The sequence below is a fragment of the Enterobacter sp. MGH 38 genome, assembly GCF_000492855.1.
Taxonomy (GTDB): domain Bacteria; phylum Pseudomonadota; class Gammaproteobacteria; order Enterobacterales; family Enterobacteriaceae; genus Enterobacter; species Enterobacter hormaechei_C.
Genome location: NZ_KI535607.1, coordinates 1,194,794 through 1,251,005, shown reverse-complemented (window position 1 = coordinate 1,251,005; position 56,212 = coordinate 1,194,794). Strand labels below are relative to the sequence as shown.

The window sequence follows — 56,212 nt, the reverse complement described above, 5'->3', positions numbered from 1 at the left end:
CAGGAGGTGATTGGCGAGATGCCGGTACTGCGCACCCATTTGCAGGCACGCTTTGGCGATGAGAAATATCACACCACGCTGGCAACCATCAAAGGCTGGCAGCAGGAAGGAAAGCTGAATCCGGCGCTGGCCCCCGAACTGCTGTTCACTACGCTGCTGAGCCTGGTGCTGGTGCCGTTCTCCCGCATGCGCAATGACGAGAGGCTTAGCGCCCTCTCGCCGGAGATCGTGGTGCGCCACGTGTTAGCCGTGATAGGCACCGGGATCGGCGGTTAAAGATTTTTGGACAGATAGTGTCTCTGCATTCCCTGATAAGGGTAATCCTGCAAGGACATCTGCACCTGATAACCCTGTTTTTCATAGAACGGACGCGCCTGGAAGCTGACCGTATCCACCAGCGCGTGACGACAGCCTTTGCGACGGGCCTCCTCTTCAGCCGTTTTGATAAGCTGGCTTCCCACGCCCGTTCCCCGCACGCTGTCGCTGACCCACAGATAGTCGATGTTCAGCCAGTCGCCTTTCCGTACGCCGATTAACCCGCCCAGCATGACGCCATTATCGTCTCGCATATATACGCCAATATCGCCACTAAACGTCGCCAGATCTAAATACTGCGCGTTATAGGCTCTTAGCCCCGTTAATAATTCTTCTTTTTCTTCAGCCGTGACTTTATCTGTAATGCTCAGGTGCATAAATCTCTCCTTATTTTCAGCGCAATCTGAATATCTCACAGCTTAACCTTCATAAAAACTCCTTATTTCCTCCATTGTTTAAACAAGGAAATATTCATTCAATAAGTAAATAAAAAAAACCTTTCCAATAGGCTCCGAAAACGTATAATGAGAACGATCATTCTCACTTTTTACGGTAGCCGACGATGAGCACAAAGCTGGAAGAACGACAAAAACTACGGCAGGACGAAATCATAACCGCCGCGCGCCGCTGCTTTCGCGCCAGTGGATTTCACGCTGCCAGCATGTCGCAGATCGCCAGCGAAGCCAGGCTCAGCGTCGGACAAATCTATCGCTATTTCAGTAACAAAGACGCGATCATTGAAGAGATGATCCGGCGCATTATCGACTCACGTATTGAGGAGATGCAGGGCAAAACCCTGGTTGAAGGGATGCCGCAGGCGCTTGCCTGGCGCCAGACGCTTAACGAAGATGATGACGCGCTAATGCTCGAAATGTCCGCAGAGGCCACGCGCAATCCGCTGGTGGCAAACATGCTGATCGAAGCCGAAGCCCGCATGTTCGCCAACGCCTGTGAGCACCTTAAAAAGCAGTTCCCCCACCTGAGCGATGAGCATATTCGCTGCTGCGTGGAGATTACCGCTGTGATGATCGAAGGCACGATTTACCGTCGACTCACGCCTTTAAAAGTACCGTCAGAACAATTAGAGCCCATATACCAGAATATTTTAAATATGCTTTTCTCTGCGAAGTAATCGCATGTGAATAATTAGCGGAAATAATTAATTTCCCTTTTTTCATTTCTGGCTCTGCCAGAGATGCGGGATCGCTGTGCTTTTAATTAGCCCTCCTCCCTGTTAAGCGATTAACAGGGCAGGCTTCGTTCACCCTGGAAAAAGATTATGAAAACCATAACAACCTCCATCGCAGCATTACTCCTCCTGACAGGGTGCGATAATGCGCAAACATCTGCTCCTCAACGTCCTCTTCCGGAAGTGGGGATTGTCACACTCATGAGCCAGCCGGTGTCCGTCGTTAGCGAGCTGACCGGCCGCACCGCCGCCGCGATGAGCGCCGAAGTGCGCCCTCAGGTGGGCGGCATTATTCAGAAACGGCTCTTCACCGAAGGCGATACGGTCAAGGCCGGGCAGGCGCTGTATCAGATCGATCCTTCCAGCTACCGCGCCGCTTATAATGAAGCTGCCGCCGCACTGAAACAGGCGCAGGCGCTGGTGCAGGCCGACTGCCAGAAAGCCCGACGCTATGCGCAGCTGGTGAAGGACGACGGCGTATCACGTCAGGATGCGGAAGACGCGAAGTCCACCTGCGCGCAGGACAAGGCCAGCGTCGAGTCAAAGAAAGCCGCGCTGGAAAGCGCCCGCATTAACCTCAACTGGACCACCGTCACCGCGCCGATTGCCGGACGTATCGGCATCTCCTCTGTGACCCCCGGCGCGCTGGTGACCGCCCAGCAGGATACCGCGCTGGCCACCATTCGCGGGCTGGACAGTATGTACGTCGATTTAACCCGTTCCAGCGCCGATCTGCTGCGTTTACGCAAGCAAACCCTCGCCAGCAACAGCGATACGCTGAACGTGTCGTTGATTCTCGAAGACGGCAGCAGCTACAGCGAAAAAGGCCGCCTGGCGCTGACCGAAGTGGCGGTGGATGAGTCTACCGGCTCAGTTACCCTGCGCGCCGTCTTCCCGAACCCGCAGCATCAGCTTCTGCCGGGCATGTTCGTCCGCGCCAGAGTGGATGAAGGCATCATGAATGACGCGATCCTCGCCCCGCAGCAGGGCATCACTCGCGACGCCAAAGGCACCGCCACCGCGCTGGTGGTGAACGCCAGCAACAAGGTCGAACAGCGTCAGCTGGAGACGGGTGACACTTACGGCGACAAATGGCTGGTGCTGAGCGGTTTGAAGGCTGGCGATAAGCTGATTGTGGAAGGCACCGACAAAGTCACCGCCGGGCAGGAAGTGAAAGCTGAAGAGATGAAAACCAACGGAGGAAACGCCTGATGTTTTCCCGTTTCTTCGTGCGTCGCCCGGTCTTTGCCTGGGTTATCGCCATTCTCATCATGCTCGCCGGGATACTGGCGATCCGCACGCTGCCCGTTGCGCAGTACCCGGACGTGGCCCCGCCGTCGATCAAAATATCCGCCACCTACACCGGCGCCTCCGCACAAACGCTGGAGAACAGCGTGACGCAGGTGATCGAGCAGCAGCTCACCGGGCTGGATAACCTGCTCTACTTCACCTCCACCAGCAGCTCGGACGGGTCGGTGAGCATTAACGTCACGTTTGAACAGGGAACCGATCCGGACACCGCTCAGGTACAGGTGCAGAATAAAGTCCAGCAGGCAGAATCGCGCCTGCCGACCGAGGTGCAGCAGTCCGGGATCACCGTCGAAAAATCCCAGAGCAACTTCCTGCTGATCATGGGCGTATATGACAAAACCGACACCGCCAGCAGCTCGGATATCGCCGACTGGCTGGTGAGTAATATGCAGGATCCGCTGGCGCGCGTGGATGGCGTCGGTAGCCTACAGGTGTTCGGTGCAGAATACGCGATGCGCATCTGGCTCGACCCGGCGAAGCTGGCGTCGTACTCGCTGATGCCCTCCGACGTGCAGAGCGCGATTGAAGCGCAGAACGTGCAGGTTTCCGCCGGTAAAATCGGCGCGCTGCCCTCGTCGAACGCCCAACAGCTGACCGCCACCGTCCGCGCTCAGTCGCGTCTGCAAACGGTCGATGAGTTCAAAAAGATCATCGTCAAGAGCCAGTCCAACGGTGCGGTGGTGCGCATCAGCGACGTCGCGCGCGTGGAGATGGGCAGCGAAGATTACACCGCCACCGCGAAGCTGAACGGCCACCCGGCGGCGGGTATGGCGGTGATGCTCTCACCGGGCGCCAACGCGCTTAACACCGCCACGGCGGTAAAAGATAAGATCGCCGAGTTCAAAAAGTCGATGCCGGAAGGCTACGACGTGGCCTACCCGAAAGACAGCACCGAGTTCATCAAGATCTCCGTTGAGGACGTGATTCAGACCCTGTTCGAAGCCATTATCCTCGTGGTGGTGGTGATGTACCTGTTCCTGCAAAACATCCGTGCGACGCTGATCCCGGCGCTGGCGGTGCCGGTGGTGCTGCTGGGCACCTTCGGCGTGCTGGCGCTGTTCGGTTACTCCATCAACACCCTGACGCTATTTGCGATGGTGCTGGCGATAGGGCTTTTGGTGGATGACGCCATCGTGGTGGTGGAAAACGTCGAGCGTATTATGCGCGACGAAGGGCTGCCCGCCCGGGAAGCGACCGAAAAATCGATGGGCGAAATTTCCGGCGCGCTGATCGCCATTGCGCTGGTGCTCTCTGCGGTATTCCTGCCGATGGCCTTCTTCGGCGGCTCTACCGGGGTCATTTACCGCCAGTTCTCGGTCACCATTATTTCGGCGATGTTCCTCTCCGTGGTGGTGGCGCTGACCCTGACGCCCGCGCTGTGCGGCACGATCCTGAATCACACCGCTCCGCACAAAAAGGGCTTCTTCGGCGCGTTTAACCGCTTCTACAGTAAGACCGAGCACGGCTATCAGAACAAGGTGCTGCGCGCCCTGCGCCGTTCCGGTGGCATGCTGGTGATCTACGCCCTGCTCTGCGGCGCGATGGGGTTCGCCATGCTAAAACTGCCGGGCAGCTTCCTGCCAACCGAAGACCAGGGTGAAATCATGGTGCAGTACACCCTGCCTGCCGGCGCAACCGCGGTGCGTACCGCCGAGGTAAGCCGCCAGGTACGCGAGTGGTTCCTCACCAAAGAGAAAGCCAATACCGACGTGATCTTCACCATTGAAGGCTTCAGCTTCAGCGGCAGCGGCCAGAACGCCGGGATGGCGTTCGTCTCCCTGAAAAACTGGTCAGAGCGCAAAGGCGATGAGAATACCGCCCAGGCCATTGCCCTGCGCGCCACGCAGGAGCTGAGCACCATTCGGGATGCCACAATTTTCGCCATGACGCCCCCGGCGGTGGATGGTTTAGGCCAGAGCAACGGCTTTACCTTTGAGCTGATGGCCAGCGGCGGCACCGACCGCGACGCGCTGCTGAAACTGCGTAACCAGCTGATTGGCGAAGCCAACCAGGACAACTCGCTGCACGCCGTGCGCGCCAACGATCTGCCGCAGATGCCGCAGCTTCAGGTGGATATCGATAACAACAAAGCCGTGTCGCTGGGGCTGTCCCTGAGCGACGTCACCGACACCCTCTCCAGCGCCTGGGGCGGGACCTACGTGAACGACTTTATCGATCGCGGCCGCGTGAAAAAGGTCTACATCCAGGGCGACAGCGACTATCGCGCCGTGCCGTCGGATCTCAACAAGTGGTATGTGCGCGGCAGCGACAGCACCATGACACCGTTCTCCGCCTTCGCCACCACCCGCTGGGAGTACGGCCCGGAAAGCCTGGTGCGCTACAACGGCTCGGCGGCGTATGAGATTCAGGGCGAAAACGCCAGTGGCGCCAGCTCCGGCACGGCGATGAGCAAAATGGAGCAGTTGGCAAACAGCCTGCCGTCCGGCAGCACATGGGCGTGGAGCGGTTTGTCGTTGCAGGAAAAACTGGCGAGCGGCCAGGCGATGAGCCTTTATGCCCTCTCGATCCTGGTGGTGTTCCTGTGCCTGGCAGCGCTGTATGAGAGCTGGTCAGTACCGATTTCGGTCATCATGGTGATCCCGCTAGGGGTGCTGGGCGCGGCGGTTGCCGCCTCCCTGCGCGGCCTGAACAACGACGTCTATTTCCAGGTGGCGCTGCTGACCACCATCGGTCTGTCGTCGAAGAACGCCATTCTGATTGTCGAGTTTGCCGAAGCCAAAGTGGCCGAAGGCTACTCCCTGACGCGCGCCGCCCTGCGGGCCGCCCAGACGCGTCTGCGTCCGATCATCATGACCTCGCTGGCGTTTATCGCAGGCGTGACGCCGCTGGCGATTGCCACCGGCGCCGGGGCCAACAGCCGCGTGGCGATCGGTACCGGTATTATCGGCGGGACGCTGGCCGCGACGCTGCTGGCCATCTTCTTTGTTCCTTTATTCTTTGTACTGGTGAAACGTCTGTTCTCCGGTAAGCACGCAAACCGGAGGTCATAATGTTTCGTGTAACCGTATTAACGTTAGCGCTGCTGAGCGCGGGCTGTGTGTCATTAGATCCCACGTATCAGCGCCCGGACGCCCCCGTCCCGACGACGTTGCCGGGCGCCCATGGCGAAGCCAACGCCGTGGTGAGCCAGTGGCAGCAGGTGATGAATGATGCGCGGTTGAAAAGCGTGGTGACGATGGCGCTCAACAGCAACCGCGACGTGCAAAAAGCGATTGCGGATATCGACGCCGCCCGTGCCCAGTATGGCGAAACGCGCTCGTCCCTGTTCCCGACGGTGGACGCGGAACTGAGCCACACCCGCAGCCGCACGCTGGCGAGCGGTGTCGCGACAAGTGACGAAGCCAACGGCGCGGTCTCCAGCTTCGAACTGGATCTGTTTGGCCGCAACCAGAGCCTGTCGCGTGCCGCGCGTGAAACCTGGCTTGCCAGCGAATTCACCGCGCAGAACACGCGCCTGACGATGGTCAGCGAGCTGACCACGGCCTGGGTGACGCTGGCGGCGGATAACAGCAATCTGGCGCTGGCGAAGTCCACCCTGGAGAGCGCCGCAAACTCACTCAAGATTGTGAAGCGCCAGCAGGAAGTAGGCGTGGCAGCGGCAACGGACGTCAGTGAAGCGATGGCGGTTTACCAGCAGGCGCGCGCCAGCGTGGCGAGCTACCAGACGCTGGTGATGCAGGACAAAAACGCTCTCAACCTGCTGGCGGGCGATACGGTGCCCGAGAACCTGCTACCCGGCACGCTGGAGAGCCTGAGCGACAACGCCATCACGCTGATCCCGGCGGGCGTTAGCTCCAGCGCGCTGCTGCGTCGTCCGGACATTCAGGAGGCGGAACACAACCTGCTGAGCGCCAACGCCAACATCGGCGCGGCGCGCGCCAACTTCTTCCCGACCATCTCGCTCACCGCCAGCGCGGGCGTCGGCAGCGATTCGCTGTCGTCCCTGTTCAGCCACGGGATGAAGGTCTGGTCGTTTGCACCTTCCATCACCCTGCCGCTGTTCAGCGGCGGCAACAATATGGCGCAGCTGCGCTATGCGGAAGCCGAGAAAAAAGGGTTAATTGCGACCTATGAGAAAACCATCCAGAGCGCGTTCAAGGACGTGGCCGACGCGCTGGCCCGGCGCGAAACGTTGAGTGAACAGCTTGATGCCCAGCGTGAATACGTGGCGGCGGAGCAAAAAACGCTGGATGTGGCGACGCGCAGTTACAAGGCTGGCGCGGGCGATTATCTGACGGTGCTCACCGCGCAGCGGTCGCTGTGGTCGGCGCAGGAATCACTGATTGCCTTGCAGCAAACCGACCTGGAAAACCGCATCACGCTGTGGCAGTCGCTGGGCGGCGGGATACAGTAACATCACTGCCGGGCGGCGCAACGTTGCCCGGCCATCAGAGTAAATACCTATGGCAAAACTCTCTTTTTCTTTCGCGGCCATCCTTGGCCTGCTGACGGCGATCGGGCCGCTGTGTTCCGATTTTTATCTTCCGGCGCTGCCGGAGATCGCCACCCAGCTCAACACATCCACAACGCTGACGCAGCTTTCTCTCACCTCGGCGCTGATTGGCCTGGGGCTGGGACAACTCTTTTTCGGCCCGCTAAGCGATCGCATCGGACGTAAAACGCCGCTGCTGTTCTCACTTTTGCTGTTTGTACTGGCTTCAGTGCTTTGCGCCAGCACGCAGAATATTTACGCCCTGATCGGCTGGCGATTTGTGCAGGGCGTTGCCGGGGCGGGCGGCTCCGTACTTGCCCGCTCCATCGCCCGCGATAACTATCATGGCACGATGCTAACGCAGTTTTTTGCCCTACTGATGACGGTCAACGGCATCGCGCCCGTGGTGTCCCCGGTACTCGGTGGCTATATCGCGTCGCATTTCGACTGGCGGATGCTGTTCTGGGTAATGGCAGGGGCGGGTCTGGCGCTGCTGATCGCCAGCCAGCTTTTTATCCGCGAGTCCCTCACAGAGAAACAGGGCAGGGGATCGCTGACGCAAACCGCCAGGACGGTACTTAAAAATCGTCGCTTTATGCGCTACTGCCTGATCCAGGCCTTCATGCTGGCGGGGCTGTTCGCCTATATCGGGGCATCCTCCTTTGTGATGCAAAACGAGTATGGCCTGAGCGCCATGCAGTTCAGCCTGCTGTTCGGTGTGAACGGTATCGGCCTGATCGTCTCAGCGCTGATTTTCTCCCGTCTGGCACGCCGCCATCTGGCGGAAAGATTGATGCGAACAGGCCTCGTTCTGGCGTTGTCCTGCGCGGGGCTGACATTGCTCTTTGCGTGGATGCAGCTTTCCGTTCCGGCACTGGTTGCACTCTTTTTCACCGTCGCATTTAACAGCGGGATCAGCACCATTGCGGGTTCAGAAGCGATGAGCGCAGTCGACACGAAGGAGTCCGGCACAGCGTCAGCCATTCTGGGCATGCTGATGTTTTTATTCGGCGGGATCGCAGCGCCTCTCGCGGGTATCGGCGGAGAAACGATGCTGAAAATGAGTCTCGCGGTGTTAGTAAGCTATGGCATTGCACTGGCGATCGGATCCCGCACGCAGAATGCGTAAATTCATACTTTTGGCTTGAATCGCGTTGATGAATGTAACGATATATTTCAGGGGAAGCATGTGACTTTCAAAGGAGGTTTCGATGAAATCTGCACACCTGGTTTGCCTGCTCGTTTGCCTGATTTTCGCTGCGTTTGTTCACGCGCAGGAGGAGAGCGCTCCGGAGAAAGAGGCCCAGATAAAACAGCAGGTCCTGAAAGATGTAAAGAAAACCTGTACCCCGCAGAAAAAGCAGAGCGATAAGGCCTGGCAGGCGATGATTTTGTCGTCTGAGGCCAATCAGCTGCTGATCAAAAACGCCATCACCGCCGTGAAGCGTGACAACCTGGACGCCTACTGGGATGCAGTCAGTCAGGTGGATTGTATGGAAGATTACTGAGGGTTGAGCGCCGGGTGGCGCTGCGCTTACCCGGCCTACATTACACGTTTAACGCTTCCGCACATCTGGAATAATTAAATCCCCGCGCAGCACGTAGGACCCCAGCATCTGCGTTTTCTCTGTCAGCCAGCTCACGATACGCGCCGCCATGGCGTCCATGGAATACTCAATGGCCGGGATCACCGGGATACCCGGCAGATGCAGCGAACCGCCGAGGCTAAAGACCATGATGTCTTCCGGTACCGATTTATTAAACGCCTGTAACTGCGGGATCACCCGCTGGGCTTCCTGCTCATCCGCCACCAGCAGCGCGTTGAAGTTCAGCGTGGACGCGTTGTTGAGTAATTCCTGAAGCGCAACGGACGATGAAGTTGCGTCCATAAACACGAGGTTGCGATTAAAGGGCAGGAAGTTTTTCTCCAGCGCATGTTTGTAACCCAACAGCACCTGATCGGCAAAGCCGCTGCCGTGCGGGTGGATGAGCGCTATCTGGCGACGCCCCTGGCTGGTGAGATAGTTGCAGGCCGTTTCAGCCGCGAACGCGTGATCGAACTGAATGCTGTTGGCGTTATCGGCTTCCATACAGTCGACCAGAATCACGTTGTCCATGTCCACGTCCAGCGGGAAACGCGCGCCAATCACCAGAATGTCATCACATAAGCCGCAGGAGAGTTCTTCAAGGGCGTTCATCACTTCTGTTTTCGTGTGTGCGAAACGCAGCAGCAGATGTTTTTGATGCTGGCTGAGGTGTTTTTCCAGCGCGTACAGGTAACCGGTGGTCTGGTTAATGTTTTCCTGCGCGCAAATCACCCCAATGCAGCCCGTCGACTGGCTGAGCAGCGACTGGGCGATCACATTGGGACGATAGTTCAGCTCGTCCACCGCTTTCAGAACAGCCTGGCGGCTGGCTTCTTTAACGCCACGCGACCCGCTCAACACCCGTGATACCGTGGCTTTGGACACCCCGGCCAGACGCGATACATCGTTGATTGTAGACATCTCTCTCCCCTGTCAGACGCAACTGGCGTCTGTAATTTCCATCACCGCTACGGCTCACATTATAGCCAGAACGGAGTATATCCGTTTCCGTTTTCCATGGAAACCGATTTTCCGTTTCCACTCAATTTGATGCCAAAACAGCCAAATTATGTGACCCACATCCGGTTAATTAGCCTCATAAGTAAGGGATCTTGATGGTTGTCACACTTCTGTCTTTTATAAATGGAAACCGGTTTCCGTATCATGTCCAATCATCCTCGCAATAACTTTTTACATTTTGAGGATGGTTGTCGATGTTCAAGATTATGCTGTGCTGCTCTGCCGGGATGTCCACCAGCCTGCTGGTCAGCAAAATGATCGATGTTGCAAAAGAACGGGGCTTACCCGTGAAGATAGATGCGTATGGCGTATCCGAATTTGATACGCAGTTTCCGCACTATCAGGTGGTGCTTCTCGGACCGCAAGTGAAATACATGTTAAAGACACTCTCAGACAAGGCAGCGACGCAAGGCATTCCGGTGCAGCCCATCGACATGATGGATTACGGCATGCAGCGTGGCGATAAAGTACTGGACTATGCTCTGTCGCTTATCGAAGCGGCACACTAAAAGGTGTTCACATGAGTTCGTTATATCAATCTATGGTCGCGGTCATTGAGCAATCAATTACCCCGCTGGCCGCGAAGCTGGGTCAGCAAAAGTATGTGATTGCCATCCGCGACGGCTTTACCGCCGCGCTGCCGTTTATGATCATCGGCTCGTTTATGCTGGTGTTTATCTTCCCGCCGTTTTCGGCGGATACCACCAACAGCTTCGCCCGCGGCTGGCTGGATTTCTCCGAGACCTACCGCGAACAGCTGATGCTGCCCTTTAACCTCAGCATGGGCGTGATGACCTTCTTCATCTCGGTGGGGATTGGGGCGAGCCTGGGGCGTCAGTTTAACCTCGATCCGGTGATGTCCGGCCTGCTGGCCTTTATGGCCTTCCTGCTAGTCGCAGCACCCTATGCCGATGGCAAAATTTCGACCCAGTATCTCTCCGGCCAGGGGATCTTCACTGCGCTTATCACCGCGATCTACTCCACCCGCGTGTACGCGTGGCTGAAGCAGAACAACGTCACCATCCGCCTGCCGAAAGAGGTGCCGACCGGCGTGGCGCGTTCGTTTGAGATCCTGATCCCGGTGATGGTGGTGATCGGGACGCTGCACCCGCTGAACCTGTTCATTGAAGCGCAGACCGGCATGATTATCCCGCAGGCGATCATGCACCTGCTGGAGCCGCTGGTCTCGGCGTCTGACTCCCTGCCCGCGATTCTGCTCTCCGTGCTGCTGTGCCAGATCTTCTGGTTCGCGGGTATCCACGGGTCGCTGATTGTCACCGGCATCATGAACCCGTTCTGGATGGCGAACCTCTCGGCAAACCAGGCGGCGCTGGCGGCGGGCGCGGCGCTGCCGCACGTTTATCTGCAAGGTTTCTGGGATCACTACCTGCTGATTGGCGGCGTAGGCTCGACCCTGCCGCTGGCGTTCCTCCTGCTGCGTAGCCGCGTTACCCATCTGCGCACCATCGGCAAAATGGGCGTTGTGCCAAGCTTCTTTAACATCAACGAACCGATTCTGTTCGGCGCGCCGATCATCATGAACCCGATGCTGTTTATCCCGTTCGTGTTCGTTCCGCTGGTCAACGCCTGCCTGGCGTACGGCGCAACTAAACTCGGCTGGCTGGCTCAGGTGGTTTCGTTAACCCCGTGGACCACGCCCGCGCCGATTGGCGCCTCGTGGGCGGCGAACTGGGCGCTGAGCCCGGTGGTGATGTGCCTCGTCTGCATGGTGATGTCGGCGCTGATGTACCTGCCGTTCCTGCGCGCCTATGAGCGTACGCTGATTAAAAACGAAGAGCAGAAAGCCCAGGCTGCAACCGTGGGTGCCGCTGAAGCCACAAGCAATTAAGTCAAAGAGGAAGGGTCATGAAATACGCATTTCCCGATAACTTCTGGTGGGGCAGCGCAAGCTCCGCTCTCCAGACGGAAGGGACACGAGAGGGTGAAACCACGTGGGACTACTGGTTTGCCCGCGAGCCGAACCGTTTTCACAACGGCGTGGGGCCGCAGCACACCTCCACGTTTTATCAGCACTGGAAAACGGACATTCAGCTGTTAAAACAGCTGAACCACAACAGCTTTCGTACCTCGATTAGCTGGGCGCGCCTGATCCCCGACGGTATCGGTGAAGTGAACCCGGACGCGGTCGATTTTTATAATCAGGTCATTGATGAGCTGAATGAACAGGGCATCACGCCGTTTATCACCCTGTTCCATTTCGACATGCCGATGGCGATGCAGGAAATTGGCGGCTGGGAAAACCGTGACGTAGTGGACGCGTACGCCCGCTATGCGCAGATATGCTTCGAGCTGTTCGGCGACCGCGTGCTGCACTGGTTTACCTTCAACGAGCCGATTGTTCCGGTGGAAGGCGGTTATCTGTACGACTTCCACTACCCCAACGTAGTGGATTTCCGCCGGGCGGCCACCGTGGCGTATCACACCGTGCTGGCCCATGCGAAGGCGGTGCAGGCCTACCGCGCCGGGCACTACGCGGGGGAGATCGGCATCGTGCTGAACCTGACGCCGTCTTACCCGCGCTCCCGGAACCCGGCAGACGTGAAGGCAGCGCACATTGCGGATTTAATGTTTAACCGCAGCTTCCTCGACCCGGTGCTGCGCGGGGAGTATCCGGCCGACCTGGTGGCATTGCTGAAATCTTACGATCAGCTGCCCGCCTGCAAGCCGGAAGACGGCTTCCTGATTGCGGAAGGGAAAATCGACCTGCTCGGCATTAACTACTATCAGCCGCGTCGCGTGAAGTGTCGCGACAGCGCGGTGAACCCGCAGGCGCCGTTTATGCCGGAGTGGTTCTTTGATAATTACGAGATGCCGGGCCGCAAGATGAATCCGTACCGCGGCTGGGAAATCTACGAGCCGGGTATTTACGATATTCTGGTTAACCTGCGCGACAATTACGGCAACCCCCGCTGCTTTATTTCTGAAAACGGCATGGGCGTCGAAAACGAGCAACGTTTTATTGAAAATGGCCAGATTAACGATCAATACCGCATTGATTTTATTTCTGAGCATTTATCGTGGCTGCACAAAGGTATTAGCGAAGGCTGCAATTGCCTTGGCTACCATATGTGGACGTTTATTGATAACTGGTCGTGGTGTAATGCGTATAAAAACCGCTACGGTTTTATTCAGCTCGATGTAGAGACGCAGCAGCGCACCATTAAAAAAAGCGGAGAGTGGTTTGCCGCCACCGCCTTAAATAATAGTTTTGATAAAGAGTAAAGATAATGATCGCACTAGAAGAAGCCGTAATGGAAATTATCGTCAACGCCGGGCAGTCCCGCAGCCTGTGCTTTGAAGCCCTGCACGCGGCGCGCCAGGGCAACCTTGACGAGGCCAAAAGCCTGCTGCGCGAAGCCGACGGCTACGCGCGCCAGGCGCACAAGATGCAGACCAAACTGATTGAGCAGGACGCGGGCGAAGCCCGCCAGCCGATGACATTAATTATGGTGCACGCGCAGGATCATTTAATGAATTCGCTATTAGCGCGTGAATTATCTGAAGAGATTATTCATTTATATCAGAGATAGTCTATGGCGAAATAATTTAATGTAATACCTCTGTACCTAAAACTAGAAATCCACTTGTTCTGATGATAGCGACATATTCTGTCAGATCGGAGCGGGATGGTTATTGTCTGAATAAAATTAAACTATATTGAGATAACCATGAATACGATTAAAAAACTTCCATTAACCATGGCGGTTATCGCCGCGCTTTGCCCAATTTCCGTCCTCGCTCAGGAATTCACTCAGGAGCAAATCGACGCCATTGTGGCGAAAGCGGTGGATAAAGCCCTGGCCGAGCGTCAGGCTAAAATGGATGCGGCGGTCGCGAAAAAAGCGGACGTGGTGACCGAGCCGCAGAGCGCGGCGCAATCCCCGGATATGGCGATCCCGTTCGGGGTTAAATTTACCGGCTACGCCCGCTACGGCGCGCACTTCCAGGCTGCCGATCAGAAATACGTGGCTGTCGATGGCTCCTACAACGGCGCGTCCGCGATCGGTCGTCTGGGTAACGAAGGCAACGGCGGCGAGTTCCAGCTCTCCAAAGCTTTCAAGGGCGAAAACGGCGCCATCTGGGACATCAACGTGATGATCGACCACTGGGGCGACGAAGTTAACCTGAAAAAGGCCTACGCGGGGGTGACCAACATTATGGCCTCCAACCCGAACGCCTATTTCTGGGCCGGTCGCGACTTCCACCAGCGTCCGCAGCAGGGTATCAACGATTACTTCTGGATGAACCACGACGGCCAGGGCGCCGGGGTGAAGAACTTCGATATCGGCGGCGTGCAGTTTGACGTCGCTGCCGTGGCGGCAGTGGAATCCTGTAGCCCGGAAGTGATGGAAGACGAAGCGAACCCGTCACGCATCACCTGTACCGGCGGGTCCGGCACGGGCGACAAAGGTAACTACGCGGCCACCTCTAAAATCCACGGCATGAAGCTCGGTCCGCTGGATCTGGAGCTGTACGCCAACTACGGCTTTGATTCAAAAGCGGTAGAGAGCGACGAGCGTCTTAACGCCTGGCAGGGTGGCGTGGTGCTGAGCCACACAAACGACAGCGGCGTGAACAAGGTGATCGCCCGCTACTCCGATAATTCGGACAACAGCGTGTTCAATAAAACCGAAGACCTGACCACGGTCTACGCCAGCTTCGAAGGGCTGTACAAATTCACCCAGGCGACGCAGGTGGAGTACATCCTCGCCTTCCACGATTACGACAATAGCCGCGATAAGACCGACAACCGCAAGAACTACAATGCCATCGTGCGCCCGATGCACTGGTGGAACGACGTTCACTCCACCTGGCTGGAAGCGGGCTGGCAGCACGTGGATTACGACAACGGCGGCGACAACAAGGGCTGGAAGCTGACCCTGTCGCAGAACATGTCTATCGCCATGGGGCCGGAGTTCCGCCCGATGCTGCGCTTCTACGTGACCGGCGGCAAGGTGGATAACGAACGCACCGCGCGCGTGAACAACACCAAAGATGAGACGCTGGACGACTTCAACGTCGGCGCGATGTGGGAGGCGTGGTTCTAAAGTAAAAGCAAAACGGCAACGAAAGTTGCCGTTTTTAATGTTCGCTCCCTCTCCCCGTGGGAGAGGGCCGGGGTGAGGGCATCAGGCCGCACACAACCATGCTATGCTGTTGACCGAATTAACGACAACATAACAGGGGAGAACATGGGTTCCACACGCAAAGGGATGCTCAACGTCCTGATCGCCGCCGTTTTATGGGGCAGTTCCGGGGTTTGCGCGCAGTACATCATGGAGAAAAGCCACATTTCTTCGCCTTACCTGACCATGGTTCGTCTGCTGTTTACCGGCGTGATCCTGTTGACGCTCTCCTTCGTTCACGGCGACAAGATTTTCTCGGTCATCAAAAACCGCAAAGACGCCCTCAGCCTGCTGTTTTTCTCGCTGGTTGGCGCGCTCACCGTGCAGCTCACCTTCCTGCTGACGATTGAAAAATCCAACGCTGCGACGGCCACCGTGCTCCAGTTTCTGTCGCCGACCATTATCGTGGCATGGTTTGCGCTGGCGCGGAAAACGCGTCCCGGCATATTTGTCTTATCCGCGATTTTCACGTCGCTTGTGGGTACCTTCCTGCTGGTCACCCACGGCGACCCGACGTCGCTCTCCATCTCGCCTGCCGCGCTGTTCTTCGGTATCGCCTCAGCGTTTGCCGCGGCGTTTTACACCACCTATCCATCAACGCTTATAGCCCGCTACGGCACGCTGCCGATTGTCGGCTGGAGTATGTTGATTGCGGGATTAATGCTGACGCCGTTCTACGCCGGACGCGGCACCACCTTCGTGATCGACGGCGGCCTGCTGCTGGCGTTTTTCTACCTGGTGGTGATTGGCACCGCGCTGACGTTCAGCCTGTATCTGAAAGGCGCACAGATGATCGGCGGGCCGAAAGCGAGCATTCTGAGCTGCGCCGAACCGCTGAGCAGCGCGCTGCTGTCGGTGGTGTTGCTGGGGGTGGCATTCACCCTGCCGGACTGGCTGGGGACGCTGTTGATTGTGTCGTCGGTGGTGTTGATTTCGATGGATTCACGCAGAAGGGTTAAGGCATCGGCGTAGCCTGATGCCCTCACCCCAACCCTCTCCCACGGGAGAGGGAGAAAAGCACTACTTCGCCTTAACCTTCCCCGCCACCAGCAGCGCCGTCAGCAGCATCAGCGTGCCGGAAATCACCAGCGGTGACGTCAGCCCCAGATGGTCGAGCGCTACGCCGCCCACCGCCGCGCCGCAGGTGTTCGCCAGCTGGATCACCGCTACCTGAATCGACCCGGCTTTTTCCGCCTGATCGGCAAGCGAGCGGGTGATCCACGTCGACCAGCCCACCGGCACCAGCGCAAAGGCAAAGCCCCAGATAATCGCGATCGCCGAAGCCACCCACTTATCGCTACCCCACAACACCAGCACCGCGGCGCTGATCGCCAGCACCAGCGGGGCACCCGCCAGCGCCACCTTCAGGGAGCGCTTCAGGAACTGAGACGACAGTGAGGTGCCGACAAAGCTGGCGATACCGAAGCTCAGGAGCACCAGCGTCAGGCCGTCCACGTCAAAGCCCGCCATGGTCATATACACCGGGCGAATATAGGTAAAGAAGGCAAACTGCCCGGCAAAGGCCATGAAGATGGCGGTCATCCCCGCCAGCACGCCCGGACGTTTCAGCAGCGCGAACATGTTCTGTTTGTGGTGCGCCGCCTCACCCGGCAGGGACGGCAGCGCCTTCCACACCCAGATAATGCACAGCACGCCCATCACCGCCGCCGCGTTAAAGACGTTACGCCAGCCAATAATCCCGCCGAGGAAGCTGCCCAGCGGCGCGGCAATCACCAGCGCGATAGAGACCGCACCGAAGATAACGGAAAGCGCTTTTGGCACCGTCCGCGCGGGCACCAGGCGCATGGTCAGCGAGGCGGACATCGCCCAGAAGCCGCCTAACCCCAGCCCCAGGCAGGCGCGACCCAGCAGCAGCAGGGTGAAGCTTTCAGCGAAAGAGACCAGCAGGCAGGAGAGCGTCAGCAGCACGCTGAACAGAATGACCACTTTACGACGGTCAATGGTGCCGATCGCCTGAGTGATAAACAGGCTGGCGAACATCGCCACAAACGCGGTGACGGTAACGGACTGCCCCGCCACGCCCTCGGAAATGCCCAGATCCTGCGCCATCGGCGTCAGCAGGCTCACCGGTAGAAACTCGACGGTGATCAGGCAGGCGACGCAGAACGCCACGGAGAAAACCGCCGACCAGTTGGGGCGCGACACCTCTTTGGTCTGCGGTCTGGTTGTGGGCTGGATATGTTCTGTCATGGCATCACCTGAAGATAAAAACGTGCGGAAAAGTCGCGCAGTTTATCATCAAAAGTGTGACGAATTTAACGTTTCGACAACTTTTCTTGCATCGCTGCATTCGCCAGCCCAACGATCCACTCCTGGTGCCCGTTGATCATCGGATTCGGCACGGTGCGAGCAAGTTCCTGTGCAGGAACGCCTTTCTGCGACTCCTGAGTCAGAATACGGACGCGGTTTCCCGGCAAGTCTTCAAACAGCCAGGCGTGGATCACATCCAGACGCGAGCTGGCATCGCCCTCCACCCAGCCGTGCCAGGCGATCCGTGCGGCTTCGCCGTCAACGGGCAGAACATACTCCGTGACCTGCGCCTCAACCGGGAAGCCAAAGGTCGTAAAGCGGAAGCGGGCGTTGGCGCTCAGTTCCGGACCGCTGCCGTCGTGAAAACGAATATCTTCGGCGTTGCTGTAGTAGTTCGGCCACAGGGTAGTGTCGTTAAGCTGCGCCCAAATCTCTTTTGCGCTCAGCCCGGCGACGATGATTTCGTTGGATGCAAAGTTATCGGTTGTGCCTGGCAGGTAGTCGTTTGGCCAGATAATGGCGGATTGTTTCATGGTTCACCTCATCAGCGAGTGGATGAAGTGATGGTGCGCCTGCGGCAGATATAAATCTAATGACGATGCTTTATACTCTTCATCACGTTTCGTGATATCAGTGCAGATAAAACACGCCCTCTTCCGGGAGGAAAAGCTGGTTATAGCGCAGCTGGAAGGCGTCAAGCTCCTGCGGATCGCGCTCTATCTCGCGCATGAAGCCGAGCGCGAGGCGGATTTGCGCATCGGTGATCGGTGCGGCCAGGCGGGCTTTACGCAGCATGCGGTGCCAGGTATGCAGATTCTCTTCGCTCCCGTCGACGATGCAGACCTGCCAGATAAGCAGGACCTGGGCGGCGTTTTGCAGGTGCGCTTCGTCTGGGCGCTCAAGGTAGCGGATAAACTCATTGCCCGGCGTTTTACCGAACTGGTCGATCATCGATTCTACCGGCATCGGGGTGATACCCAGCCGTTCGCTCAAGCGTTTGATGGCGCGGCGGGAATCCGAGGTCAGGACACGAAACCCAACTACAAACACCACGGCAAGCGTTGCCAGCATTATCCAGACCATGCGTTCTCCTTAGACTAGCCGCCCATCATAGCGGGAAACGCAACGCGTCGACAGCGGGCAGCGCCATAATAGTGAACGGAAAAGAGGTAGCAAAACATCATGAAAGCGGATCTGCGCACGCTGGATCTAAACCTGCTGAAAACGCTTGACGCTCTGCTGGATGAACGCAGCGTCACCCGCGCGGCGGCGCGTCTTGCTCTGACCCAGCCCGCCGTGAGCGGCATGCTCAACCGCCTGCGGGACTACTTCGACGATCCGCTCTTTATCCGCGCCCCGCACGGCATGGTGCCAACCACGCGCGCGGAAGCGCTGGCCGCTCCGGTGAAGCGCATTCTCGCGGATATCGACGTGCTGCTTCAGCCCGTTGCCTTTGACCCAAATACCGCTCGCCTCACCTTCACTCTTGCCGCTACGGATTATGCACTTCGGGCGGTTGTTGTGCCGTTTATCGCCGCCCTTAAAACACAGGCGCCTGGCATACGCGTGCGCGTGGTGCCCGTTACCCCCGGTAGCCTTGTCAGCCAGCTTGAGCAGGGCGCTATTGACGTAGCGCTTATCACCCCCCACACCACGCCCGATGAGCTTCACAGCCGTGCGCTTTATGATGAACGGTACGTATGCATGATGCGCGCCGATCATCCAAACGCCGGAGAGCCAATGACGTTAGACCGATTTTGCGCCCTTGAGCATGTGCTGGTCTCTTACGAGGGAGACGGCTTTCGCGGGGTAACCGATAGCGCGCTGGAGAAAATTGGCCGGACGCGGCACGTGGGGCTCTCGGTGAGCCACTTTTTGGTTCTGCCGGACGTGCTGGCCCTCAGCGATATGATTGCCGTCGTGCCGTCACGCATCGCGGAAAATCAGACGGGGATGTTCATCTGCGAGACGCCAGTTCCAGTGCCAGGCTTTACCAAGAGCATGGCCTGGCACGGCAGAACGCACCGCAATCCCGCGCAGGCGTGGCTGCGCGGGCTGTTGCTGCAAACCAGTCAGCGGGCCTGAAGCCCCTTAAGCAGCGCCTCGTGGAAGCGCTCAGGATCCTGCATCTGCGGCGCGTGGCCCATGTCGTTAAATTCCACCAGCGTAGCGTGCGGGATGCGCTTCGCCGTCTCCTTTCCCAGCACCGCATAGTTGCCGAGCGTTTTGCGGATCTCAGGCGGGGCGAGATCTTTCCCGATGGCGGTGTTGTCCTTCGTGCCGATCATCAATAATACCGGCATCTTCAGCTCGTTAAATTCATAGACGACCGGCTGGGTATAAATCATGTCGTAGAGCAGCGCCGAGTTCCACGCCACGCGCGCTTTGCCTGGCCCGTTGTTTAACCCGGCAAGCATGGTGACCCAGCGCTCGTACTCCGGCTTCCACTCCCCGGCGTAGTAGGTGTTTTTCTCGTACTGACGAATGCCGTCGGCACTGACCTTCAGCTCACGCTGGTACCACTGGTCGACCGTAATATGCGGCACGCCGCGCGCTTTCCAGTCTTCAAGCCCTATTGGGTTCACCATCACCAGCTGCTCCACCTGCTGCGGCCACATCAGCGCGTAGCGGGTCGCCAGCATGCCGCCGGTCGAGTGGCCGATAACCGTCACGCGATCGACGCCCAGCGTTTTCAGCAGCGTGTGGGTGTTATCCGCCAGCTGCTGGAAGGTGTACTGATAATGCTCCGGCTTGGTGGATTTGCAGAAGCCGATCTGGTCGGGTGCGATCACGCGATACCCGCTGGCTGAAAGCGCGCGGATCGTGCCGTCCCAGGTACCGGCGCAGAAGTTTTTGCCGTGCATCAGCACCACGGTGCGGCCGTTGGGTTTTTCCGGCTTCACGTCCAGGTAAGCCATATCCAGAGGCTGGTTCTGCGAGGTAAAGGTAAAGTGTTTTACCAGCCAGCCGTAGTCAAAACCTTCCAGCTTCTCGCCGTAGGTAGGTGCATTCGCGGCCATTGCGGGGGAGGCCAGCGCCATCAGCAGCGCCAGGCAGGACAATCGTCGGGTTAACATGCAAGCTCTCCGTTAGCAAAAGGGGCTAAGGCTGCACGAAAGGCGGCAGCAAAAACACTGTAGAGCATGGAGAGGAGCGGGTGTGTAAAGCGGGGTAAAGGTGTGGCGTACAAATAAAAAAGCCCGGCATCACACACCGGGCAAAGAAGTTACCTGCACACTCAGGCTGTTTTTAATTTCTGCGCACGATTCTCACGGCGAATTTTACGTTCTTCCAGCACCGCTACCATCGCCATCAGGACGATACAGCCGATCGCTGCCGCATCCAGCGCCGCGAAGGTGCCCGCCCAGCCGGTGAGGCCGAAAATCGGCGTGCCGTCGGCGATCATGCCCAAGCCCAGCTTGGCGAAGCTGTCGCCGATCAGGTAGGCGAAGGTGCCCTTAATCCCATCGGCGGCGCCGATCGCTTTTTTCGGGACAAAGCCAACCGCCGCCACGCCGATCAGCAGCTGAGGGCCAAACACCAGGAAGCCGAGCGCGAACAGGGACGCCAGATAAACGTACTGGTTGCTGGCGTGCTGGTAAACGCCGAGCGTGGCGATAATCAGCGCCAGCGCGATGCAGGCCACCAGCGCGCGACGGCCGTTGGCGAGGTCCGAGAGCCATCCCCACAGCAGGGTGCCGACCAGCGCGCCCACTTCAAACAGGGTAAAGCCCTGAATCGCCACCTCTTTAGAAAGCTTCAGCTCCTGGAAAGCATACACGGTTGACCACTGGTCAATGCCGATACGCACCACGTAGAGGAAGATGTTTGAGAAGCAGAGCAGCCAAATCACTTTGTTTTTCAGCACGTACTCAACAAAGATCTGCCATTTGGTCATCTCGTTCTCTTCGGTCTCTTTGTCCTCTTCGCTGATCTCCTCGCCGAACAGCTCTTCGGCTTTGCCGAGGCCGTACGATTCCGGGGAGTCGCTGCCGTAGCGAAGGCCGATAAAGCCGACGATCAGGGCGATAATCGACGGGAAGATAAACATGCCGATCACATGGCCGTCGAACAGGTAGTTTGCGCCAAACAGCGCCACGCCAGCCGCGCCCGCTCCGCCGAGGTTGTGGGAGATGTTCCACATGCCGAGGTAGGAACCACGCTTGCGGCGTGGGGTCCATTTGGTAATGGTGGAGTAGCTGCACGACCCGCCGGTACTCTGGAAAAAACCGCTCAGGGCGTAGAAGGCGATCATCAGGAACAGGCTGACGGAGCCCGCGCCCATGCTGGCGCTGAAGCCGAGCATACAGATAGCGGAGAGGATCAGCATAAACGGCAGGAACTGCTTGGTGTTTTTGCCGTCCGCGTAGTAGGACACAACCGTTTTCCCCACGCCGTAGGTGATGGAAAAGCCCAGGCCAATCATCCCCAGTTGGGTCATGCTCAGCCCGTAGGTCGAGATCATGTCGTTCTGCGCGATGTTAAAGTTTTTGCGGATCAGATACATGGTCAGGTAGCCGATGAAGACCACCAGATAAGACTGCATGAACGGTTTGAACCACATCTTGCGCCGCACGTCGAGCGGCAGATCCAGGGTCGGCTTGCGCACCTGGTTTAAGAAGGCCAGCATGGTTGGTTTACTCCTGAGCTGATTTTTGCAGCATTGTAAAAACCAGCCAGGAGAGATGCCTGAGACAGCGTCCAGGTGAAACCGGGAAAATTTCTTAGTTTTGCGCGTCTCGGCAGCAAAAGGTGAGGCGCGTCACGCTTCGCGCGGCGCCTGCGCGTGCAAAAACGGCAGTAAAAGCAGGGCGGAGATGCCCGCCGCGATGGCGATCACCGCGAAGAACCCGCTCCAGTGCCAGATGTCGATCACCCGCGCCAGCGGCCAGCCGGAGAGCGATGCGCCAAGATAGGCAAACAGCCCGACAAAGCCCGTCGCCGCGCCGGCCGCCTCTTTGTGGGAACACTCCGCCGCCGCCATGCCGATCAGCATCTGCGGGCCAAAGACGAAAAATCCGATGGTGAAGAAGCACGCCGCCTGCATCACGTAGCTGGCGAACGGCATCAACCATAGTGAGCCGACGGAGAGCAAGATCCCGGCGGCAAAAATCAGGTTCATCGGGCCGCGGTTGCCGTTGAACAGCTTGTCCGAGCCCCAGCCCGCCACCAGCGCGCCGATAAACCCGCCCAGTTCAAACATGGTCACCGCCGAGTTGGCGGTCACCAGATCCACGCCGAGCGTCTCGGACATGTACAGATTGCCCCAGTCGTTGATGGCCGCGCGCACCACGTAGACCAGCACGTAGCAGAGCGACAGCAGCCAGATGTAGGGGTTTTTCAGCACGTATTTGGTGAGGATCTCCTGGCGGGACAGCCCGGCCCCTTCCTGCTGCTGGGCGATCTCCATCTCGTCGTGCCGCCAGTCGCCCACCGGTGGAAGGCCGACGGTCTGCGGCCTGTCGCGCAGGCGCCAGCAGAGGAACAGCCCGGCGACAATCGCGAGGCCACCGGCTATCATCATCCCCGCGCGCCAGCCGTAGTGCAGCGCCGCGGCACCCACCACCATCGGGATCAGCGCCCCGCCGACGTTATGCGCGGTGTTCCATATCGCCCACCAGCCGCCACGCTCGTTGCGTGAGTACCAGGCGGTCAGCAGGCGGGCGCAGACCGGCGCGCCCCAGCCCTGGAAAAAGGCGTTCAGCGCCCACAGCAGGGCGAAGGCCCAGAGCGAGGTGGAGAAGCCAAACAGAATATTCACCACGCCGGTGGCGATCAGCCCGACGCCCATAAAATAACGCGCGTTGGAGCGATCGCTGACGATGCCGGAGAAGAACTTCGACAGGCCGTAGGTGATGTAAAACAGCGTCGCCAGCAGGCCGATATCGGTGCGGGTCATCACGCCGCTCGCGAGGATCTCCGGCGCGGCGGCGTTGAAGCTTTTGCGGGTAAAGTAAAACAGCGCGTAGCCGAGCCAGATGGTAATCAGGATATGGCGACGCCAGTAGCGGTAGCGGGAGTCGATTTCCGCTTTGTTGCTTAGCGGGGCGGCGCTGGCGGGGGTTTTAAACATGATGCGTCCTTAACGGCAAACTGACGCTGACGCGCGTCCCGTGGGTGCAGGAGAGGCTCAGCGTGCCGCCAAGCGCCTTTACGCGCTCGCGCATGCCCGCCAGGCCAAAGCCCTGCTGGCCGGAGCCCGGCGGCAGGCCGCAGCCGTCGTCTTCAATTACCAGCATCAGGCGCTCGTCCTGCTGCCAGCCCTGGATCGTGACCGCGCTGGCACTGGCATGTTTGACGATATTGTTCAGCCCCTCCTGACAGACGCGGAACAGGGTTACGCGCTGGCCTTCGCTCAGCGCAGATTCGTTAATTCGCCAGTCGAGATGGCTGACAATGCCGCGGCTTTCCAGCTCCATCTCGCGCATCAGGGAGCGTACCGCCTGCTCCAGGGAGAGATCGTCAAGCTGGCGCGGGCGCAGCCGCCCTAACAGGCGACGAACGGAATCATAGACGCCCAGCGAAAGCTGTTCGATATGCGCCCCGCCCTGCTTCACGCCCGCGTTTTCTGCCGCCAGGCGCTGAACAATGCCCGCCTGGGTACGGATGGCGGTGATGGTCTGGCCGATGTCGTCGTGCAGCTCGCGGGCAACCTCTTGCCGCACGCTCTCTTCCGTCTCCAGCAGACGCTCCGCCAGACGGCGGTTGCGCGCCAGCTCGTTTTGCAGGGACTGGTTCAGCTCGCGCAGGCGCTGTATGCCCGCGCCGAGCAGCAGCCCGGTCAGGCTCTGGGCCAGCAGGGAAAGCAGTAAATCTACCGGATGATCGTGCCAGGTCTGGCTGGCAATCAGCGCGATGGCGTTCATCAGCGTGGCGATCAATGCGCCCTGCCAGCCGTAGTGCCAGGCAAGGGCGATGATCGGCAGCGCCAGACAAAACGGCGTGAAGCGTGATAATTCAGCGGGGAGACCAAGCTGGAGCCACAGGCTCACCACAAACAGCAGCAGATACCAGATGAGATGCCGGGCGCGCCAGTTCACCGGCTGGGAGACCAGCGCCGGGCCGAGCGGCTGCCAGACAGTGCTTGTAAGATAATGCCAGATCACAAGGCAGGTCGGGGCCAGCGTCAGGCCGCCGGTAAGGGTCAGCAGCAGGGCGTTAAGCACCTCCTTTTCACCCACCCACGGCAGGGACTGCAACAGCGCGGCGGCAATTAGCGCCGCCCCCTGACGCAGCAGCGTGCGCCAGTCGCGCTGGTGACGGTAGCGGGAAATCAGGGCGACCGGGATAAGCGTGAGCAGGCTTCCGGTCATCAATAACGGCAGATGCGCCAGCGCCACTTCCTGCGCCAGCCAGATCAGCATCAGCCACTCTGCGCCCAGCAGCACCGGCCAGTAGCCGCGCGGGCATTGCAGCATCAGCCCCAGACGCAGGCCAAAGGGGAACAGCAGCACCGCCAACTCCGGGCGTTCCACCAGATGCAGGCTGATACTCCACAGGCAGAACCACGCGGCGGAGAAGATAAAAAAGCTGGCGACAACGGCGATCAGCCGCGAAAAAAGGGAGTTCATTGCCAGCTGTCAAACATACGGCGCGCCAGCTCGACATCGTTACTGACGTTGAGTTTTTCCATCAGGTTGGCGCGATGAACGTGAACGGTCTTTGGCGACAACCCCAGCTCTACGGCAATCTCTTTCACCGACATGCCCTGGGCAAGTTTCTCTGCCACCTGACGCTCGCGTCTGGTGAGTGGATCCTGCCGTCCCGCCGCCAGCTTGATGGCGATATCCGGCGTCAGGTAGCAGCCGCCGGTGGAGACGGTGCGCACGGCGGCGATCAGCTCATCCGGGCTACAGCGTTTTGAGAGGAACCCGCGCGCCCCCGCATTGAGCGCCTGCTCGACCAGCGCCGGGCTGTCGTGGACCGAGAGCATAATGGTCGCCATTCCTTTCGGCAGCTGGCTTAACAGCTCCAGCCCGGAGAGATCCGGCATCGAAATGTCGCAGATACAGACCTGCACCCCGCGTCCCGGCAGGCCCGCCAGCGCCTCGCGACCGGAGCCAAACTCGGCCACGACCTGGAAATCCGGTTCGAGGTTGAGAAGCTGGGCAAAGCCAGAGCGGACGATAAGGTGGTCGTCGATAAGGGCGATGGTGGTCATGTGTGTTCCTGCGGTCTGAAAAAGCCGGATGGAGCTGCGCTTATCCGGCCTACAAGAGCGAAAGACGCTTACCTTAAGCGATCTATTCGAAGAACACCGCAATTTTGTTAAACATGGTGGGATCGGACTGGTTGCGCGCCACGTTGGTGACGTCTTCCAGCTTGTCGATCTGCGCTATCATCTGCTCCAGACGCTGGTCGTCGTTGACCAGTAGCCAGATGCGGCTGTGCTCGCTGCCCTGAATCGGCAGGCAGAGAATGCCTTCCACGTTAAATGCCCGGCGGGCAAACAGCCCGCAGACGTGGGTCATAACGCCAGGGTGGTTGCGGACGGTGAGTTCCAGAATGACGTTTTCATGTTGTTTCTGCATGGCTTATTCCCCCACCATCTCAGTATTGGCCGCACCCGGCGGCACCATCGGATACACTTTTTGTTCAGGGTCGATACGCACGTGGATCAACGCCGGGCCAGGGCGAGAAATCGCATCCTGCAACGCCGCGTGGGCATCTTCTTCGGCGTTCAGATCGCAGGTGTGCAGGCCAAAACCAGCGGCAATCTGCATGAAGTTGATCATCCCCGGATAGGTCGCCGCAAACACGCCCTGCTTATAGAACAGGCTCTGCTGCTGGTGTACCAGACCCAGCGCCTCGTTGTTCATCAGAATGATTTTGACGTCTAACTGGTTTTCGGCCGCCGTCGCCATCTCCTGAATATTCATCATCAGGCTGCCGTCACCGGAGAAGCAGATCACCTTACGGTCCGGGTTGGCGAGCGCCGCGCCAACCGCTGCGGGCAGGCCGAAGCCCATGGTGCCAAGGCCGCCGGAGGTCAGCCACTGGCGCGGGCGGTTCAGCGGATACGCCTGGGCAGTCCACATCTGATGCTGGCCGACGTCGGTGGTGATAATCGCGCTGTCATCCACGCAGGCGGCAACAGCGTTGATAAGACCATAGTGGCTCAGCGGGTCGCCCTCGGTTGGGATAGCGCCCGGGAACTCGCGTTGCAGATCGGCCACCAGCTGGCGCCAGTCGGCGCGGTCGGTTGCCACCGTCTGCGGGATCAACTGCGCCAGCACCTCGGCCACGTCGCCCTGGATCGCCACGTGCGGCTGCTTGATTTTACCCAGCTCGGCGCGGTCGATATCCACGTGAATGATTTTGGCGTTCGGGCAGAACTGCTCGGTTTTGCCAATCGCCCGGTCATCAAAACGCGCCCCCATAACTATCAGCAAATCCGCCTCTTGCAGGATGTAGTTGGTGCTGCGCGCGCCGTGCATGCCCAGCATCCCTAAAGACAATGGATGCGCTTTGGGCAGCATACCCAGCGCCATCAGGGTCATGGTGGTCGGCAGGTTGGCTTTTTCCGCAAACTGGCGGATTTCATCCGCGGCGTTGATCGCCCCGCCGCCCAGATACAGCACCGGGCGTTTGGCGGCGTTGATCATTGCCGCCGCATCGCGCACGCTCTCAGCGCTGAACTCCGGCGCGGGGGCACGCTCGCCCGGCTCCGGCAGAATGTCGATCTCGATCTCTGCGGTCTGGACATCCTTAGGAATGTCTATCCACACCGGGCCCGGGCGGCCAGACTGCGCGATGCGGAACGCATCGCTGATAACCTGAGGCAGCTCGCTGATATCGCGAACTAAATAGTTATGTTTGGTGATGGGGATAGAGATGCCGTAGGTATCGACTTCCTGGAACGCATCGGTGCCGATCATCGAGGACGGCACCTGGCCGGTAATGCAGATCAGCGGAATGGAGTCGAGACGCGCGTCGGCGATGGCGGTCACCAGGTTAGTGGCGCCCGGCCCGCTACAGGCCATACAGACCGCCGGTTTACCCTGGGTACGCGCCATGCCCTGGGCGATAAAGCCTGCCCCCTGCTCGTGGCGCGCCAGCACATGGCGGATCTGCGTGCTTTGGCTTAACGCATCGTACAGCGGCAGCACCGTGCCGCCGGGGATGCCCGCAACCGTGGTAATGCTCTGTCGCTCCAGCAGATGAACGATCAGCTGCGCGCCGGTAAAACGCGTCTTGGTGGATGTTGTGCCCGAACTTGCCATGCTCCAGTCCTTTTCTTCTGAGCCGACTTTCCGGGGAGGGTCCTAAACGAAAAACCCCGCCCGGTTTGCGCCGGCGGGGTTTTGGATTCGTGTGTTGATCCAGTCCCTACGGCGCATTGCCGACGACCACCACCACACGCACGACGACCACTGCGGCTGGTTGCGCAGTTTTTAGTAGGGTCGAAGTGAAGATGGATGAAGTCATTGGGGACCTGTGTTTGGAATCATTGATTGAATTTATACAAACACAGGTTTTCGGGCGTGACAATGGAAATATTTTCATCTGCGCAAAAATGCGTCAGGGATCACGTTTCGTTTGTTGGGTGGTGACACTCAATAAAGGGTTTTTACTCACTCAATAAATAACGCAGGTGATACCCCAAATCTGGCCGCCAGCTTTTTAATATGGTTCAGGGTAAGCTGTCTCTGACCATTCAGAACCCGTGAAACCATCGATTTACTACCAATTTCATCCTTAAAATCCGATATCGTCAGATTGTATTGATCCATCAAGGTTCTTAAAACTGCAATTCCGACGGGAACGGACTCCATCTCCTTGCGTAATGCGACTATCTCTGGCCGATTAGCTTCGTAACGGCTAATTCTGGCGCACACAATATCCAGCAAGGGGCTATTGGGCTCGTTCATAAGGAGATACTCAACCAGCTCAAGCGCATCCTTATAATCTTTCTCGCTCGGCTGTTCACCCAGTAAAGGAACGGCCGCAACAAGGGCGTGCGTAGCTTTCATTGCATCAGCGACGATCATCATTTCTTCCCCTTAGTGCGATGTTTCTCCGTAAAACGGTCATATTCCTTATGAGTAAAAACATGGCGCACATAAAACTTTTGGCTTTCAAAGAAGATGAGAGCCACTACTCTGAGAATGTTATTTGCAATATCAATAACATAATGCTTATCAAGATACTTGAAGTTATCCAGCGTTGGGAAAAGTTTTCTCAGTGCAGCGGGCGTCGGGCAGTGGCTCTTTTCAATAACTCGTCCTAAAAAGAGAAGCTCTTCTCTGTGTTGCGGGAACTGGCTTACCGCATCCAAAATTGCCTTCATTGAGATTAAATGCATCCTGCTTGCCTGCCGCGTCCATTGCCATTATGGCAACGATAACACCTGTTGCCAATAAGTCAACGAAGGGTACTATTTTCACTTCGTCAGAAAACAAAAAACCCCGCCTAAGCGAGGTTTTTATCAGGGTTTTGCGGTTGGTTGCCGCAGAACACACTGTGTTACGTCAACGCGAAAAGTATACGCGATCGAAGACGAACGCGCAATTCCGGCACGGATTTTGACGTTTTTGAGTATGGATCGCCTTCCAAAATTTGTCCATAAAATACTGTTCATGCATACAGTATTTATCTATACTGAGGGTGTTCGCAGTGAGCGAGGGGGCCGCAGTTTACCGGCGCAACGAAGTCCTGGCTGAAACGGGTGGTGCCGTCAGTGCCTTAACCCCTGAAGTGAGCACACTGTGTTACGTCAATCCAGGTGCTGGCCACAGGCGGCGGAAAGGTACGCCAGCATCGTGCTCCTTTTAACCAAAAGGAGACGCGTATGAGCGTCGTGGATATGGTCATACTTGTCCTCAAACTCATTGTTGCTGTATTGCAACTGCTTGATGCTGTCCTGAAATACGTTCGGTGATTCAGGTTCAAGTCGCACCTGAGAGGGGCGGGCAACCGCCCCTCTTTAATAACGAGGGAATGCTATGTCGCGTCTGTTAATTGAGCCTGTTACGCCTGATGAACCGGGCTATATCGCCCTGAAGGCGGAGAGTATCGCGTTGAATTTCAATATGCTGCGCAGGCTGGAAGAAAACTGGCAGCGGGGTGAAAACCGCTTTAACGCGCCGGGTGAAAAGCTGCTGGGGGCGTTTCTTAACGGCAGGCTGGTGGGCGTGTGCGGCCTCAACCGCGATCCGTTCAGCCAGCAGCCGCGCGCCGGACGTATTCGTCATCTCTACGTCAGCGAAAAGTGCCGTGGGCAGGGCATTGGCAAACAACTTTTGACCGTGGTGATGGCGGATGCCAGCATCTGGTTTGATTTTCTTAATACCCATGCGCCGGAAACCGCGTACGGATTTTACCATCGGGCGGGCTTCAGGCTGGTGTCAGACGAACCCCGGGTGACGCACCGCCTTTTTTGCGCAGTGTAAGCGGCTGGCAGCATCGACGGGTGAATGTTACAGTTGGATGACATTTCACCAACCGATACGCCATGACCATCACCGTTTTCTGCATTTTACTGTTCGCCGCACTGCTGCATGCCAGCTGGAACGCCATCGTTAAAGCCGGAACGGATAAACTCTACTCGGCGATCGGCGTCAGCGGTTCAGCCGCGCTTATTGCCCTGATTTTACTGCCCTTCTCTCCTCAGCCAACTGCCGCAAGCTGGCCATATTTGTTCGTCTCCTGTGCGTTACAGGTGGTGTATACGGTACTGGTGGCAAAAACTTATCAGGTCTCCGACATGAGCCAGACCTACCCCCTTATGCGCGGGACGGCCCCTCTGCTGGTGGCGCTGATCAGCGTAATGGTGCTCGGGGATCATCTCTCCTGGCTTGCGTGGTCCGGCATCGGGGTCATTTGTCTGTCGATTCTGGCGATGGCGATGAACGGCCGCATGCAGTCACGCAAGGGGATCTGGCTGGCGCTGCTGAACGCCTGTTTTATCGCCGGGTATACCCTGGTGGACGGCACCGGTGTGCGACTCTCGGACACTGCGCTGGGCTACACGCTCTGGACCTTCTTCATGAACGGTTTCTGTCTGCTGAGCTGGGCAATGGTGGCGCGGCGTCGCGAAGCGTCCAGCTATCTGCGCCTGCACTGGAAAAAAGGGCTGCTCGGCGGCGTCGGGACGATGGGATCTTACGGTCTGGCACTCTGGGCGATGACCCAGGCACCGCTGGCTGTGGTCGCCGCACTGCGTGAAACCTCTATTCTCTTCGGCGCATTAATCGCATTTGTGCTTTTAAAAGAGAAGGTTGCCGGCCTGCGCATCGCGGCGGCACTGGGTATTGCTGCCGGTGCGATCCTGCTGCGCCTGGCGTAATTCGCTGGCAACATTAGTTGCCGATCTTGTTTACAAATCCTGCCTTCACGTCTTCTTTCATTCATCACAGTAATGCTTAAATTGTCATCTCTCTGTGGTAGATTCCTCGCGCATTTATGGGAATGCATAGTTACTTATTCTTCATTTATCTCTTTTGGCAAAAGTATTCAGCGACATGAAAAAGCAACGGAACGTGAACTTATTGTTGATGCTGGTGTTACTGGTGGCCGTCGGGCAGATGGCGCAAACCATCTACATTCCGGCGATTGCCGATATGGCAAAAGATCTGAGCGTCCGCGAAGGTGCAGTCCAGAGCGTGATGGCAGCCTATCTGCTAACCTATGGCGTTTCACAGCTGGTTTATGGTCCCCTGTCCGATCGCGTCGGGCGTCGTCCGGTCATTCTGGTGGGCATGAGCATTTTCATGGTAGCGACGATGATCGCCATAACCACTCACAGCCTGACCGTCCTGATTGCCGCCAGCGCCCTTCAGGGTGTGGGCACCGGCGTCGGCGGGGTTATGGCGCGTACCCTGCCGCGTGATATGTACCAGGGCACACAGCTTCGCCACGCCAACAGCCTGTTAAATATGGGTATTCTGGTCAGCCCGCTGCTGGCCCCGCTGATTGGGGGTCTGCTGGACACCGTCTGGTCCTGGCGCGCCTGTTATGCCTTCCTGCTGGTGCTGTGCATTATTGTCACCTTCAGCATGGGGCGCTGGATGCCGGAAACCCGCCCAAAAGACGCGCCGCGCACGAAGCTCATCGCCAGCTACAAAACGCTGTTCGGTAATGGGTCCTTTACCTGTTATCTGTTGATGCTAATCGGCGGCCTGGCGGGCATTGCGGTGTTTGAAGCCTGTTCCGGCGTGCTGCTGGGCGCGGGCCTTGGCCTGAGCAGTATGGTGGTGAGTATTCTGTTTATTCTGCCGATCCCGGCGGCGTTCTTCGGCGCATGGTTCGCCGGACGTCCGAACAAGCGTTTCTCCACCCTGATGTGGCAGTCGGTGATCAGCTGTCTGCTGGCCGGGCTGATGATGTGGATCCCGGGGCTGTTTGACGTGATGTCGGTCTGGACGTTGCTCATCCCGGCGGCGCTGTTCTTCTTCGGCGCGGGCATGCTGTTTCCCCTCGCCACCAGCGGCGCGATGGAGCCGTTCCCGTTCCTCGCAGGCACGGCAGGCGCGCTGGTGGGCGGTTTGCAGAACATCGGTTCCGGCGCGCTGGCCTGGCTTTCGGCTATGATGCCGCAGACCGGGCAGGCGAGTTTAGGCTTGCTGATGACCCTGATGGGGCTGCTGATTTTGCTGTGCTGGCTGCCGCTGGCGTCGCGTGTCTCGCATCACGAACAGCCGGTTTAACCGCATGATGGCCCGGCTTCTCGCCGGGCTTTTCACAGACGGGCGCAATCATCGCCTGCAATAGCCGCTCTGGGGCAGGCCGCCACGCCCCCTCTTCCCCGTCATAAAACTGAACATCGGCGTTTATCGCATACGGGATGTTGGCCTGTTGCAGCTCGCACGCCATAAACGTGGCAAACGCCATCTGCGAGGCAGTTGGCGTCAGGCTTTTCGATTCGCCCACCCCCCAGCCGCCAACCCAGCTCACATGCCCGGTTTTTTGTTGCCAGTGCAGCGCGGCGTTAATTCGGTTACGGATAGCCGCTTTCTCAGCCGCAGTTCCGGACGTCCACGGGTATTTACCGTTCGTTTTCAGCGGACCCCAGGGGAAAATATGCCACTCCGCCAGCAGGTAATTCTGGCTGTGCGCGGGCAGCTTCAGGGTGGATAAATCCTCCGGCGCGGCGCGCAGACGAGGGGCGATAAAAATCATGCGGCTGGCATCAATGGCGTGAATGTCTTTGATCGCTTTCTCATACACCCGGTTGAGCGAAGCAACGTTGTGGTTGAGCTTGTCCGCCGGTTCGTAGATCAAGTCAAAGCCCAGCAACGGCGAGCGCTGACCAAAATAGTGCGCCACGGCAATCCACCAGTTAATCACCTCTTTTTCGGTATCCGCTTTCGGGTCGTTTTTATATTCATCGGCCTGATAAGCGATGATGGGGATGACGCCGTATTGCTCGCAGGCCTCCACCAGCTTACGCAGGTGAATCAGCCGCGCTTCCGTCGGTTCGCCCGCCACCCGAATACGGACATGATGTATGCCTTTCGCTTGGAAATCACGGACCACCAGCGGGTCGAATTCGCGGATACCGCGCTCGGTGCGTGCCCAGTCCACATCCATCCCGACGCCCAGCTGCTGCGCATAACGGGCAGCCGTCAGCGGCGGCTCAGCGGCAGTCGCCCAGCCGGAAGAGAGTAAGATCGCAGTGGCAATAAAAGGCTTTAACACGGTTTACCCTGGAAAAATCAAAAGCATTACCTGTATTTAGCACGCTTTTTCACATTTGGTGTAGAGCGAAAGCGTAATAATTCTTCAACCCGCCAGCTCTCTTAGCCAGCCGATAAAGGCGTCAATTTTCGGCCACTGACGGCCGGGAAGCGTTGAGACGTAATAATGCTGATGGCACTTGAGGGTTTCCCCATCAAAGGGTGCGATCAACTCCCCCCGTTCGAGACGTTTTTGCACCAGCCGCTTTCTCCCCATCGCCACCCCGACATTACTCATGGCCGCGATAATGGCTAAATCAGAACGATCGAAGCCAATACCCGATGATAACGGCATATTCACCGCGTAATGCTGCGCCCAGCTCAGCCACTCATCCGTACCGGAATCATTGCTCCAGGCCTGACGGTCGTGCAGTAACGTGCAGTGGCTGAGGTTATGGGGGTTTTTCAGCAGTTCATGCTCCCGGGCATACGCTGGCGAGCAGACGGGCAAAATCTCTTCATCCATCAAAAAGTGATGAGAAAGGTGGTTTGGCGGCGTATCGTCGAAATAGAGCGCCAGATCGATGCCGGTTCGCTGCATGTTGACGTAATCATTACCAGTCAGAATAGTAAGTGAAATCGACGGGTAGCGGCGGGTAAAATCCCCCAGCATCGGCACCAGCCAGCACTGGGCGATCGACGGCCGGGAGTACACCGTTAGCGTACCTGACAGCGCCTGGTTTTTAATGTCCAGGATCTCCTGATTCAGGGTGTCGAGGGACGATTTCAGCGTCCAGTAAACGCGCTTGCCTTCCTGCGTCAGCTCCACTTTACGGTGTGAGCGGACAAACAGCTGAATGCCCAGCTCCTCTTCCAGCAGGTTTATGCGGTGGCTCACCGCGCTGGGGCTGAGCGACAGCTCCGCCGCCGCCAGGGCGAAGGACTCATGCCGGGCAGCCACTTCAAAGGTGTACATTTTCGACAGCTGCCAGCCGTTTAACAGCCGGTTTCTGCATTCATTCGCATCGGTCATCACAATTCCCACACGTAATTTCTGCGTTCAGCATACCGCTCAAGAATGAATTTATGTGAACCAACGGCAAAATAAGTGCGCTTTTTAGAGTCCAGTCACTCAGTTGATCCAATCTGGCTCATCTGAACGCCAATTTATATCGTTTGTCAGCCCAAGCCGTTTTTTCGTCCAATATCCCCAGATGACATAAGGGTGAGGTGAGATATGGGATCTCAGGTCTGGGTTGTGGCAACGCTGCTTGTCAGCATCGTGTTGATTGTTTTAACCATCGTAAAACTGAAGTTTCACCCGTTCCTCGCGCTGCTGCTGGCAAGCTTTTTCGTTGGCGCGATGATGGGAATGAGCCCGCTGGATATGGTTAACGCCATTGAGAGCGGGATTGGCGGTACGCTGGGCTTCCTGGCGGCGGTTATCGGTCTTGGCACTATTCTCGGCAAAATGATGGAAGTCTCCGGCGCGGCAGAGCGCATCGGGATTACGTTGCAGCGCTGCCGCTGGCTGTCGGCGGACGTGATTATGGTCCTGGTCGGCCTGATCTGCGGCATTACGCTGTTTGTTGAAGTGGGCGTGGTACTGCTGATCCCGCTGGCGTTTTCCATCGCCAAAAAGACCAACACGTCGCTACTCAAGCTGGCCATTCCGCTCTGTACCGCACTAATGGCAGTGCACTGCGTGGTGCCTCCGCATCCGGCCGCACTATTTGTCACCAACAAATTAGGGGCGGACGTCGGGACGGTGATTGTCTACGGTCTGGTGGTGGGCCTGATGGCGTCTCTGGTTGGTGGCCCGCTGTTCCTGAAGCTGCTCGGCAACCATCTGCCCTATAAGCCGGTTCCGGCGGAATTTTCAGACCTGAAGGTGCGGGAAGAGCACACTCTGCCGTCGCTGGGCGCCACGCTGTTCACCGTGCTGCTGCCGATTGCCCTGATGCTGGTGAAAACCATTGCCGAGCTGAACATGGCAAAAGAAGGCTCGCTGTATACCCTGCTGGAGTTTATCGGCAACCCCATCACCGCGATGTTTATCGCCGTGTTTGTCGCCTACTACCTGCTGGGGATCCGCCAGCACATGGGCATGGGCGCAATGCTGATCCATACGGAGCACGGCTTTGGCTCTATCGCCAACATTTTGCTGATTATCGGTGCGGGCGGGGCGTTCAACGCCATCCTTAAAATCAGTGGTCTGGCGGAGACGCTGGCGCATATTCTCTCGAACCTGCATATGCACCCTATCCTTCTCGCCTGGCTGGTGGCACTGGTGCTGCACGCCGCCGTGGGTTCGGCAACGGTAGCGATGATGGGTGCCACGGCGATAGTGGCGCCGATGCTGCCGCTCTACCCGAACGTAAGCCCGGAGATCATCACCATTGCCATCGGGTCCGGCGCTATTGGCTGCACGATCGTGACCGACTCTCTCTTCTGGCTGGTGAAGCAGTACTGCGGCGCGACCCTGAATGAGACCTTCAAATACTATACGACGGCGACGTTTATCGCCTCGGTGCTTGCACTTGGCGGCACATTCCTGCTTTCTTTCATTATCTGAGCGCGAAGAGACGTATTATGGAAAACGCAACTATCACTACTTTAACCGCACAGTTTCCTCTGGTTGAGGATCTGATTGCCCTGAAAGAAACCACCTGGCTTAACCCTCGCACCACGACGCTGGCGGAAGGATTGCCGTATGTCGGGCTGACGAAAGCCGACGTAGACGACGCGCACGCGCGCCTGAAACGCTTCGCGCCGTATCTGGCGAAAGCGTTCCCGGAAACGGCGGCAACGGGCGGGATTATCGAATCCGACCTGGTCGCGATCCCGGCGATGCAGGCGCGGCTGGAGAAAGAATCTGCGAAGCCTGTTACAGGCACGCTGCTGCTGAAAAAAGACAGCCATCTGCCGATTTCCGGCTCGATCAAAGCGCGCGGCGGCATCTATGAGGTGCTGACCCATGCGGAGAAACTGGCGCTGGAAGCCGGGTTGCTGAGCGTTGAAGACGACTACAGCGTTCTGCTGGAGCCGCGCTTTAAGGACTTCTTCAGCCAGTACAGCATCGCGGTGGGCTCAACCGGCAACCTGGGGATGTCCATCGGCATTATGAGCGCACGCATTGGCTTTAAGGTGACCGTGCATATGTCCGCCGACGCCCGCGAGTGGAAGAAAGCCAAACTGCGCAGCCACGGCGTGATCGTCGTTGAATATGAGCAGGATTACGGCGTGGCGGTGGAGCAGGGACGCAAAGCGGCGGAAAGCGATCCGAACTGCTTCTTTATTGACGATGAGAATTCACGCACGCTGTTCCTGGGCTATGCGGTTGCTGGCGAGCGCCTGAAGGCGCAGTTTATCGAACAGGGCCGCGTGGTGGATGCCGATCATCCTCTGTACGTCTATCTGCCGTGCGGCGTCGGCGGCGGCCCCGGCGGCGTGGCTTTTGGCCTGAAGCTGGCCTTTGGCGATAACGTCCACTGCTTCTTTGCGGAGCCAACGCACTCACCGTGCATGCTGCTGGGCGTTTATACCGGGCTGCACGATGAAATCGCCGTGCAGGACCTGGGTATTGATAACGTGACGGCGGCGGACGGACTGGCGGTAGGACGTGCCTCCGGCTTCGTGGGCCGCGCGATGGAGCGCCTGCTCGACGGGTTCTATACCCTCTCCGATCAAAGCATGTACGACATGCTCGGCTGGCTGGCGCAGGAGGAAAGGATTCGCCTGGAGCCGTCGGCGCTGGCGGGGATGGCCGGGCCGCTGCGCGTCGATGCCGATGAGAACGTTACCCACCTGGTGTGGGCGACCGGCGGCGGCATGGTGCCGGAAGACGAGATGGCGAAATATTTAGCGAAAGGGAAGTAATTATGCCGGGTGGCGGCTGCGCCTTACCCGGCCTACAGGTGCAAAATTTGTTGAATGTGGGTTACCGCAAACAGCAGTGACAACAACAGCACGGCCAGGGCGATGAGGAACTTATCCCGCACCGCTTTCGGCTGCGCAAAGTCGTTCTGCGACACGTCCATCAGGTTACGGCTGCGGGTGTAGCGCCATAAAATGATGGCTACCAGCGCCAGCACAACAATGGAGATCCAGAATGGCGCCCCCGTGCGGTGCCAGTTGTGCTTAATGGCAAGAGCGATCAGCGCGCCATACCCCAGCAGCGTGCGCAGCCAGGCCAGCGAGGTTCGCTCTGGCTGAAGGCCGGGGTCCGCTTCCCGCCGCGCTTTGCGGCTATCCGGCATACAGCACCAGTAACATCACTACGCCCGCAACCATCAGCAAAATCGTACTGATAATGAGCAAGCCGCGCGTGTAGGGGAGATCCTGCTTCAGACGCATCGCCTTTTCATTTCTCAGCCAGCGCAGATAGCCATAAATCGCCAGCACGCCGGCAATCAGGCACAGTAGCAGGGCCAGCACTTCGCGAATCAACGGGGTGGCAAAATCGGGGGCGAGCTGATCAAGGCCGACGCCTGCGGCCAGAAAGCCCAGGGCGGTGCGGATCCACGCTAAGAACGTGCGTTCGTTAGCCAGTGAGAAGCGGTAGTCCGGTGCTTCACCGAGGCGGGAAATGTTCATGAAAGTTCCTTGTCGTGCTGCATGCAGGCTTCAGCATAGCGTAATTCAGCCACGACAAGGAGACCGGCATCAGGCGATGCCGGTCAGAAAGATTAGTGCAGCTCTGGCCAGTAATCTTTATTCGCTTCAATCAGATCGTCCAGAATCGCCTTCGCCACCGATGCGCTCGGTACGGTTTTCGACAGGGTAATCGCCTGCCAGAGTTTCTGATACGAGCGCTGCTCCCAGGCGTCCACCACCAGTTTTTCCACCGCCACCTGCTGGCTCATGAGCCCTTTCTGGAAGTGCGGAATATCACCCACGGTCAGCGGCTCCGGTCCGTTGTGGCCGACCAGACAAGGGATTTCTACCATCGCGTCAGCATCAAAGTTATGGATAGCCCCATTGTTAGGCACAATCAGCAGCATGCGTTCCTGGGTGTTAAAGGCAATCGCGGTCGCCAGATCGACGATGTACGACGCATGTTCGTCAATTTCCAGTTCACCGGCAGAAGAATGACCGGCTTCGATAATCGCCCGACATGAACTGAATACATGCTTCTCACGGTGATCCATCACTTCATTGGCGCGGGTACGCTCCGGATTGGAATGGGCGACCACATAGTCCGGGAACAGGTAATACTTCAGGTAGGTGTTCGGCATGGTGTCCGGATCCAGCGCCTGTACGTCTTTGGCCTTGGCGAAGGTATCGTTCCAGCTCGCTTCAGTATGCACATCTTCCGAAGGCGGAACATAACCGTTTTTCGCCACGTATTCGCGCAGTCTCGGCATCAGATCGTTGCCGTTCTGATCTTCAATCGACGTCCACCAGCCGAAGTGGTTCAGACCGTAGTAGCGCACGCGCATCTCTTTGCGGTCTTTCAGGCCGACGATTTGCGCCATACGCCCTTCAATGCCGATCGGCATATCGCAGATGTTGAGGATTTTCGCGTTCGGACGCAGGCGGCGCGTGGCTTCCGCGACAATCGCTGCCGGGTTGGAGTAGTTCAACATCCACGCGTTCGGGGAGTACTGCTCCATGTAATCCACCAGCTCCAGCACGCCGCCGATGGAGCGCATGCCGTAGGAGATGCCGCCCGGCCCGCACGTTTCCTGGCCCAGCACGCCGTGGCGCAGCGGGATTTTTTCATCCTTTTCACGCATGGGATATTTGCCAACGCGAATATGCGCCATCACGAAATCCACATCGGTAAAGGCCGCTTCAGGATCGGTGGTGTAACTAAATTCAATCTCCGGCGCCTGCTCCTTAAGGATGATTTTACACGCCTCGGCGATGATCTCCTGACGTGCTCCGTCATTGTCATAGAACTTCAGCGCACGCAGCGGGAAACGGTCACGGTTGGCTAACAGCATCAGGACGATACCAGGCGTGAATGTACTGCCGCCGCCTGCAATAACAACTGAGAATTTTTTCATGATATAGCCTCTGTCAGAGTGGTTTGTTCGTTTGTTAAAGGGGTTTTCATCAGCGATTCCAGCTGGTCGCGCACCTGAGGAACGTGCAGACCGACAATCACCTGTATGCCGTTGCCGCGCCGCACCACACCGTGTGCGCCCAGGGCTTTGAAGACGTCATCGCTTTGGGTTTTCGTCATATCCACCAGGGCGATACGCAGGCGGGTGGCGCAGTTATTGATACTTTCGATATTCGCTGCGCCGCCGAGCGCCTGTAAGAACCCAGCGGCCTGTCCGACCTGCTGGCTGGCTGCCGCCGGGGCGGTGGTTTGCCCACGAGCGGCCTTATAGTCGGCCTTGCTGTAGAGCTTGATTTCGCTCTCTTCCCGGCCCGGCGTTTTGAGATTCAGACGTTCGATAAGCGTTCTGAAGACCACGAAGTAGATCCCGGAGAAGCAGAGGCCGATGCCAATTTGGGTGAATACCGTCGAGGCGTGGTTATGGAACATCGGGATCCAGTTTTGCGGCAGGAACTGGTCCAGCAGACCGCCGCCCATGTTCCCCACCACCCCGAAGATATACATCACCGTCGCCATCGTTGCGGCCAGCACAGCGTGGATGGCAAACAGCAAAGGCGAGATAAACAGGAAGGTGAACTCCAGCGGTTCGGTAATGCCCACCAGCACGGCGGTAAGCGTGGCCGGGATCAGCAGACCTGCCACTTTGACGCGGTTCTCCGGTGACGCGGTATACCAGATAGCCAGCGCAATACCGACTGAGCCAAACACCTTAGAGTTGCCGTGCAGCGCGAATCCGCCCTCCGGGAACAGCGTTTTCAGCGGCACAGTGCTCTGGCTGAATTCCTGAAGGTGCTGTGCCCAGTAGACCTGAATGCCGCCTTCTACCGCAGCCGGGCCGAAGATAAACGGGCCGTAGACAAAGTGGTGTAATCCGGTTGGGATCAGAATGCGTTCCAGGAAGGTATAAACCCATACGCCCAGCGCGCCAGCGGTACGTAGAAAGGCCTGCAACGACTCAATGCCCATCTGCACTTTCGGCCAGCCCAGCAGCGTCAGCCAGGCGCAGGGGATCATCACGAAGAACGCGAGGATAACGACAAACGAGGTGCCCTGGAAAATCCCCAGAAAGACCGGCAACGGCTTGTCGAAAAATCGGTTGTGGATGGCGGTGACGAGCCCGGAAATGATAATCGCCCCGATGATGCTGGTATCAAGCGTTTTGATTCCGGCAATCATCGCCAGCCCGCTGCCGGCAGTGGGTTCAGCAGAGAAGTCGACGCCAAAGAAGTGGCCCCAGGTCATCCCCATCGCGTTGATAAAATAGTTCCAGGTCAGGAAGCTAATCAGCACCGCCAGACAGGCGCGGCCCTGCGCCTGCTTTGCCAGGCCAATCGGTAAGCCGACAGCAAAAATCAGCGGCATATTACGGAACACCGCCCAGCCGCCCTCTTCGATGATGTGAACAATTTGCGCGAACAGATTATCAGGCGCGGTTAAGGCCTCACCGACAAACAGCGGATTGCGAAGCATGATGGCGATCCCAACCACGATCCCGGCAAAGGGAAACAGCAAAACCGGGGTGAACATGGCGCCGCCAAAACGTTGTATTTGACTGAGCATTTTTAAATCCTCATGAAACAACCTGTAGGGGATAGAGGCCTTTATGGTTTTTTACTGGCCTGAGGTGAGCATAAGAAGTTACTGATGCGGGAACATGGCGTGCCGCTGCGATTCGTGATCGCATTCATGGTTTTAATTTGACCAATCAGGTCTACTTTTTAAACTAAACATGGACAAGTTAAGACGTATTCCACGCCATGATGTGCGCAGAGAGGTCTACTGGTGATCTACAAATCAATTGCCGATCGGCTACGGCTGCGGCTGAATTCTTCGGACTACAACATTGGCAGTCCGTTACCCGGAGAAAAAGCGCTGGCAAAGGAGTTTGGCGTAGCCCGGATGACCGTCCGCAAAGCGCTGGATCTGCTGGTAAGCTGGGGGCTGGTTGAACGTCGACACGGTAGCGGGACGTTCGTGGCGCGCAAAGACGTTCATCATGAAACGACTAACCTGACTGGGCTGGTGGAGGTATTGCGCCAGCAGGGGAAAGAAGTGCAAAGCAAGGTGTTGCAGTTTGAAGTGATGCCCGCGCCGCCCGCCATCGCCAGCCAGCTGCGGATTCAGGTTGATGAGCGGATCTATTTTTCAAGGCGGGTGCGTTACGTGGACGGAAAACCGCTGATGCTGGAGGACAGCTTTATGCCGGTGAAGCTGTTCCGCAATCTTTCCCTGGCGCATCTCGAAGGGTCTAAGTTTGATTACATCGAGAAGGAGTGTGGGATCACCATCAGCGGCAACTACGAGAGCCTGACGCCGGTGCTGGCTGATAAACAGCTGGCCGGTTATATGAATGTGCCGGAACAGACGCCGCTGCTGCGCATCACTTCCCTTTCCTACAGCGACAGCGGCGAGTTCCTCAATTATTCCGTGATGTTCCGGAACACAAGCGATTACCAGGTGGACTACCATCTGCGGCGTATCCACCCGGAAGACTTATTAGCCCATCCCCCAGAATAGCACCGCCAGTAGCTGCGGGGTGATGATGCGCAGAAACATCACCAGCGGATAAACCGTGGCGTAGGATAACGCCGCCGCGCCGCTGGTGGCGTGCAGGTTATTGGCGAACGCCAGCGCGGGCGGATCGGTCATGGAACCGGCCAGCATGCCGCACAGCGTGAGATAGTTCATTTTAGCGAAGATACGCGCCAATAACCCGACAGTTATCAGTGGGATAGCGGTAATAAATATGCCGTATCCTACCCAGCTCATCCCTTCGCCGTTCACCAGAGTATCGACAAAATCGCCGCCGGATTTCAGCCCCACCACCGCCAGAAACAGCACGATGCCCAACTCCCGCAGCGCCAGGTTAGCGCTCGGCGGCATAAACCAGTAGAGCTTACCGATGGAGCCGATACGCCCGAGGATAAGCGCCATAATGAGCGGCCCGCCTGCCAGACCCAGCTTCAGTGCTACCGGGAAGCCGGGCACGTACAGGGGGATGGAGCCAAGCATGACGCCAAGCCCGACGCCGATAAAGACCGGCAGCATCTGCACCTGCTGGAGTTTTTGCTGGGCGTTGCCCACCATGTCTGCTACGGCATCAATAGATGAAGGACGCCCGACGAGGTTGAGAATATCACCGAATTGCAGGCTGGCATCCTGGCTGGCCACCAGCTCGACACCGGCGCGGTTAAGCCGGGAGATCACCACGTCATAACGCTCTTTAACCTGCAAATCGCGTATTTTCTTGCCCAGAACCTTCTCATTGGTCACTACCACGCGCTCCACGCGCATGTCCGTTCCACGGGTTGAGAGTGAGGTATCCACCTCCTGACCGATCACCAGCCGGGCATTGTTTAAATCCGCCGGTTGCCCTACCAGATGCAGGAGATCGCCGTGCTGAATAAGGGTATCCGGTGAAGGCACCATCAGCGTGTCATCACGTTTCAGGCGGGAACAGATAATGGTCGCGCTGTTCAGAATGGGAACATCCTGAATCGCCATATTGTTCAGATTAGGGTTTTCGACGCGAATGTTGATGGTTTTAATGAGCGCATGGCCGTTGGTCAGCGTGCTTTCATGCTCCTTCGCCTCCTGTCCAACGTTAACGCGGAACAGCACGCGCACCAGCCACATCGAGAGCAAAATACCGCAAATGCCAAACGGATAGGCCATGGCGTAGCTCATCCCCATCTGATCGACGACATCAGCAGGGATACCCAGATCGCGCAGAATTTGCTGGCCCGCCCCGAGCGCGGGCGTATTCGTGACGGCGCCGGAGAAGATGCCCAGCACGACGGGCAGCGGAATAGCGAAGAGTTTATGCAGGATCGCGGTGACCAGCCCACCCATCACAACAATGCCGAAGGCAAAGAGATTAAGGCGTAAACCGGAGACGCGCAGGGAAGCGAAGAAGCCCGGCCCCACCTGAATACCGATGGTATACACAAAGAGGATCAGGCCGAACTCCTGGATGAAATGCAGCATATCGGCGCTGAGCACCCACCCAAGCTGGTCGGCAAAATGGCCGACAAAAATCCCGCCGAACAGCACCCCGCCAATCCCAAACCCGACGCCGCGGATTTTGATATTCCCCAGCCATAGCCCCACTACCGCGACAAGGGCCAACACGCTGACGGTTAACGCGATATCACTCATGTTCCACATCCTGTGTATAACCTTAGTTATGATAAGGATTCTCTCAGAACTGGCGGCGGTTGTATGGGCGATGGCGCACATAAAAGCCGAAGGTAAACGCAAAACGGTCACCCGAAGGTGACCGTTTTTAATGTTTGCATCCTCTCCCACAGGGAGAGGGTCGGGGTGAGGGCACCAGCCCGCACACGATTAGCTATTCAACGCCGGGCGTTCGCTAATGGCGATGCGTTGAGGCGCAATGGCTTCCGGCACGTTACGGGTGAGGTCAATGTTCAGCAGCCCGTTAGTGAACGTCGCGCCAGAAACTTCCATATGGTCTGCCAGGGTAAAGCTCAGGCTAAACGGCTGAGTGACAAGCCCCTGATGCAGCCATTTGGTCTCGGTGTCTGGTTTTTCCGGTGACCCTTTCACGGTCAGGCGCGCACCCTCAAGCTGGATGTCGAGATCTTCCTGGCGGAACCCGGCCAGCGCAAGCGTGATGCGGTAGTGGTTATCATCGCTTTTTTCGATGTTGTACGGCGGAAAGGTCTGCTGTTCGGTTGCGCTTTGCAGCGCGTTAGCCAGTTTGTCAAAACCGATCCACTGACGCAGCAGGGGGGAAAAATCATAGTTACGCATACTAAATCTCCTTCTAAGAAGCGAGTTCGGCACAGTTTAATTTTGTGCACAGTTGTACCTGCAAACCCTTGCGGATTCGCATATGCTCCCTTTACGGCAAGCAATTTCAGGTGGGCCGCAGCCGCGACCCGCTTAATTAATTGATTTCGATACGACGCGGTTTTTTCTCTTCCGGAATCACACGTTCCAGTTCGATAAACAGCAGGCCGTTCACCAGGTTCGCGCCCTTGACGTGGATGTTCTCAGCCAGCTGGAACTTGCGTTCAAAGTTACGCTCTGCGATACCCTGGTAGAGGTAGGTTCGTTCTTTCTGCTCGCCCGCATGGGAGCCTTTCACCACCAGCAGATTGTCCTGCGCGGTGATCTCCAGTTCGCTCTCCGCGAAACCGGCAACAGCAATCGCAATGCGATAGTGGTTTTCGTCAACCAGTTCAACGTTGTAAGGAGGATAGCCGTTGCTCTGGCTCTGGTTGTTTTCTAAGTGGTTGAACAGACGATCAAAACCAATGGCAGAACGGTATAGCGGAGAGAGATCGAAATTACGCATAGATAAATGCTCCTGAAATCAGCGAGAAAATGTAGCCTTCCACCATGGACAGGCTTCTGCTTCCCCGAACACCCATCAGGCGTGTCCGTTATCGGGTTACATTTTTAAAATGGTTATGGATACGGCCTTTTCAAGCCTGTTGATGTGAGATTTTTTTGCACTTTGCTGGTTGTCGCATAGACTCAGGGGCACAGCACAAAGGGTTAAATTGCGATGGCGACCACAGTGCGGGAGTTTGGAGCTATCCATTTTGGACGCGCCTCGCTATAACCCTGAGTTGCAGGTCAATGCCGTGCTACTAATGATGACTGAGTGATGATGAGAAATGTTCTGATTAAGCTGGCGACGTTCAGCGGGGTTGTTTTACTTTGCGGGTGTTCGAGCGTGATGTCGCACACCGGCGGTAAAGAAGGAACATATCCGGGGACGCGCGCCAGTGCCGCAATGATCTCTGATGATGAGACAAACTGGGGTACCAAATCTCTGGCGATTCTTGATATGCCGTTTACGGCGGTTGCCGATACGCTTTTGCTGCCGTGGGATATGTTCCGCACCGACAGCTCAGTGCGTTCGCGCGTTGAGAAAAGCGAGCAGGAGACGCTGGCAACCAACTCCGTCATCCCGCCCGCAGCGATGCCTCCACGCTAATTCTGTGCGGTTTCCGTTAGCCACAGCTGGCGGAAACCGTCCTTCGCTTCCATCCATGCAATAAATCGTCCGTCCGGGGAAAACACCACAGCGTCAGCAGACGGCGGATTGCCATGATCGGAGGTCAAAAACGTCACCTCACCGGTCTGCGCATCGCAGCAGGCAATGCGGCTTTCGAGCACAAACCCAAGTGTGCGGCCAGAAGGATGCCAGTTAAAAGCCGACTGGATATCACTTTCACTGTGGGTCAGCTGGCGCGGCTCGCCGCCCTCAGGGGAGATAAGCCACAGCTGCACAACGCCGTTATCGTCCCGCATTAAAAACGCAACCTGCGTCCCCTGTGGATTGCTGCGCACCCAGTGGCGCGGCACGTTCACCAGCCCCGGATACGCCTTCTGATGGGTGAAGGTAAGGCGGCGTTGCATGACGCCCGCAGGCGGCGCGGGCATTGTATCCGGCGTTCCCTGCAACGGCGCATCGCCCGCTCGTTTCCAGCCCTGCTCGTCTTTGGGAAGATCGACAATAAACAGTTCGGGCACTTTCTCGCCTTTCGCAGACACCGTATCGCCGATAAACGCCAGCCTGTCGTTGCCCACCCAGCCCTCTTCATAGGCGCGGTTGATCTCATCGCTGCCCGGTTTCGGGTTCGGCGTTGTCCGGCTTACCAGTACGCTCCAGAAGGTTCCGGCATATTCCCGCGGATGGTTCCCCTGTGGGTTTACCGGACCACAAGGCGCCGCCACCCCAACGTTACGCAAATCCAGCTGCGGATCGCGCGCGTGCAGCACATGGTCGTTATAGGTAAAGCTGACGAACTGCCCGTTCGGGCTAAAAACGTGAACGTGGGTGCCGCCACGCAGCGCACCTGCCGTGTAAGGCGCGGTGATATCCATCGCATCAAGATTGCTCACCTGACCATTGTGCGCAATCACCCCCTGACGATGGTGAAAATCATACTGCCAGTCTGCATCCGGGTTTTTCGGGCCGTGGATAAAAACATATTTCTCCTGCGCCGGATGAACGGTTACCACGCCAACATGCGCGCCGTCAGTCGCACGGTAGATCGCCTCAACCTCGCCCGTACTAACATTGACCCGCTCAATGGTTTCACCGGTAAACGACGCGCCGGACGGGCGAACATCATAGACAAGCCACTGGCTGTCTGGCGTCCAGGTGTTGATGTTGGTGAGCTGGTGGTTGCGGGAAGCGAAGGTGATTTGTTTCATGAAAATACCCTGATGCGCGGTTATCGCATCAGGGTAAAACATCCGAAGGGATTAGCCTACTCGTTTCACGTCGCCGACCAGCAGGATGTAGGAGAGCGCCCCGATCAGCGCCACGGCAGAGATATACACCAGCGCCGGACCAAAGCCGTAGTCCTGCGCCAGGTAACCGATGACCAGCGGCACGGTGATCCCGCCCAGGCCGCCAACGAAGTTAAACACGCCGCCGGTCAGACCAATCAGACGCATCGGCGCCAGCGACGACACCAGCGACCAGGTGATGGAGGCAAAACCGTTCCCGAAGAACGCTAACGCCATCAAGGTCATGATCCACACCGGATCGTTGGTGTAGTTCGCTCCCATGATGCAGGTAGAGATCAGCAGGCCGCAGATAATCGGCGTTTTACGCGCAACGCCCAGTGAGAAGCCTTTTTTCACCAGTTTGTCCGCCAGCCAGCCCGAGAGCAGGACGCCGAAAAACGCCGCAAGGAAGGGTACGGTGGTCATAAAGCCCGCCTTCAGCGCGGTAATCCCTTTTTCCTGGGTCAGATAGTTCGGGAACCAGGTGAGGAAGAACCACAGCGTGGAAGTCACCGCGAACTGGCCCAGATATACGCCCACCAGCTTACGGTGGAAGACCAGCTTCCAGTCCGCTCTGGTCAGCGGCTGGCGCGCCTCTTTTTTCACGGGCGCATCGCCGTCCACCAGGCCACCGCCGTCGCGGATGTAGTCCAGTTCGGCTTTGGTGATGCTTTTGGTCAGGCGCGGCGGCTGATAAACCTTAAACCAGATTAACGACCAGATAATGCCGATCCCGCCGGTGACGATGAACACCCAATGCCAGCTCAGTAGCTCCTGGATCCAGATTAACAGCGGCGTCAGAAATGCCAGGCCAACAAACTGCCCGGAGGTGTAAAAACCAACAGCGGAAGCGCGTTCGTGTTCCGGGAACCAGCTGGTCACCATGCGGTTGTTGGTCGGAAACGCGGGCGCTTCAAACACCCCGGTGATGGCGCGCAGGCCAATCAGTGACATCAGCCCGGTGGCGAAGCCCTGGAACAGGGTCGCCACGGACCAGCCAAAAATAGCGATAAAGTAGGTCAGACGCGACCCCACGCGGTCAAGGAACCAGCCGCCCGGGATCTGGCAGAGCGTATACAGCCAGGCAAACGCCGAGAAGACGTAGCCCATTTCCGCTTTGGTGATGCCAAACTCTTCCTGAATATGAGCCGATGCCACGGCAAGGTTGGCGCGGTCGACATAACAGATGACCACGGTAATAAAGATCATGATCAGCGTCAGGTAACGACGACGCCCGGTTTTTGCAGCAGTAACTGGAATATCCATCGCAATCTGTCTCCAGATTTTGGGCATAGCGAAGCCGCTCACCATGCCCTGTAATTTACAGAGGGTGTATTTGGTTTTTTTAATTAAAAACGTAAACGGAATGCGCTAAATAATTCGTGCTGGGGGAAGGCGGCAAGTTTTCGCATCCCCGGGAGCATACAAAAGTATGTGACCGGGGTAAGAAAACGCAGCCAACGCATCACCAGCGCGAAGTATGACGCGCATTTACCACTCGGCTACGGAACCGTCTTCATGACGCCACAGTGGGTTACGCCAGTCCGGCGCACTTTTACTCAGCTCAATGACTTTGGCTTCGTCGATCTCCACGCCAAGGCCCGGCTTCGTTAACGGTTTAAAGAAACCGCCTTCCATGCTGAAGTCTTCCTTGTTTTTCACAAAGTCGAGCAGCTCCGCGCCCTTGTTATAGTGAATGCCCATGCTTTGTTCCTGGAACACCGCATTGCGCGAGACGAAGTCGACGTGCAGGCAGGCCGCCAGCGCAATTGGCCCAAGCGGACAGTGCGGGGCCAGCGCCACATCGTAGGCTTCTGCCATTCCGGCAATTTTGTAGCATTCGGTGATGCCACCCGCGTGGGAGAGGTCCGGTTGCAGGATCGCAATGCCGCCCGCTTCCAGCACGCGTTTGAACTCGAAGCGCGAGAACATACGCTCACCCGCGGCGATAGGAATATGGGTCTGTTCAGCCAGTTTTGGATAGTATTCCGCCTGCTCGGCCAGCACCGGCTCTTCGATAAACAGCGGGCGATACGGCTCCAGCTCTTTAATCAGCACTTTGGCCATTGGCGCGCTGACGCGGCCGTGGAAATCCAGGCCAAACTCAATCTCGTTGCCGAAAGCCTCACGGATTTGCGCCACGGTATTCACCGCCCGGTCTACCGCGCGCGAGTTGTCGATAACGCCCATCTCTTCGCAGCCGTTGAGTTTGAAGGTGTCAAAACCGATGTTGCGCAGTTGCCGGATACCGTCGATCACTTCCGCAGGGCGGTCACCGCCCACCCAGCTGTAGGCTTTGATTTTGTCGCGCACCAGGCCGCCCATTAATTGACAGACCGGGGCATTCAGCACTTTGCCTTTGATATCCCACAGCGCCTGATCAATACCGGCGATGGCGCTCATCAGGATCGGACCGCCACGGTAAAATCCCGCCCGGTACATGACCTGCCACAGGTCGTTGATGCGCGCCGGATCCTGGCCAATCAGGTATTCGCCCAGCTCGTGAACCGCGGCTTCAACGGTGCGCGCACGGCCTTCAATCACCGGCTCGCCCCAGCCAACCACGCCTTCGTCGGTTTCGATTTTCAGGAACATCCAACGCGGGGGTAAACGGTACGTGGTGAGTTTGGTTATTTTCATTGCACTGCCTCTCGATACGCTTTCACAAATGCTGCCGCCTGCTGTGCGGTACGCTCAACGGGCTGTCCGGCACGATAGAGATCGCTGCCCAGCCCGGCGCCCACACAGCCCGCTTTTATCCACTGCACCAGGTTTTCCGGCGTGACGCCGCCCACGGCAAAGACCGGCACGCTGGCGGGTAAGACCGCTTTCAGCGCTTTGATGTAATCCGGACCAAAGGCCGACGACGGGAAAATTTTGAGAGACTGTGCGCCTGCATCGAGGGCGGCAAAGGCTTCTGTAGCCGTGGCGCAACCCGGGCAAACGGTCATGCCGTACTCCACCGCCCGGCGGATCACCTCGGGGTTGATATTCGGTGTGACGATAAGCTTGCAGCCCATCTTCGCCAGTTCATCCACCTGCTCCGGCTGTAATACGGTACCAGCGCCAATCAGCGCCTTATCACCAAACGCCTTCACAATTGCCGGAATGCTTTTTTCCCACTCCGGGGAGTTGAGCGGGATTTCCACCGCGTCGAACCCGGCGTCAATCACCGCGTTAACGTGCGCTAAGGCCTCACCGGGCGTGATACCGCGCAAAATCGCGATCAGGGGAAGTTCAGTTTGCCACTGCATGAGCGATGCTCCTTATGCCTGCCTGAAATGCCGTATCGCCTTCCACCGCAGCAACATCCCGTCCGATAGCGTGGAACGCCTGGCGGTAACGAGACGTCAGCGATGAACCCGCGACGAGCGTGATGGCCTGCTGCCCGGCGAACGCGTCGCTCAGGGTGGCGACCTCTGCGCCAATCAGCAGGCCGGACAGAAATTCGCTGACCTGTTCGCGCGGAAGATTTCCCAGCACGTGCGAGGCGCGAACCTCAAAAAGTTGCGGCAAAACGGCAGGGGATGCGATCCCGCGCTCCAGCCCGGCGGCAAACGCTTCCGGCGAAGGGGTCTGCTCCGGCAAACCGGCCCCCACCAGCGAGTGCTTAAGCAGCAAGTGGTGCAATTCGCCGGTCATTACGGTGCGAAAGTCATGAATTTGCTCAGCATCCGCCTGGACCCATTTGCAGTGCGTCCCGGGCATGACGTAGACAGAAGAAGGAGAAAGCGTGCGCGCCCCGAGCAGTTGCGTCTCTTCACCGCGCATCACGTTATGGTTATCGTCGCGAGAGACGCATAAACCGGGGATAATCCAGACATTGTCGCCAACGGACGTTAACTGCTCGCCAACGGCAGTGAAATGCACCGGAACCGACAGATAAGGCGCAACCTTCCAGCCTACGTTACTGCCGACCATTCCGGCCATCACCACTGGCGTAGTACCGTCGCGCCAGTTTTGTGTCACCTCTGCTAACACCGCTGCTGGGGATTTACCGTTCAGGCGCGTCACACCTGCTTCTGATTGCCTGCTTTCCAGGCACTGCTCACCCTGGTAGAGCCAGGCGCGCAGATTGGTCGATCCCCAGTCAATTGCGATGTAGCGTGATGTCATGTGATTTCCTTCAACCTTCGTGTCGAGCTGGCGATCATGGTCAGCGCCGCCTGCTCTGCCGCATCGCCGTCCTGATGCCGTATCGCATCGAACAGCGCTTTATGTTCCTGAAGCGTTTTCGGCATGTTGGCCTCATCGCCCATCCAGGTACGTTCAAATACTGCTCGCTGTAGCGAGCTGATCGCCACGCTAAGCTGCTGTAACACCGGGTTATGCACCGACTGCAATACCGCCTCGTGGTAGCGAATGTCCGCCTCGTTGAACGCCTCCCGATTCTGGTTATTGGCGATCATGTCGTTTAAAGCCGACTCAATCTGTGCCAGGTCACCTGACGTTGCGCGCTCTGCCGCCCAGCGGGCAATGGCCGGTTCCACCAGATTTCGGACTTCGCTCATCGCGCCGATAAGCCGTGGGTCGTAGTCGTTTTCCAGTACCCATTGCAGAACATCGGTATCGAGGTAGTTCCACTGGTTACGCGGCGCCACAAACGCGCCGCGATAGCGCTTCATTTCAATCAGCCGCTTCGCCATCAGCGAGCGGAACACTTCCCGGATGATGTTGCGCGAGGTTTCAAACTCCTCGCACAGTTCCGCCTCTGCTGGCAGCGGCGAACCGGGAACGTATTTGCCACCCACAATCTGAGTGCCCAGCGTGATGACAATGCGATCGGTTTTATTGAGTGTCATGGAGAGTCCTTGTGCTCTGTAAGTCCATCACTACTTTACCGCGACCGCTGAATTTCGCCTCACTTTTGCAGTACAAACGTGAGGCCTTTCGTCTTTGCCGTGGTGACAATGTAGTACAATCAGTTAATGTTGTACTACAATCCAGATCACAAAAAGAACAATTCGATAAATTCAGGGCCAAAAAAAGCCCCGGTAGATAACCGAGGCTGATGATTACAGACAGCTGCTAGGAGAGGACAAATTTCTCGATCGCCCAGGCAACGCCGTCTTCCAGGTTAGATTTGGTCACGAAGTTCGCCACTTCTTTTACCGACGGGATGGCGTTATCCATCGCCACGCCCATGCCTGCATATTCGATCATCGCAATATCGTTTTCCTGGTCGCCCAGCGCCATGATCTCCTCAGGCTTGATGCCCAGCGCATCGGCAAGCGATTTGACGCCCGTGCCTTTATTGACGCGTTTATCGAGGATTTCGAGGAAGTACGGCGCACTTTTCAGTACGGTGTATTTCTCTTTTACCTCAGCCGGAATGCGTGAAATGGCTTTGTCGAGAACCGCAGGTTCATCAATCATCATCACTTTCAGGAACTGTGTTGCCGGATCCATTTTCTCCGCTTCACAGAACACCAGTGGAATGGTTGCAACGTAGGACTCGTGCACCGTGTAGTAGCTGATATCGCGGTTGGCGGTGTAAAGCGTATTGCGATCGAGCGCGTGGAAGTGAGAGCCCACGTCGCGGGAGAGTTTTTCCAGGAACCGATAGTCATCATAGCTCAGTGCAGTTTGCGCCACCGTGCTGCCATCGGCTGCCTTTTGCACCAGCGCGCCGTTATAGGTGATGCAGTAATCGCCAGGCTGGTTCATGTGCAGCTCTTTCAGGTAACTGTGCACCCCGGCATACGGGCGTCCGGTGGTGAGCACCACGTTCACGCCTTTTTCGCGTGCGGCGGCGATCGCATTTTTAACGGCAGGAGAGATAGTGTGGTCTGGCAGCAGCAGCGTGCCGTCCATATCGATTGCAATGAGTTTGATGGCCATGGGGTCCCCGGGATAAATGAGTGCTACCTCATGCTAACGCGATTAAGCACACAAAAATAGAGCTACCTTGCGCAACAAAAAGCCCCTTTTACGTTTATTCCGGGAACGGGAACTCACTCGCGGGTGAGAACGATTTTGCCAAACGCACCGCGATCCAGATGCTCAAGCGCCTGTTCCAGCTCGTCAAAGCGGTAGCGATGCTCAATCACCGGTTTTAACTCCGTGACATCAACAGCACGGACAAAATCTTCCAGCGCCCGGCGGTGTCCAACCCCAATCCCCTGAATGACGGGGGATTTCAGCAACAGCTCGCTTGCAGGCAGAGAAATTTCTGTCCCGGCCAGCACGCCAATGACCGATATCCGCCCATGAACGGCAACGGCGCGCAGGGAATGTCTCAGGTTCTCCCCACCCACGGTTTCGATAATATGGTCGATGCCGCGATCCTGCGTCAGTGCCAGCGTATTTTCAGCCCAGTCGCCTTTCAGTCGGTTGATGCCCTGGCTGGCCCCCAGCTTTTTGGCCCGCGCCAGTTTTTCATCACTTCCCGAGGAGACAAACACCTCTGCGCCGTGCGCTTTTGCTATCTGCAAAGCGAATAGCGCCACACCGCCCGTCCCTTGTACCAGCACCGATTGCCCGGCGCGTAAATGACCGCGCTCCACCAGCGCGAACCATGCGGTAAGCCCCGCGCAAGGAAGCGTACTGGCCTCAGCGTCATCCAGGCTTTCCGGGGACGCCACCAGCGCGTTTTCACTCACAATCACATATTCGGCCAGCATGCCCTGGAAGTATCCACCGGACGTTTTATAGGGCAAATCGCGCGCGTCTGCCTGCGGCTTGCCGTCGATCCATTCCGGGAAGAAGGTTGAGATGACGCGTGCGCCGGGTTTGAAACGCGTAACGCCTTCACCGATGCTGTCCACCACGCCTGCCATGTCAGATGCTGGGGTAAACGGGAAGGAAAGCGGAATCGGCATCGTGCCTTCAATCACCATTTTATCCCGGTAGTTGAGCGCAACGGCATTTACCCGTACGCGGACCTCACCCGGGCCTGGCTGTGGAACAGGCTCCTGAACGAGCCTGAGGCTTTCACGACCAAGGGCATCCATTGACCAGCGTTGCATTGTTGCTGTCATTTTTTTCTCCTGTCATCAGATGATTGTTCAGTTCTGACAGTCTACCGTTGACTCAGCGTCACCAGTGGCGATAAGTTTTCCCTTCATTGATGACCAAATTGATACAATTCGTCCATGACCGATACGCTGAAAGATATTCCCGTTTTCGTTGCCTCCGTTGAGGCAGGAAGTTTTGCCCAGGCCGCCGTCCGTCTGCATTTGTCGCGCTCGGCGGTAGGAAAAAGCATTGCTCGTCTTGAAGAGAGGCTGGGGGTTCGTCTGTTTCATCGGACCACCCGCAGCCAGAGGCTGACCGATAACGGCGCGCTTTTTTATGAACGCTGCCTGCGCGCGCTGGAAGAGATCCGTGGCGCTGAATCGCAGCTTGAAACCGGAAAACATCAGGTCAGCGGTCGGCTGCGTGTTGCCATGCCGGTGCTGTTTGGTCGCCAGTGTATCGCCCCGCTGCTAATAGAGCTGGCGCAGGAGCATCCCGGGCTTGAGCTTGAAATGTCCTTTAGCGACCGCATCGTGGATCTTGTGGAAGAAGGGTTTGATATGGCGGTGCGCAATGGCACCCTGGCTGACAGCGCCGTGCTGGTCGCCAGAAGGCTGGGAGTGCACCGAATGGTTCTGTGTGCCGCGCCGGATTATCTGATTAAGAATGGCCAGCCGCAAAGCGTTGATGATTTACGCCAGTATACGGCCATTAACTACACGCGTGCGGGCAGAGTCTTACCCTGGCAGCTGATGGATTACGATGGCACGTCGCGCACGTTTATTCCCCGCTCATCCCTCAATATGGATGATTTGCAGGCGATCTGCGACGCGGCGCTGGCCGGCCACGGTATTGCATGGTTACCCTGCTGGATGGTCATCAAAGAAATTCATCAGGGAAATCTTGTCCCGCTCTTTAAGCAGGCCCCGGATGTACGCTTCGACGTTCATGCCGTCTGGCAGCAGACGCCACACCTGCCGCTAAGGGTAAGAATTGCCATAGATATGCTGGTCAAACGTTTACCGGCAGTGATGTCGCTGGAGTTTCCTGCGTCCATAAAAAAGCCGCGCTAAAGCGCGGCCAGTTATGTTGTCGTAAAGCGACGATTAAATATCGATATTCGCCGCCTTCAGGGCGTTCTCTTCGATGAAGGCGCGACGTGGTTCAACCGCATCGCCCATCAGGGTCGTGAACAGCTGATCCGCTGCAATCGCGTCTTTAACGGTAACGCGCAGCATGCGGCGGCTTTCCGGATCCATGGTGGTTTCCCACAGCTGATCCGGGTTCATTTCGCCCAGACCTTTATAACGCTGAATAGAGAGGCCGCGACGGGACTCTTTCACCAGCCATTCCAGCGCCTGCTCGAAGCTTGCCACCGGCTGACGGCGCTCGCCACGTTCGATGAACGCATCGTCTTCGATCAGACCGCGCAGCTTCTCGCCCAGGGTGCAGATACGGCGGTATTCCGGACCGGTAACAAACTCGTGCTCCAGCGGGTAGTCGGTATCGACGCCGTGGGTACGCACGCGGACGATCGGCTCGAACTGCTGCTCAGCGTTCTGCTGAACGTCGAACTTCCACTGGCTGCCGTGCTGCTCTTTCTCGTTCAGCTCGCTCACCAGGGTGTTCACCCAGCGGGTGACGGTCTGCTCGTTGCTCAGATCGGCTTCGGTCAGGGTCGGCTGGTAAATCAGCTCTTTCAGCAGCGCTTTCGGATAGCGACGCTCCATACGGCCAATCATTTTCTGCGTGGCGTTGAACTCGGAGACCAGACGCTCCAGCGGCTCACCGGCCAGCGCTGGCGCGCTGGAGTTTGCGTGCAGGGTCGCACCATCAAGGGCGATCGCGATTTGGTACTGATCCATCGCGTCGTCATCTTTAATGTACTGTTCCTGCTTGCCTTTTTTCACCTTGTACAGCGGTGGCTGCGCAATGTAGACGTGGCCGCGCTCAACGATTTCCGGCATCTGACGATAGAAGAAGGTCAGCAGCAGCGTACGGATGTGCGAGCCGTCGACGTCCGCATCGGTCATGATGATGATGCTGTGATAACGCAGTTTGTCCGGGTTGTACTCGTCGCGACCAATGCCGCAGCCGAGCGCGGTGATGAGCGTCGCCACTTCCTGAGAAGAAAGCATCTTGTCGAAGCGCGCTTTCTCAACGTTGAGGATTTTACCCTTCAGCGGCAGAATCGCCTGGTTCTTGCGGTTACGGCCCTGCTTTGCAGAACCGCCCGCGGAGTCCCCTTCCACAAGGTACAGTTCAGACAGCGCCGGGTCGCGTTCCTGACAGTCAGCCAGTTTGCCCGGCAGGCCTGCCAGGTCCAGCGCGCCTTTACGACGGGTCATTTCACGCGCTTTACGCGCCGCTTCACGGGCACGCGCCGCATCGATAATTTTACCCACCACGATTTTCGCGTCGGACGGGTTTTCCAGCAGGTATTCGCTCAGCAGTTCGTTCATCTGCTGTTCAACCGCCGATTTCACCTCAGAAGAGACCAGCTTGTCTTTGGTCTGTGAGGAGAACTTCGGATCCGGCACCTTCACGGAGACCACGGCAATCAGGCCTTCACGGGCATCGTCACCGGTGGCGCTGACTTTCGCTTTTTTGCTGTAGCCTTCTTTGTCCATGTAAGCGTTCAGGGTACGGGTCATCGCCGCGCGGAAGCCCGCAAGGTGCGTACCGCCGTCGCGCTGTGGAATGTTGTTGGTGAAGCAGTAGATGTTTTCCTGGAAACCGTCGTTCCACTGCAAGGCCACTTCCACGCCGATACCGTCTTTTTCAGTAGAGAAGTAGAAGATATTCGGGTGAATTGGCGTTTTGTTCTTGTTCAGATACTCAACGAACGCCTTGATACCACCTTCGTAATGGAAGTGGTCTTCTTTGTTGTCGCGTTTGTCGCGCAGACGAATCGACACGCCGGAGTTCAGGAACGACAGTTCACGCAGGCGTTTCGCCAGAATGTCGTACTCGAATTCGGTGACGTTGGTGAAGGTTTCAA

At 57.5% G+C, this 56,212-nt stretch carries 55 protein-coding genes, 1 pseudogene and 1 other annotated feature (2 of these 57 cut by a window edge); of the genes and pseudogenes, 23 read left to right on the top strand and 33 right to left on the bottom strand.

Annotated features, from left to right (window positions below; genetic code table 11):
• Nucleotides 1–276, top strand: partial view of a TetR/AcrR family transcriptional regulator gene (locus L384_RS15015; protein WP_017383663.1) — the 3' end only. The gene continues 372 nt to the left of window position 1, outside the view; 276 of the gene's 648 nt are visible here — the last part of the coding sequence; the start codon falls outside the window, past its left edge; the stop codon is at nt 274–276.
• On the opposite strand, the gene L384_RS15020 is transcribed toward L384_RS15015, so the two are convergent.
• Nucleotides 273–692, bottom strand: coding sequence for a GNAT family N-acetyltransferase (locus L384_RS15020; protein ID WP_022650109.1), 420 nt, complete (start codon nt 690–692; stop codon nt 273–275). The two genes, L384_RS15015 and L384_RS15020, sit on opposite strands and share 4 nt — an antisense overlap.
• A 185-nt stretch (nt 693–877) precedes the next feature.
• Here L384_RS15020 and L384_RS15025 point away from each other — a divergent pair, with 185 nt between their 5' ends.
• The 6 genes from L384_RS15025 (at nt 878) to L384_RS15050 (ending at nt 8,776) form a co-directional block, all read left to right on the top strand.
• Nucleotides 878–1,447: a TetR/AcrR family transcriptional regulator gene (locus tag L384_RS15025; protein WP_022646570.1), complete on the top strand. Its 570-nt coding sequence runs from the start codon at nt 878–880 to the stop codon at nt 1,445–1,447.
• Nucleotides 1,448–1,594: 147 nt separating this feature from the next.
• Entirely contained in the window at nt 1,595–2,716 is a 1,122-nt protein-coding gene (locus L384_RS15030) for an efflux RND transporter periplasmic adaptor subunit (protein WP_022650108.1), read from the top strand.
• The gene (locus L384_RS15035) at nt 2,716–5,826 is read left to right on the top strand and encodes an efflux RND transporter permease subunit (RefSeq protein ID WP_023323934.1); all 3,111 of its coding nucleotides are present in this window, start codon (nt 2,716–2,718) and stop codon (nt 5,824–5,826) included. The genes L384_RS15030 and L384_RS15035 overlap by 1 nt, the downstream gene beginning before the upstream one ends.
• Nucleotides 5,826–7,190 (top strand): efflux transporter outer membrane subunit, encoded by a 1,365-nt coding sequence (locus L384_RS15040; protein WP_023323933.1) that lies wholly within the window; start codon nt 5,826–5,828, stop codon nt 7,188–7,190. Before L384_RS15035 ends, L384_RS15040 begins: the two co-directional genes overlap by 1 nt.
• A gap of 49 nt (nt 7,191–7,239) precedes the next feature.
• Entirely contained in the window at nt 7,240–8,397 is a 1,158-nt protein-coding gene (locus L384_RS15045) for a multidrug effflux MFS transporter (protein WP_023315099.1), read from the top strand.
• Nucleotides 8,398–8,479: 82 nt separating this feature from the next.
• Nucleotides 8,480–8,776: a YicS family protein gene (locus tag L384_RS15050; RefSeq protein ID WP_023323932.1), complete on the top strand. Its 297-nt coding sequence runs from the start codon at nt 8,480–8,482 to the stop codon at nt 8,774–8,776.
• Between the two features lie 48 nt (nt 8,777–8,824).
• Here the strand turns inward: L384_RS15050 and L384_RS15055 are convergent, their stop codons facing one another.
• Nucleotides 8,825–9,775 (bottom strand): LacI family DNA-binding transcriptional regulator, encoded by a 951-nt coding sequence (locus L384_RS15055; RefSeq protein WP_003861033.1) that lies wholly within the window; start codon nt 9,773–9,775, stop codon nt 8,825–8,827.
• A 293-nt stretch (nt 9,776–10,068) separates the two neighbouring features.
• On the opposite strand from L384_RS15055, the gene L384_RS15060 reads away from it, so the two are divergent.
• The 6 genes from L384_RS15060 to L384_RS15085 all read left to right on the top strand — a co-directional run bounded on the left by L384_RS15060 (nt 10,069) and on the right by L384_RS15085 (nt 15,993).
• Nucleotides 10,069–10,383: a PTS sugar transporter subunit IIB gene (locus L384_RS15060; protein ID WP_003861034.1), complete on the top strand. Its 315-nt coding sequence runs from the start codon at nt 10,069–10,071 to the stop codon at nt 10,381–10,383.
• 11 nt (nt 10,384–10,394) lie between these two features.
• Nucleotides 10,395–11,723: a PTS cellobiose transporter subunit IIC gene (locus L384_RS15065; RefSeq protein WP_003861036.1), complete on the top strand. Its 1,329-nt coding sequence runs from the start codon at nt 10,395–10,397 to the stop codon at nt 11,721–11,723.
• A 17-nt stretch (nt 11,724–11,740) separates the two neighbouring features.
• Complete coding sequence (locus L384_RS15070; RefSeq protein ID WP_023323931.1) at nt 11,741–13,117, top strand: glycoside hydrolase family 1 protein; 1,377 nt, start codon at nt 11,741–11,743, stop codon at nt 13,115–13,117.
• Nucleotides 13,118–13,122: 5 nt separating this feature from the next.
• Entirely contained in the window at nt 13,123–13,425 is a 303-nt protein-coding gene (locus L384_RS15075; RefSeq protein WP_014168006.1) for a PTS lactose/cellobiose transporter subunit IIA, read from the top strand.
• Between the two features lie 138 nt (nt 13,426–13,563).
• Nucleotides 13,564–14,943 (top strand): carbohydrate porin, encoded by a 1,380-nt coding sequence (locus L384_RS15080; protein ID WP_022650103.1) that lies wholly within the window; start codon nt 13,564–13,566, stop codon nt 14,941–14,943.
• Between the two features lie 144 nt (nt 14,944–15,087).
• A complete protein-coding gene (locus tag L384_RS15085) occupies nt 15,088–15,993 on the top strand; it encodes an EamA family transporter (RefSeq protein ID WP_023315096.1) in 906 nt (301 codons plus the stop codon).
• Nucleotides 15,994–16,041: 48 nt separating this feature from the next.
• Here L384_RS15085 and nepI read toward each other — a convergent pair whose 3' ends face one another.
• The 3 genes from nepI to L384_RS15100 all read right to left on the bottom strand — a co-directional run bounded on the left by nepI (nt 16,042) and on the right by L384_RS15100 (nt 18,375).
• The gene (gene nepI / locus L384_RS15090) at nt 16,042–17,232 is read right to left on the bottom strand and encodes a purine ribonucleoside efflux pump NepI (RefSeq protein WP_022650101.1); all 1,191 of its coding nucleotides are present in this window, start codon (nt 17,230–17,232) and stop codon (nt 16,042–16,044) included.
• 65 nt (nt 17,233–17,297) lie between these two features.
• The gene (locus L384_RS15095) at nt 17,298–17,825 is read right to left on the bottom strand and encodes an SRPBCC family protein (protein ID WP_023323930.1); all 528 of its coding nucleotides are present in this window, start codon (nt 17,823–17,825) and stop codon (nt 17,298–17,300) included.
• A gap of 97 nt (nt 17,826–17,922) precedes the next feature.
• Complete coding sequence (locus L384_RS15100) at nt 17,923–18,375, bottom strand: DUF1198 domain-containing protein (RefSeq protein WP_023323929.1); 453 nt, start codon at nt 18,373–18,375, stop codon at nt 17,923–17,925.
• 99 nt (nt 18,376–18,474) lie between these two features.
• Between L384_RS15100 and L384_RS15105 the strand changes: the two genes are divergently transcribed.
• Complete coding sequence (locus tag L384_RS15105; protein ID WP_023323928.1) at nt 18,475–19,377, top strand: LysR family transcriptional regulator; 903 nt, start codon at nt 18,475–18,477, stop codon at nt 19,375–19,377.
• On the opposite strand, the gene L384_RS15110 is transcribed toward L384_RS15105, so the two are convergent.
• From L384_RS15110 to L384_RS15150, 10 genes are all read right to left on the bottom strand, one after another.
• Complete coding sequence (locus L384_RS15110; RefSeq protein WP_023323927.1) at nt 19,365–20,369, bottom strand: alpha/beta fold hydrolase; 1,005 nt, start codon at nt 20,367–20,369, stop codon at nt 19,365–19,367. The two genes, L384_RS15105 and L384_RS15110, sit on opposite strands and share 13 nt — an antisense overlap.
• Before the next feature lie 161 nt (nt 20,370–20,530).
• Complete coding sequence (gene uhpT / locus L384_RS15115; RefSeq protein ID WP_003861048.1) at nt 20,531–21,922, bottom strand: hexose-6-phosphate:phosphate antiporter; 1,392 nt, start codon at nt 21,920–21,922, stop codon at nt 20,531–20,533.
• Between the two features lie 132 nt (nt 21,923–22,054).
• Nucleotides 22,055–23,365 carry an MFS transporter gene (locus tag L384_RS15120; RefSeq protein WP_003861050.1) on the bottom strand — a complete coding sequence of 437 codons (1,311 nt, stop codon included), beginning with the start codon at nt 23,363–23,365 and terminating at the stop codon, nt 22,055–22,057.
• Nucleotides 23,358–24,863 carry a signal transduction histidine-protein kinase/phosphatase UhpB gene (uhpB, locus tag L384_RS15125; protein ID WP_003861052.1) on the bottom strand — a complete coding sequence of 502 codons (1,506 nt, stop codon included), beginning with the start codon at nt 24,861–24,863 and terminating at the stop codon, nt 23,358–23,360. The genes L384_RS15120 and uhpB overlap by 8 nt, the downstream gene beginning before the upstream one ends.
• Nucleotides 24,860–25,453: a transcriptional regulator UhpA gene (gene uhpA / locus L384_RS15130; RefSeq protein WP_003861054.1), complete on the bottom strand. Its 594-nt coding sequence runs from the start codon at nt 25,451–25,453 to the stop codon at nt 24,860–24,862. The genes uhpB and uhpA overlap by 4 nt, the downstream gene beginning before the upstream one ends.
• Nucleotides 25,454–25,535: 82 nt before the next feature.
• Nucleotides 25,536–25,823, bottom strand: coding sequence for an acetolactate synthase small subunit (ilvN, locus tag L384_RS15135; protein WP_023323926.1), 288 nt, complete (start codon nt 25,821–25,823; stop codon nt 25,536–25,538).
• A gap of 3 nt (nt 25,824–25,826) precedes the next feature.
• Entirely contained in the window at nt 25,827–27,515 is a 1,689-nt protein-coding gene (ilvB, locus tag L384_RS15140; RefSeq protein WP_023323925.1) for an acetolactate synthase large subunit, read from the bottom strand.
• Between the two features lie 106 nt (nt 27,516–27,621).
• Complete coding sequence (ivbL, locus tag L384_RS22415) at nt 27,622–27,720, bottom strand: ilvB operon leader peptide IvbL (RefSeq protein WP_057979964.1); 99 nt, start codon at nt 27,718–27,720, stop codon at nt 27,622–27,624.
• Nucleotides 27,721–27,866: 146 nt separating this feature from the next.
• On the bottom strand, nt 27,867–28,286 hold the full coding sequence (locus tag L384_RS15145) for a helix-turn-helix domain-containing protein (protein WP_023323924.1): 420 nt from the start codon (nt 28,284–28,286) through the stop codon (nt 27,867–27,869).
• Entirely contained in the window at nt 28,283–28,597 is a 315-nt protein-coding gene (locus L384_RS15150; protein ID WP_023323923.1) for a type II toxin-antitoxin system HigB family toxin, read from the bottom strand. The genes L384_RS15145 and L384_RS15150 overlap by 4 nt, the downstream gene beginning before the upstream one ends.
• Nucleotides 28,598–29,083: 486 nt before the next feature.
• Between L384_RS15150 and tisB the strand changes: the two genes are divergently transcribed.
• The 4 genes from tisB (at nt 29,084) to emrD (ending at nt 31,940) form a co-directional block, all read left to right on the top strand.
• Nucleotides 29,084–29,173: a type I toxin-antitoxin system toxin TisB gene (tisB, locus tag L384_RS22885; protein ID WP_017383683.1), complete on the top strand. Its 90-nt coding sequence runs from the start codon at nt 29,084–29,086 to the stop codon at nt 29,171–29,173.
• Between the two features lie 64 nt (nt 29,174–29,237).
• Entirely contained in the window at nt 29,238–29,684 is a 447-nt protein-coding gene (locus tag L384_RS15155) for a GNAT family N-acetyltransferase (protein ID WP_003861064.1), read from the top strand.
• 62 nt (nt 29,685–29,746) lie between these two features.
• Nucleotides 29,747–30,580 (top strand): DMT family transporter, encoded by an 834-nt coding sequence (locus L384_RS15160; RefSeq protein WP_023323922.1) that lies wholly within the window; start codon nt 29,747–29,749, stop codon nt 30,578–30,580.
• Nucleotides 30,581–30,755: 175 nt separating this feature from the next.
• Complete coding sequence (gene emrD / locus L384_RS15165; RefSeq protein WP_003861070.1) at nt 30,756–31,940, top strand: multidrug efflux MFS transporter EmrD; 1,185 nt, start codon at nt 30,756–30,758, stop codon at nt 31,938–31,940.
• On the opposite strand, the pseudogene L384_RS21780 reads toward emrD, so the two are convergent.
• Both L384_RS21780 and dsdC read right to left on the bottom strand, forming a co-directional pair.
• A pseudogene (locus L384_RS21780) lies at nt 31,846–32,931 on the bottom strand (cellulase family glycosylhydrolase); the annotation flags it as partial. The gene emrD and the pseudogene L384_RS21780 overlap by 95 nt on opposite strands.
• A gap of 84 nt (nt 32,932–33,015) precedes the next feature.
• Nucleotides 33,016–33,942: a DNA-binding transcriptional regulator DsdC gene (gene dsdC / locus L384_RS15170; protein ID WP_023323920.1), complete on the bottom strand. Its 927-nt coding sequence runs from the start codon at nt 33,940–33,942 to the stop codon at nt 33,016–33,018.
• 204 nt (nt 33,943–34,146) lie between these two features.
• Between dsdC and dsdX the strand changes: the two genes are divergently transcribed.
• Together dsdX and dsdA are read left to right on the top strand one after the other, a co-directional pair.
• Nucleotides 34,147–35,484 (top strand): D-serine transporter DsdX, encoded by a 1,338-nt coding sequence (dsdX, locus tag L384_RS15175; RefSeq protein ID WP_023323919.1) that lies wholly within the window; start codon nt 34,147–34,149, stop codon nt 35,482–35,484.
• 17 nt (nt 35,485–35,501) lie between these two features.
• Nucleotides 35,502–36,788: a D-serine ammonia-lyase gene (gene dsdA / locus L384_RS15180; RefSeq protein WP_022650093.1), complete on the top strand. Its 1,287-nt coding sequence runs from the start codon at nt 35,502–35,504 to the stop codon at nt 36,786–36,788.
• Nucleotides 36,789–36,820: 32 nt separating this feature from the next.
• Here dsdA and L384_RS15185 read toward each other — a convergent pair whose 3' ends face one another.
• From L384_RS15185 to L384_RS15200, 4 genes are all read right to left on the bottom strand, one after another.
• Complete coding sequence (locus L384_RS15185; RefSeq protein WP_023323918.1) at nt 36,821–37,168, bottom strand: DUF202 domain-containing protein; 348 nt, start codon at nt 37,166–37,168, stop codon at nt 36,821–36,823.
• On the bottom strand, nt 37,158–37,505 hold the full coding sequence (locus tag L384_RS15190; RefSeq protein ID WP_003861080.1) for a YidH family protein: 348 nt from the start codon (nt 37,503–37,505) through the stop codon (nt 37,158–37,160). Before L384_RS15190 ends, L384_RS15185 begins: the two co-directional genes overlap by 11 nt.
• 92 nt (nt 37,506–37,597) lie before the next feature.
• Complete coding sequence (locus L384_RS15195; protein WP_023323917.1) at nt 37,598–38,920, bottom strand: 6-phospho-alpha-glucosidase; 1,323 nt, start codon at nt 38,918–38,920, stop codon at nt 37,598–37,600.
• Entirely contained in the window at nt 38,917–40,539 is a 1,623-nt protein-coding gene (locus L384_RS15200) for an alpha-glucoside-specific PTS transporter subunit IIBC (protein ID WP_003861084.1), read from the bottom strand. Before L384_RS15200 ends, L384_RS15195 begins: the two co-directional genes overlap by 4 nt.
• Nucleotides 40,540–40,761: 222 nt before the next feature.
• Here L384_RS15200 and L384_RS15205 point away from each other — a divergent pair, with 222 nt between their 5' ends.
• Nucleotides 40,762–41,496, top strand: coding sequence for a GntR family transcriptional regulator (locus tag L384_RS15205; protein ID WP_003861087.1), 735 nt, complete (start codon nt 40,762–40,764; stop codon nt 41,494–41,496).
• Here the strand turns inward: L384_RS15205 and L384_RS15210 are convergent.
• From L384_RS15210 to ibpA, 3 genes are all read right to left on the bottom strand, one after another.
• Nucleotides 41,476–43,137, bottom strand: a complete 1,662-nt coding sequence (locus L384_RS15210) for a putative transporter (RefSeq protein ID WP_023323916.1) — start codon at nt 43,135–43,137, stop codon at nt 41,476–41,478. The genes L384_RS15205 and L384_RS15210 overlap by 21 nt on opposite strands.
• A gap of 189 nt (nt 43,138–43,326) precedes the next feature.
• Nucleotides 43,327–43,755 carry a small heat shock chaperone IbpB gene (gene ibpB, locus L384_RS15215; protein ID WP_003861091.1) on the bottom strand — a complete coding sequence of 143 codons (429 nt, stop codon included), beginning with the start codon at nt 43,753–43,755 and terminating at the stop codon, nt 43,327–43,329.
• Between the two features lie 136 nt (nt 43,756–43,891).
• Nucleotides 43,892–44,302 (bottom strand): small heat shock chaperone IbpA, encoded by a 411-nt coding sequence (ibpA, locus tag L384_RS15220; RefSeq protein ID WP_003861094.1) that lies wholly within the window; start codon nt 44,300–44,302, stop codon nt 43,892–43,894.
• Nucleotides 44,296–44,370, bottom strand: a sequence feature (ROSE (Repression Of Heat Shock gene Expression) occurs in the 5'-region of heat shock genes and acts as an RNA thermometer to modulate expression.). (Overlaps the previous gene by 7 nt.)
• Nucleotides 44,371–44,617: 247 nt before the next feature.
• On the opposite strand from ibpA, the gene L384_RS15225 reads away from it, so the two are divergent.
• Nucleotides 44,618–44,950, top strand: a complete 333-nt coding sequence (locus L384_RS15225; RefSeq protein WP_003861096.1) for a YceK/YidQ family lipoprotein — start codon at nt 44,618–44,620, stop codon at nt 44,948–44,950.
• On the opposite strand, the gene L384_RS15230 is transcribed toward L384_RS15225, so the two are convergent.
• The 8 genes from L384_RS15230 to L384_RS15265 form a co-directional block, all read right to left on the bottom strand.
• Nucleotides 44,947–46,176: a DUF3748 domain-containing protein gene (locus tag L384_RS15230; protein WP_023323915.1), complete on the bottom strand. Its 1,230-nt coding sequence runs from the start codon at nt 46,174–46,176 to the stop codon at nt 44,947–44,949. The two genes, L384_RS15225 and L384_RS15230, sit on opposite strands and share 4 nt — an antisense overlap.
• 51 nt (nt 46,177–46,227) lie before the next feature.
• Complete coding sequence (locus tag L384_RS15235; protein WP_164724104.1) at nt 46,228–47,565, bottom strand: MFS transporter; 1,338 nt, start codon at nt 47,563–47,565, stop codon at nt 46,228–46,230.
• Between the two features lie 180 nt (nt 47,566–47,745).
• Nucleotides 47,746–48,894 carry a galactonate dehydratase gene (gene dgoD / locus L384_RS15240; RefSeq protein WP_023323913.1) on the bottom strand — a complete coding sequence of 383 codons (1,149 nt, stop codon included), beginning with the start codon at nt 48,892–48,894 and terminating at the stop codon, nt 47,746–47,748.
• Nucleotides 48,891–49,508 carry a 2-dehydro-3-deoxy-6-phosphogalactonate aldolase gene (locus L384_RS15245; RefSeq protein WP_023323912.1) on the bottom strand — a complete coding sequence of 206 codons (618 nt, stop codon included), beginning with the start codon at nt 49,506–49,508 and terminating at the stop codon, nt 48,891–48,893. Before L384_RS15245 ends, dgoD begins: the two co-directional genes overlap by 4 nt.
• On the bottom strand, nt 49,492–50,370 hold the full coding sequence (locus L384_RS15250) for a 2-dehydro-3-deoxygalactonokinase (RefSeq protein ID WP_003861107.1): 879 nt from the start codon (nt 50,368–50,370) through the stop codon (nt 49,492–49,494). The genes L384_RS15245 and L384_RS15250 overlap by 17 nt, the downstream gene beginning before the upstream one ends.
• On the bottom strand, nt 50,367–51,056 hold the full coding sequence (gene dgoR / locus L384_RS15255; protein ID WP_003861109.1) for a D-galactonate utilization transcriptional regulator DgoR: 690 nt from the start codon (nt 51,054–51,056) through the stop codon (nt 50,367–50,369). Before dgoR ends, L384_RS15250 begins: the two co-directional genes overlap by 4 nt.
• 226 nt (nt 51,057–51,282) lie before the next feature.
• Nucleotides 51,283–52,095: a sugar-phosphatase gene (yidA, locus tag L384_RS15260; protein ID WP_023295661.1), complete on the bottom strand. Its 813-nt coding sequence runs from the start codon at nt 52,093–52,095 to the stop codon at nt 51,283–51,285.
• A 113-nt stretch (nt 52,096–52,208) separates the two neighbouring features.
• The gene (locus L384_RS15265; protein WP_023323911.1) at nt 52,209–53,234 is read right to left on the bottom strand and encodes a zinc-dependent alcohol dehydrogenase family protein; all 1,026 of its coding nucleotides are present in this window, start codon (nt 53,232–53,234) and stop codon (nt 52,209–52,211) included.
• Between the two features lie 114 nt (nt 53,235–53,348).
• On the opposite strand from L384_RS15265, the gene L384_RS15270 reads away from it, so the two are divergent.
• Nucleotides 53,349–54,284 carry a LysR family transcriptional regulator gene (locus tag L384_RS15270; protein WP_003861115.1) on the top strand — a complete coding sequence of 312 codons (936 nt, stop codon included), beginning with the start codon at nt 53,349–53,351 and terminating at the stop codon, nt 54,282–54,284.
• A gap of 33 nt (nt 54,285–54,317) precedes the next feature.
• Here L384_RS15270 and gyrB read toward each other — a convergent pair whose 3' ends face one another.
• Nucleotides 54,318–56,212: the 3' portion of a DNA topoisomerase (ATP-hydrolyzing) subunit B gene (gyrB, locus tag L384_RS15275; RefSeq protein WP_003861119.1), read on the bottom strand. It continues 517 nt past the right edge of the window; the window shows 1,895 of its 2,412 coding nt (coding positions 518–2,412); the start codon falls outside the window, past its right edge — the gene reads right to left on this strand; it ends in the stop codon at nt 54,318–54,320.

Excerpts from the sequence above, each read along its gene's own strand:
- L384_RS15020 (WP_022650109.1), bottom strand. The coding sequence starts at position 692 with ATGCACCTGAGCATTACAGATAAAGTCACGGCTGAAGAAAAAGAAGAA.
- L384_RS15025 (WP_022646570.1), top strand. The coding sequence starts at position 878 with ATGAGCACAAAGCTGGAAGAACGACAAAAACTACGGCAGGACGAAATC.
- L384_RS15030 (WP_022650108.1), top strand. The coding sequence starts at position 1,595 with ATGAAAACCATAACAACCTCCATCGCAGCATTACTCCTCCTGACAGGG.
- L384_RS15035 (WP_023323934.1), top strand. The coding sequence starts at position 2,716 with ATGTTTTCCCGTTTCTTCGTGCGTCGCCCGGTCTTTGCCTGGGTTATC.
- L384_RS15040 (WP_023323933.1), top strand. The coding sequence starts at position 5,826 with ATGTTTCGTGTAACCGTATTAACGTTAGCGCTGCTGAGCGCGGGCTGT.
- L384_RS15045 (WP_023315099.1), top strand. The coding sequence starts at position 7,240 with ATGGCAAAACTCTCTTTTTCTTTCGCGGCCATCCTTGGCCTGCTGACG.
- L384_RS15050 (WP_023323932.1), top strand. The coding sequence starts at position 8,480 with ATGAAATCTGCACACCTGGTTTGCCTGCTCGTTTGCCTGATTTTCGCT.
- L384_RS15055 (WP_003861033.1), bottom strand. The coding sequence starts at position 9,775 with ATGTCTACAATCAACGATGTATCGCGTCTGGCCGGGGTGTCCAAAGCC.
- L384_RS15060 (WP_003861034.1), top strand. The coding sequence starts at position 10,069 with ATGTTCAAGATTATGCTGTGCTGCTCTGCCGGGATGTCCACCAGCCTG.
- L384_RS15065 (WP_003861036.1), top strand. The coding sequence starts at position 10,395 with ATGAGTTCGTTATATCAATCTATGGTCGCGGTCATTGAGCAATCAATT.
- L384_RS15070 (WP_023323931.1), top strand. The coding sequence starts at position 11,741 with ATGAAATACGCATTTCCCGATAACTTCTGGTGGGGCAGCGCAAGCTCC.
- L384_RS15075 (WP_014168006.1), top strand. The coding sequence starts at position 13,123 with ATGATCGCACTAGAAGAAGCCGTAATGGAAATTATCGTCAACGCCGGG.
- L384_RS15080 (WP_022650103.1), top strand. The coding sequence starts at position 13,564 with ATGAATACGATTAAAAAACTTCCATTAACCATGGCGGTTATCGCCGCG.
- L384_RS15085 (WP_023315096.1), top strand. The coding sequence starts at position 15,088 with ATGGGTTCCACACGCAAAGGGATGCTCAACGTCCTGATCGCCGCCGTT.
- nepI (WP_022650101.1), bottom strand. The coding sequence starts at position 17,232 with ATGACAGAACATATCCAGCCCACAACCAGACCGCAGACCAAAGAGGTG.
- L384_RS15095 (WP_023323930.1), bottom strand. The coding sequence starts at position 17,825 with ATGAAACAATCCGCCATTATCTGGCCAAACGACTACCTGCCAGGCACA.
- L384_RS15100 (WP_023323929.1), bottom strand. The coding sequence starts at position 18,375 with ATGGTCTGGATAATGCTGGCAACGCTTGCCGTGGTGTTTGTAGTTGGG.
- L384_RS15105 (WP_023323928.1), top strand. The coding sequence starts at position 18,475 with ATGAAAGCGGATCTGCGCACGCTGGATCTAAACCTGCTGAAAACGCTT.
- L384_RS15110 (WP_023323927.1), bottom strand. The coding sequence starts at position 20,369 with ATGTTAACCCGACGATTGTCCTGCCTGGCGCTGCTGATGGCGCTGGCC.
- uhpT (WP_003861048.1), bottom strand. The coding sequence starts at position 21,922 with ATGCTGGCCTTCTTAAACCAGGTGCGCAAGCCGACCCTGGATCTGCCG.
- L384_RS15120 (WP_003861050.1), bottom strand. The coding sequence starts at position 23,365 with ATGTTTAAAACCCCCGCCAGCGCCGCCCCGCTAAGCAACAAAGCGGAA.
- uhpB (WP_003861052.1), bottom strand. The coding sequence starts at position 24,863 with ATGAACTCCCTTTTTTCGCGGCTGATCGCCGTTGTCGCCAGCTTTTTT.
- uhpA (WP_003861054.1), bottom strand. The coding sequence starts at position 25,453 with ATGACCACCATCGCCCTTATCGACGACCACCTTATCGTCCGCTCTGGC.
- ilvN (WP_023323926.1), bottom strand. The coding sequence starts at position 25,823 with ATGCAGAAACAACATGAAAACGTCATTCTGGAACTCACCGTCCGCAAC.
- ilvB (WP_023323925.1), bottom strand. The coding sequence starts at position 27,515 with ATGGCAAGTTCGGGCACAACATCCACCAAGACGCGTTTTACCGGCGCG.
- ivbL (WP_057979964.1), bottom strand. The coding sequence starts at position 27,720 with ATGACTTCATCCATCTTCACTTCGACCCTACTAAAAACTGCGCAACCA.
- L384_RS15145 (WP_023323924.1), bottom strand. The coding sequence starts at position 28,286 with ATGATGATCGTCGCTGATGCAATGAAAGCTACGCACGCCCTTGTTGCG.
- L384_RS15150 (WP_023323923.1), bottom strand. The coding sequence starts at position 28,597 with ATGCATTTAATCTCAATGAAGGCAATTTTGGATGCGGTAAGCCAGTTC.
- tisB (WP_017383683.1), top strand. The coding sequence starts at position 29,084 with ATGAGCGTCGTGGATATGGTCATACTTGTCCTCAAACTCATTGTTGCT.
- L384_RS15155 (WP_003861064.1), top strand. The coding sequence starts at position 29,238 with ATGTCGCGTCTGTTAATTGAGCCTGTTACGCCTGATGAACCGGGCTAT.
- L384_RS15160 (WP_023323922.1), top strand. The coding sequence starts at position 29,747 with ATGACCATCACCGTTTTCTGCATTTTACTGTTCGCCGCACTGCTGCAT.
- emrD (WP_003861070.1), top strand. The coding sequence starts at position 30,756 with ATGAAAAAGCAACGGAACGTGAACTTATTGTTGATGCTGGTGTTACTG.
- dsdC (WP_023323920.1), bottom strand. The coding sequence starts at position 33,942 with ATGACCGATGCGAATGAATGCAGAAACCGGCTGTTAAACGGCTGGCAG.
- dsdX (WP_023323919.1), top strand. The coding sequence starts at position 34,147 with ATGGGATCTCAGGTCTGGGTTGTGGCAACGCTGCTTGTCAGCATCGTG.
- dsdA (WP_022650093.1), top strand. The coding sequence starts at position 35,502 with ATGGAAAACGCAACTATCACTACTTTAACCGCACAGTTTCCTCTGGTT.
- L384_RS15185 (WP_023323918.1), bottom strand. The coding sequence starts at position 37,168 with ATGCCGGATAGCCGCAAAGCGCGGCGGGAAGCGGACCCCGGCCTTCAG.
- L384_RS15190 (WP_003861080.1), bottom strand. The coding sequence starts at position 37,505 with ATGAACATTTCCCGCCTCGGTGAAGCACCGGACTACCGCTTCTCACTG.
- L384_RS15195 (WP_023323917.1), bottom strand. The coding sequence starts at position 38,920 with ATGAAAAAATTCTCAGTTGTTATTGCAGGCGGCGGCAGTACATTCACG.
- L384_RS15200 (WP_003861084.1), bottom strand. The coding sequence starts at position 40,539 with ATGCTCAGTCAAATACAACGTTTTGGCGGCGCCATGTTCACCCCGGTT.
- L384_RS15210 (WP_023323916.1), bottom strand. The coding sequence starts at position 43,137 with ATGAGTGATATCGCGTTAACCGTCAGCGTGTTGGCCCTTGTCGCGGTA.
- ibpB (WP_003861091.1), bottom strand. The coding sequence starts at position 43,755 with ATGCGTAACTATGATTTTTCCCCCCTGCTGCGTCAGTGGATCGGTTTT.
- ibpA (WP_003861094.1), bottom strand. The coding sequence starts at position 44,302 with ATGCGTAATTTCGATCTCTCTCCGCTATACCGTTCTGCCATTGGTTTT.
- L384_RS15225 (WP_003861096.1), top strand. The coding sequence starts at position 44,618 with ATGATGAGAAATGTTCTGATTAAGCTGGCGACGTTCAGCGGGGTTGTT.
- L384_RS15230 (WP_023323915.1), bottom strand. The coding sequence starts at position 46,176 with ATGAAACAAATCACCTTCGCTTCCCGCAACCACCAGCTCACCAACATC.
- L384_RS15235 (WP_164724104.1), bottom strand. The coding sequence starts at position 47,565 with ATGGTGAGCGGCTTCGCTATGCCCAAAATCTGGAGACAGATTGCGATG.
- dgoD (WP_023323913.1), bottom strand. The coding sequence starts at position 48,894 with ATGAAAATAACCAAACTCACCACGTACCGTTTACCCCCGCGTTGGATG.
- L384_RS15245 (WP_023323912.1), bottom strand. The coding sequence starts at position 49,508 with ATGCAGTGGCAAACTGAACTTCCCCTGATCGCGATTTTGCGCGGTATC.
- L384_RS15250 (WP_003861107.1), bottom strand. The coding sequence starts at position 50,370 with ATGACATCACGCTACATCGCAATTGACTGGGGATCGACCAATCTGCGC.
- dgoR (WP_003861109.1), bottom strand. The coding sequence starts at position 51,056 with ATGACACTCAATAAAACCGATCGCATTGTCATCACGCTGGGCACTCAG.
- yidA (WP_023295661.1), bottom strand. The coding sequence starts at position 52,095 with ATGGCCATCAAACTCATTGCAATCGATATGGACGGCACGCTGCTGCTG.
- L384_RS15265 (WP_023323911.1), bottom strand. The coding sequence starts at position 53,234 with ATGACAGCAACAATGCAACGCTGGTCAATGGATGCCCTTGGTCGTGAA.
- L384_RS15270 (WP_003861115.1), top strand. The coding sequence starts at position 53,349 with ATGACCGATACGCTGAAAGATATTCCCGTTTTCGTTGCCTCCGTTGAG.